53 protein-coding genes and 2 pseudogenes (2 of these 55 cut by a window edge) are annotated in these 56,064 nt (G+C 58.9%); 25 read left to right on the top strand and 30 right to left on the bottom strand.

Features of this window, described 5'->3' with window-relative positions:
* Positions 1-541, top strand: partial view of a ribose-5-phosphate isomerase RpiA gene (gene rpiA / locus EQV96_RS16085; protein ID WP_048361307.1) — the 3' portion only. It extends 131 nt beyond the left edge of the window; only the last 541 of its 672 coding nucleotides appear in the window; its start codon lies beyond the left edge, outside the window; it ends in the stop codon at positions 539-541.
* Positions 542-644: 103 nt separating this feature from the next.
* Here the strand turns inward: rpiA and EQV96_RS16080 are convergent, their stop codons facing one another.
* Together EQV96_RS16080 and EQV96_RS16075 are read right to left on the bottom strand one after the other, a co-directional pair.
* Complete coding sequence (locus EQV96_RS16080) at positions 645-1,559, bottom strand: SdiA-regulated domain-containing protein (RefSeq protein ID WP_095023162.1); 915 nt, start codon at positions 1,557-1,559, stop codon at positions 645-647.
* A gap of 98 nt (positions 1,560-1,657) precedes the next feature.
* The gene (locus tag EQV96_RS16075; RefSeq protein WP_094999655.1) at positions 1,658-2,590 is read right to left on the bottom strand and encodes an SdiA-regulated domain-containing protein; all 933 of its coding nucleotides are present in this window, start codon (positions 2,588-2,590) and stop codon (positions 1,658-1,660) included.
* 488 nt (positions 2,591-3,078) lie between these two features.
* On the opposite strand from EQV96_RS16075, the gene EQV96_RS16070 reads away from it, so the two are divergent.
* The 8 genes from EQV96_RS16070 to EQV96_RS16035 all read left to right on the top strand — a co-directional run bounded on the left by EQV96_RS16070 (position 3,079) and on the right by EQV96_RS16035 (position 11,209).
* On the top strand, positions 3,079-3,888 hold the full coding sequence (locus tag EQV96_RS16070) for a hypothetical protein (protein WP_094999656.1): 810 nt from the start codon (positions 3,079-3,081) through the stop codon (positions 3,886-3,888).
* A 173-nt stretch (positions 3,889-4,061) separates the two neighbouring features.
* The gene (locus EQV96_RS16065) at positions 4,062-5,303 is read left to right on the top strand and encodes an SfnB family sulfur acquisition oxidoreductase (RefSeq protein ID WP_095023164.1); all 1,242 of its coding nucleotides are present in this window, start codon (positions 4,062-4,064) and stop codon (positions 5,301-5,303) included.
* Between the two features lie 14 nt (positions 5,304-5,317).
* Positions 5,318-6,514 (top strand): SfnB family sulfur acquisition oxidoreductase, encoded by a 1,197-nt coding sequence (locus EQV96_RS16060; RefSeq protein ID WP_094999658.1) that lies wholly within the window; start codon positions 5,318-5,320, stop codon positions 6,512-6,514.
* Entirely contained in the window at positions 6,514-7,875 is a 1,362-nt protein-coding gene (locus EQV96_RS16055) for an LLM class flavin-dependent oxidoreductase (protein ID WP_240882187.1), read from the top strand. The genes EQV96_RS16060 and EQV96_RS16055 overlap by 1 nt, the downstream gene beginning before the upstream one ends.
* A gap of 113 nt (positions 7,876-7,988) precedes the next feature.
* Entirely contained in the window at positions 7,989-8,780 is a 792-nt protein-coding gene (locus tag EQV96_RS16050; RefSeq protein WP_094999660.1) for a MetQ/NlpA family ABC transporter substrate-binding protein, read from the top strand.
* 2 nt (positions 8,781-8,782) lie between these two features.
* On the top strand, positions 8,783-9,904 hold the full coding sequence (locus EQV96_RS16045) for an ATP-binding cassette domain-containing protein (protein ID WP_240882186.1): 1,122 nt from the start codon (positions 8,783-8,785) through the stop codon (positions 9,902-9,904).
* Entirely contained in the window at positions 9,894-10,538 is a 645-nt protein-coding gene (locus EQV96_RS16040) for a methionine ABC transporter permease (protein WP_094999662.1), read from the top strand. Before EQV96_RS16045 ends, EQV96_RS16040 begins: the two co-directional genes overlap by 11 nt.
* 41 nt (positions 10,539-10,579) lie before the next feature.
* Positions 10,580-11,209, top strand: coding sequence for a class I SAM-dependent methyltransferase (locus EQV96_RS16035; protein WP_095017892.1), 630 nt, complete (start codon positions 10,580-10,582; stop codon positions 11,207-11,209).
* A gap of 102 nt (positions 11,210-11,311) precedes the next feature.
* Here the strand turns inward: EQV96_RS16035 and EQV96_RS16030 are convergent, their stop codons facing one another.
* From EQV96_RS16030 to EQV96_RS16015, 4 genes are all read right to left on the bottom strand, one after another.
* Positions 11,312-12,541 (bottom strand): spore maturation protein, encoded by a 1,230-nt coding sequence (locus tag EQV96_RS16030; RefSeq protein ID WP_094999664.1) that lies wholly within the window; start codon positions 12,539-12,541, stop codon positions 11,312-11,314.
* Between the two features lie 104 nt (positions 12,542-12,645).
* Positions 12,646-13,965, bottom strand: a complete 1,320-nt coding sequence (gene gltP, locus EQV96_RS16025; protein ID WP_094999665.1) for a glutamate/aspartate:proton symporter GltP — start codon at positions 13,963-13,965, stop codon at positions 12,646-12,648.
* Positions 13,966-14,575: 610 nt separating this feature from the next.
* Positions 14,576-14,740 (bottom strand): DUF1328 domain-containing protein, encoded by a 165-nt coding sequence (locus tag EQV96_RS16020; RefSeq protein ID WP_019828122.1) that lies wholly within the window; start codon positions 14,738-14,740, stop codon positions 14,576-14,578.
* A gap of 82 nt (positions 14,741-14,822) precedes the next feature.
* Positions 14,823-15,107, bottom strand: a complete 285-nt coding sequence (locus EQV96_RS16015) for a hypothetical protein (protein ID WP_094999666.1) — start codon at positions 15,105-15,107, stop codon at positions 14,823-14,825.
* A gap of 537 nt (positions 15,108-15,644) precedes the next feature.
* Between EQV96_RS16015 and algB the strand changes: the two genes are divergently transcribed.
* Together algB and EQV96_RS16005 are read left to right on the top strand one after the other, a co-directional pair.
* Positions 15,645-16,991, top strand: a complete 1,347-nt coding sequence (gene algB / locus EQV96_RS16010) for a sigma-54-dependent response regulator transcription factor AlgB (protein ID WP_094999667.1) — start codon at positions 15,645-15,647, stop codon at positions 16,989-16,991.
* A 7-nt stretch (positions 16,992-16,998) separates the two neighbouring features.
* Positions 16,999-18,789, top strand: coding sequence for an ATP-binding protein (locus EQV96_RS16005; RefSeq protein ID WP_094999668.1), 1,791 nt, complete (start codon positions 16,999-17,001; stop codon positions 18,787-18,789).
* 4 nt (positions 18,790-18,793) lie between these two features.
* Here the strand turns inward: EQV96_RS16005 and EQV96_RS16000 are convergent, their stop codons facing one another.
* From EQV96_RS16000 to EQV96_RS15970, 7 genes and pseudogenes are all read right to left on the bottom strand, one after another.
* Complete coding sequence (locus EQV96_RS16000) at positions 18,794-19,573, bottom strand: N-acetylmuramoyl-L-alanine amidase (RefSeq protein ID WP_094999669.1); 780 nt, start codon at positions 19,571-19,573, stop codon at positions 18,794-18,796.
* A gap of 132 nt (positions 19,574-19,705) precedes the next feature.
* Positions 19,706-20,107: a hypothetical protein gene (locus EQV96_RS15995; RefSeq protein ID WP_094999670.1), complete on the bottom strand. Its 402-nt coding sequence runs from the start codon at positions 20,105-20,107 to the stop codon at positions 19,706-19,708.
* A gap of 271 nt (positions 20,108-20,378) precedes the next feature.
* Positions 20,379-22,385 carry a diguanylate cyclase gene (locus EQV96_RS15990; protein ID WP_240882185.1) on the bottom strand — a complete coding sequence of 669 codons (2,007 nt, stop codon included), beginning with the start codon at positions 22,383-22,385 and terminating at the stop codon, positions 20,379-20,381.
* On the bottom strand, positions 22,382-23,260 hold the full coding sequence (locus tag EQV96_RS15985; protein WP_094999672.1) for an endonuclease/exonuclease/phosphatase family protein: 879 nt from the start codon (positions 23,258-23,260) through the stop codon (positions 22,382-22,384). The genes EQV96_RS15990 and EQV96_RS15985 overlap by 4 nt, the downstream gene beginning before the upstream one ends.
* Before the next feature lie 15 nt (positions 23,261-23,275).
* Positions 23,276-23,914, bottom strand: coding sequence for a thiol:disulfide interchange protein DsbA/DsbL (locus EQV96_RS15980; protein ID WP_016782754.1), 639 nt, complete (start codon positions 23,912-23,914; stop codon positions 23,276-23,278).
* 200 nt (positions 23,915-24,114) lie between these two features.
* Entirely contained in the window at positions 24,115-24,735 is a 621-nt protein-coding gene (locus EQV96_RS15975; RefSeq protein WP_094999673.1) for a c-type cytochrome, read from the bottom strand.
* A gap of 46 nt (positions 24,736-24,781) precedes the next feature.
* A pseudogene (locus EQV96_RS15970) lies at positions 24,782-25,029 on the bottom strand (c-type cytochrome).
* A gap of 190 nt (positions 25,030-25,219) precedes the next feature.
* Between EQV96_RS15970 and yihA the strand changes: the two are divergent.
* Positions 25,220-25,870 carry a ribosome biogenesis GTP-binding protein YihA/YsxC gene (gene yihA, locus EQV96_RS15965; RefSeq protein WP_094999674.1) on the top strand — a complete coding sequence of 217 codons (651 nt, stop codon included), beginning with the start codon at positions 25,220-25,222 and terminating at the stop codon, positions 25,868-25,870.
* A 331-nt stretch (positions 25,871-26,201) separates the two neighbouring features.
* Here the strand turns inward: yihA and polA are convergent, their stop codons facing one another.
* A complete protein-coding gene (gene polA, locus EQV96_RS15960; RefSeq protein WP_240882184.1) occupies positions 26,202-28,970 on the bottom strand; it encodes a DNA polymerase I in 2,769 nt (922 codons plus the stop codon).
* A gap of 74 nt (positions 28,971-29,044) precedes the next feature.
* Between polA and EQV96_RS15955 the strand changes: the two genes are divergently transcribed.
* Complete coding sequence (locus EQV96_RS15955) at positions 29,045-29,335, top strand: DUF2782 domain-containing protein (protein ID WP_019828138.1); 291 nt, start codon at positions 29,045-29,047, stop codon at positions 29,333-29,335.
* A 56-nt stretch (positions 29,336-29,391) separates the two neighbouring features.
* Positions 29,392-30,342 (top strand): homoserine kinase, encoded by a 951-nt coding sequence (locus tag EQV96_RS15950; RefSeq protein ID WP_133144111.1) that lies wholly within the window; start codon positions 29,392-29,394, stop codon positions 30,340-30,342.
* Between the two features lie 159 nt (positions 30,343-30,501).
* Here EQV96_RS15950 and EQV96_RS15945 read toward each other — a convergent pair whose 3' ends face one another.
* Complete coding sequence (locus EQV96_RS15945; RefSeq protein WP_240882183.1) at positions 30,502-31,422, bottom strand: zinc ABC transporter substrate-binding protein; 921 nt, start codon at positions 31,420-31,422, stop codon at positions 30,502-30,504.
* A 66-nt stretch (positions 31,423-31,488) separates the two neighbouring features.
* Here EQV96_RS15945 and EQV96_RS15940 point away from each other — a divergent pair, with 66 nt between their 5' ends.
* The 4 genes from EQV96_RS15940 to EQV96_RS15925 are packed head-to-tail and all read left to right on the top strand — an operon-like array spanning position 31,489 to position 34,297.
* Positions 31,489-31,971, top strand: a complete 483-nt coding sequence (locus EQV96_RS15940; RefSeq protein WP_094999679.1) for a Fur family transcriptional regulator — start codon at positions 31,489-31,491, stop codon at positions 31,969-31,971.
* Positions 31,971-32,759 carry a zinc ABC transporter ATP-binding protein ZnuC gene (gene znuC / locus EQV96_RS15935; protein WP_094999680.1) on the top strand — a complete coding sequence of 263 codons (789 nt, stop codon included), beginning with the start codon at positions 31,971-31,973 and terminating at the stop codon, positions 32,757-32,759. The genes EQV96_RS15940 and znuC overlap by 1 nt, the downstream gene beginning before the upstream one ends.
* Positions 32,752-33,540, top strand: a complete 789-nt coding sequence (gene znuB / locus EQV96_RS15930; RefSeq protein WP_094999681.1) for a zinc ABC transporter permease subunit ZnuB — start codon at positions 32,752-32,754, stop codon at positions 33,538-33,540. Before znuC ends, znuB begins: the two co-directional genes overlap by 8 nt.
* A gap of 37 nt (positions 33,541-33,577) precedes the next feature.
* Positions 33,578-34,297, top strand: coding sequence for a PA5502 family lipoprotein (locus EQV96_RS15925; protein WP_095020625.1), 720 nt, complete (start codon positions 33,578-33,580; stop codon positions 34,295-34,297).
* 60 nt (positions 34,298-34,357) lie between these two features.
* Here the strand turns inward: EQV96_RS15925 and katE are convergent, their stop codons facing one another.
* On the bottom strand, positions 34,358-36,550 hold the full coding sequence (katE, locus tag EQV96_RS15920; RefSeq protein WP_254925214.1) for a catalase HPII: 2,193 nt from the start codon (positions 36,548-36,550) through the stop codon (positions 34,358-34,360).
* Positions 36,551-36,749: 199 nt separating this feature from the next.
* Between katE and EQV96_RS15915 the strand changes: the two genes are divergently transcribed.
* The 3 genes from EQV96_RS15915 to EQV96_RS15905 all read left to right on the top strand — a co-directional run bounded on the left by EQV96_RS15915 (position 36,750) and on the right by EQV96_RS15905 (position 39,283).
* Positions 36,750-37,757 carry a methionine ABC transporter ATP-binding protein gene (locus EQV96_RS15915; protein WP_094999684.1) on the top strand — a complete coding sequence of 336 codons (1,008 nt, stop codon included), beginning with the start codon at positions 36,750-36,752 and terminating at the stop codon, positions 37,755-37,757.
* Entirely contained in the window at positions 37,757-38,431 is a 675-nt protein-coding gene (locus EQV96_RS15910; RefSeq protein WP_094999685.1) for a methionine ABC transporter permease, read from the top strand. Before EQV96_RS15915 ends, EQV96_RS15910 begins: the two co-directional genes overlap by 1 nt.
* An 81-nt stretch (positions 38,432-38,512) precedes the next feature.
* Positions 38,513-39,283 carry a MetQ/NlpA family ABC transporter substrate-binding protein gene (locus tag EQV96_RS15905; RefSeq protein WP_094999686.1) on the top strand — a complete coding sequence of 257 codons (771 nt, stop codon included), beginning with the start codon at positions 38,513-38,515 and terminating at the stop codon, positions 39,281-39,283.
* A 138-nt stretch (positions 39,284-39,421) separates the two neighbouring features.
* On the opposite strand, the gene EQV96_RS15900 is transcribed toward EQV96_RS15905, so the two are convergent.
* The 9 genes and pseudogenes from EQV96_RS15900 to coxB form a co-directional block, all read right to left on the bottom strand.
* A complete protein-coding gene (locus EQV96_RS15900; protein ID WP_240882182.1) occupies positions 39,422-40,057 on the bottom strand; it encodes an SCO family protein in 636 nt (211 codons plus the stop codon).
* Positions 40,054-40,953 (bottom strand): heme o synthase, encoded by a 900-nt coding sequence (gene cyoE, locus EQV96_RS15895; protein ID WP_094999688.1) that lies wholly within the window; start codon positions 40,951-40,953, stop codon positions 40,054-40,056. The genes EQV96_RS15900 and cyoE overlap by 4 nt, the downstream gene beginning before the upstream one ends.
* Before the next feature lie 53 nt (positions 40,954-41,006).
* A pseudogene (locus EQV96_RS15890) lies at positions 41,007-41,990 on the bottom strand (COX15/CtaA family protein); the annotation flags it as partial.
* A gap of 11 nt (positions 41,991-42,001) precedes the next feature.
* The gene (locus tag EQV96_RS15885; RefSeq protein WP_094999690.1) at positions 42,002-42,595 is read right to left on the bottom strand and encodes a hypothetical protein; all 594 of its coding nucleotides are present in this window, start codon (positions 42,593-42,595) and stop codon (positions 42,002-42,004) included.
* Entirely contained in the window at positions 42,570-43,307 is a 738-nt protein-coding gene (locus tag EQV96_RS15880) for an SURF1 family protein (protein WP_094999691.1), read from the bottom strand. The genes EQV96_RS15885 and EQV96_RS15880 overlap by 26 nt, the downstream gene beginning before the upstream one ends.
* A complete protein-coding gene (locus EQV96_RS15875; RefSeq protein WP_094999692.1) occupies positions 43,304-44,191 on the bottom strand; it encodes a cytochrome c oxidase subunit 3 in 888 nt (295 codons plus the stop codon). The genes EQV96_RS15880 and EQV96_RS15875 overlap by 4 nt, the downstream gene beginning before the upstream one ends.
* Before the next feature lie 12 nt (positions 44,192-44,203).
* Positions 44,204-44,776 carry a cytochrome c oxidase assembly protein gene (locus EQV96_RS15870; RefSeq protein ID WP_094999693.1) on the bottom strand — a complete coding sequence of 191 codons (573 nt, stop codon included), beginning with the start codon at positions 44,774-44,776 and terminating at the stop codon, positions 44,204-44,206.
* A 57-nt stretch (positions 44,777-44,833) separates the two neighbouring features.
* Positions 44,834-46,423 (bottom strand): cytochrome c oxidase subunit I, encoded by a 1,590-nt coding sequence (gene ctaD / locus EQV96_RS15865; RefSeq protein WP_094999694.1) that lies wholly within the window; start codon positions 46,421-46,423, stop codon positions 44,834-44,836.
* Between the two features lie 82 nt (positions 46,424-46,505).
* Entirely contained in the window at positions 46,506-47,630 is a 1,125-nt protein-coding gene (coxB, locus tag EQV96_RS15860) for a cytochrome c oxidase subunit II (protein ID WP_095026813.1), read from the bottom strand.
* A gap of 346 nt (positions 47,631-47,976) precedes the next feature.
* Between coxB and EQV96_RS15855 the strand changes: the two genes are divergently transcribed.
* A complete protein-coding gene (locus tag EQV96_RS15855) occupies positions 47,977-48,612 on the top strand; it encodes a hypothetical protein (RefSeq protein ID WP_094999696.1) in 636 nt (211 codons plus the stop codon).
* Between the two features lie 116 nt (positions 48,613-48,728).
* Here the strand turns inward: EQV96_RS15855 and EQV96_RS15850 are convergent, their stop codons facing one another.
* From EQV96_RS15850 to EQV96_RS15840, 3 genes are read right to left on the bottom strand one after another with little or no spacing between them, the layout of a single operon-like run.
* Positions 48,729-49,442 (bottom strand): carbonic anhydrase, encoded by a 714-nt coding sequence (locus EQV96_RS15850; RefSeq protein WP_094999697.1) that lies wholly within the window; start codon positions 49,440-49,442, stop codon positions 48,729-48,731.
* A 42-nt stretch (positions 49,443-49,484) separates the two neighbouring features.
* On the bottom strand, positions 49,485-49,979 hold the full coding sequence (locus EQV96_RS15845; RefSeq protein ID WP_094999698.1) for a DUF523 domain-containing protein: 495 nt from the start codon (positions 49,977-49,979) through the stop codon (positions 49,485-49,487).
* Positions 49,976-50,611: a 2OG-Fe(II) oxygenase gene (locus tag EQV96_RS15840; protein WP_094999699.1), complete on the bottom strand. Its 636-nt coding sequence runs from the start codon at positions 50,609-50,611 to the stop codon at positions 49,976-49,978. The genes EQV96_RS15845 and EQV96_RS15840 overlap by 4 nt, the downstream gene beginning before the upstream one ends.
* A gap of 153 nt (positions 50,612-50,764) precedes the next feature.
* On the opposite strand from EQV96_RS15840, the gene EQV96_RS15835 reads away from it, so the two are divergent.
* Positions 50,765-51,517, top strand: a complete 753-nt coding sequence (locus tag EQV96_RS15835; RefSeq protein WP_095017878.1) for a hypothetical protein — start codon at positions 50,765-50,767, stop codon at positions 51,515-51,517.
* Positions 51,518-51,536: 19 nt separating this feature from the next.
* On the opposite strand, the gene EQV96_RS15830 is transcribed toward EQV96_RS15835, so the two are convergent.
* Positions 51,537-52,478 carry an alpha/beta hydrolase gene (locus tag EQV96_RS15830; RefSeq protein ID WP_133144103.1) on the bottom strand — a complete coding sequence of 314 codons (942 nt, stop codon included), beginning with the start codon at positions 52,476-52,478 and terminating at the stop codon, positions 51,537-51,539.
* A gap of 108 nt (positions 52,479-52,586) precedes the next feature.
* Between EQV96_RS15830 and EQV96_RS15825 the strand changes: the two genes are divergently transcribed.
* Entirely contained in the window at positions 52,587-53,171 is a 585-nt protein-coding gene (locus EQV96_RS15825; RefSeq protein WP_240882181.1) for a DUF6436 domain-containing protein, read from the top strand.
* Positions 53,172-53,211: 40 nt separating this feature from the next.
* The gene (locus EQV96_RS15820) at positions 53,212-55,593 is read left to right on the top strand and encodes a penicillin acylase family protein (protein WP_240882180.1); all 2,382 of its coding nucleotides are present in this window, start codon (positions 53,212-53,214) and stop codon (positions 55,591-55,593) included.
* A gap of 133 nt (positions 55,594-55,726) precedes the next feature.
* Here EQV96_RS15820 and ubiA read toward each other — a convergent pair whose 3' ends face one another.
* Positions 55,727-56,064, bottom strand: partial view of a 4-hydroxybenzoate octaprenyltransferase gene (gene ubiA / locus EQV96_RS15815; protein WP_095017874.1) — the 3' portion only. 553 nt of this gene lie beyond the right edge of the window; only the last 338 of its 891 coding nucleotides appear in the window; the start codon falls outside the window, past its right edge — the gene reads right to left on this strand; the stop codon is at positions 55,727-55,729.

Below are 56,064 nucleotides of genomic sequence, written 5' to 3'. Positions count from 1 at the left end.
CCAGCACAAGGGCGCATTCGACGGCGCGGTTGCGAGCTCCGAAGCCACCGCCGCGCGTCTCAAGGGCCACGGCATTCCGGTGTACGAACTGAACACGGTCAGTGATCTTGAGTTCTACGTTGATGGCGCCGATGAAAGTGACGAAAACCTCAACCTGATCAAGGGCGGTGGCGCAGCTCTGACCCGCGAAAAAATCGTCGCTGCCGTGGCCAAGACCTTTATCTGCATCGCCGATGCCAGCAAGCTGGTTCCGGTGCTGGGCGCGTTCCCGCTGCCAGTTGAAGTTATTCCGATGGCCCGCAGCCACGTGGCCCGCGAGCTGGTAAAACTGGGCGGCGATCCGGTGTACCGCGAAGGTGTGGTTACGGACAACGGCAATATCATCATTGACGTGTTCAACATGCAGATCACCAACCCGGTTGAGCTGGAGCGTCAGATCAACGCCATCGTCGGTGTTGTGACCAACGGTCTGTTCGCCGCCCGCCCGGCCGACCTGCTGTTGCTGGGCACGCCTGAGGGCGTGAAAACCCTGAGCAAGTAACTGCGCCAGCAGGAAAATTTCAACTGTGGGAGCGAGCCTGCTCGCGAACGAACTTCGCGAGCAGGCTCGCTCCCACAAGAGAAAATGATCGGCCATTTCTCATCTACAAAGCCGGTTTCTTGAACACGTAAAACAGATTCGGCTCGCTCACCACATAGATAGTCCCTTCATCGTCCATCGCGACGCCTTCTGCCTGTGGCACTGAGCGGGTCAGACCGTGCTTGCCCTTCTTCAGCGACAGTGTGCTGATCGGTTGCCCGTCCAGACCCAGTTCAAGCAGCAATTTCGACTCATCTGACAGTGCCAGCAAATGCCCGGTGCGTTCGTCAAACTGCAAGCTCGACAAGTCCCTTACAAACAACCGTGCATCCCGTCGCGGATTGCTCACAACATGGGTGGCATAAGGTTGCTGGGGGTTGGCTTGAGGGAAGCCGCGCACTTCATAAATCAGCATGGGGTCGCGCTCCTTGGCTACAAACAGGCGCTTGCCCACCGAGTCATAGGCCAAACCTTCAAAGCCCTTGTTGCCCGACTGATTGATCCCCAGCGTCAATTGCTCAGCATCCCGGGCATCCAGAACCCGGGTGTTGTCATCGACCTTGACCTTGATCAGGCGCTGTTGACGTTCATCGGTAATGACGTAGGTATTCTCGCCAATAAATTCGACTGCCTCGGCATCGCCGAACCCGACCAGTGCAATGCGGCGCAAGACCCGGCCATCTAGGGACAGCTCGATCAGCTCGGCTTTCTTGTTGGTCACGGTAAACAGACTCTTACGCAATGGATCGAAGGTCAGTGCCGAGACATCATCCTCAAGCCCTTCGATGACCTTGCCCTGCATTACGGCGCGGTAGTCTCCCAGGTTGATTGCATCAGGATTGGCGGGGTGCCACATCTGGCTGATCTGGAACCAGGTCCGTTCAAACAGGCGAAAATGTTGCGCGGCAAAGCCGGCGGCCAGCAAGGCTACCAGCGTTATACAGAGAGTAAAAACGGTAGTGCGGTTGACACGGCGCATGGGTCGAACTCTAAACAGATCAGGCCAATGAAATACCACGGCTGTCTGAATTGAACCTTAAACCTCAACGGGCAACATGTCTTGCGCGAGCGCGGGATTTATTTGGCCACCTTCTCGAAGCGATAAAACAGGTTCGGTTCGCTCACCATATACAGCGTGCCGTGTTCATCAATCGCGACACCTTCGGCCCGGGGAATGGTGTTCTTCAGGCCATTGAAGCCACCGAGCAAGGTGATGAAGCTGACCTGCTCACCCAGCTCATCGAGCTCCAGCAGCATATGCGAATCGGCCGACAGTACGAGTGTATGGCCTGTACGCGGATCGATGCTCAGGGCCGACAGGTTACGTAGATCCAGCTCATCGCTTGGCACTTTCTGCTTGCTGCCGGTTAGCACCTGGCTACCGTCGCTCTTCCATACAAACAACTGCGGCGGACGCTCTTCACCCAGCAGCAGTTGTTGGCGGCGAGGGTCCCAGGCAATGGCTTCGAAGGCCTTGTTCTGGTTTTTCGAAGGCCCCAGGTCGTACTTGGGGAAGTCGGCAATATTCAGGGACTTGGTGTCCGCGTCGATGTTGATGATGCTCAGCATATGCTCACGCTCATCGACAATGGCCAGCAGGCCGTTCTCCATGACTGTCAGGCCCTCCGGGTTGCTCCAGCCCACCAGCGGGATTTTGCGCAGTACGTCGCCATCCAGAGTCAGTTCCACGAGAAAAGGGTTTTTACCCATCACCGAGAACAGTGTTTTGGTCAGCGGGTTATAGGCCAGGTCCGATGCCTCGTCCTTTTCCATTCCCGGCAACACCTTGGCATCAATCACCGCCCTGTAGTCAGGTAGCCATATGCTTTCGTTCTGCTCGGACGGGCTCTCAAACCGCTCCAGTACCCACAACGCACCGCGGTCATCCCAATGCATGATCCACGCGAGCCCGTAGACCAATACCCCCACCAGTAATACCCAGGAATACCAGCGCATGCTGAAACGTGAGGACCGGGGAACAGGCGGTATCAACTGTGGGTTTGTTGCCATTTGAGTGGGCTTCCGAAATGTTGGGCCAGATCTAAATATCACAAAGCGGGCTAACCAGCTGCCTCGTGCATGGCGATTATGCAGACGGAGTGTGAAATAAATGGCAAAAACGCAAAAAAATCATGCTGGCTGTGGTCCCGAGTGATTGGGCGCGTGCAAAGGCCTGGTGAGAGAGGACCATTAAACAGTCTGTAAACTTAGACTGATGACTCATCGCTCATCGCCAGAACTACTTGTCATGCAACTTTAAAGTACTCTTTCAGTAGGAACATTCTGAATAATTCAGGGACATTTATATTACTTCTGTTCGCCCTTGACACTCATACCCACAGACTCTTATCTAATAAAAATAATCGAGCCCAGCCACTTGTCAAAAAGCAAATATTTATCGCGTTAACCATGTGCGGCCAGTACTCGGTGCTGAAAGCGAGGGCCGGTCTGCGCAGACGTGTACCGTTCCCTTACATACTGGAAAGGAATCTTTAAATATGCCCTTTACCTCATGTTTCAACAAACTCCCTCCGCCCGTACTTTCAAACCCCGCAAGGCATACTGTGTGCGCGCGCGCGGCCGAGCACTTGCTTATTACAATAAACCCTTACAAGAACATGGAAGAAGGTGACCTTGTCGAGTTGTTCTGGGATGGGTGCTATGTCGCCTCGCGGCAGATTTTCAAAGCCGGTATTGGCCAGCCTGTCATGTTAAGAGTGCCAGAGAGTTTTATTCAAAATGGTACGGCGCGCCTTTACTACCGGGTGATGCATATCGGCAGCAGCCCGGTTCTTTCTGCGCAACTTAAAATATTGGTCAAACTTGACTGCCCTGGCGGCGAAGCCATTGGTGACGAAAACCAGGGCCTGGCCCCGCTTGTAATTCCGCAGCCCATCCAGCGCTACGGGGTTAACCCAAGCCAGATGAAACGCGGTGTCCCGGTGAGTATCGAACCCTATCGCAACATGGCCAACAATGACGCCATCACCCTGCTCTGGGGGGATGTACGCCTGGATTTGCCCAAACTGCGCAAAGTGGATATCGACAAACCCGTCAGCGTGTTCGTGCCCCCCCACATCATCCAGGAGGCTGGCGAAGACGCCAAGCTGGAAGTCACCTACTGCGTGATCGACCGCGTGGGCAACAATTCGCGCTGGGCACCGGCGCGAGTGCTCAAGGTAGGTGCCCCCAGGCTCTATCTCAACCCTGCCCCGAGGGAGGTACTGCACGCCGCAGAGCCCCGTTCCAACTGGCGTAACCAGGAGCAGGGAGCCAGGGAATCGTCTATCCATATTCCTAAAAGTTAGTTCTTAAAATTTTTATACTCGATTAGGGTATATGAACCGGACCACCGGACTCTCAGCTTTTATCCGCGCCGCACGAGCGGCGCTCCCATGAAACGTGAGGTAGGTATGGTCCGTAACACAATCACCCTTGTGCATAACGCCAGGGCATTGAGTGCAGCCAAGGAGCGCAACTAATGTCCAGCTTGGCCAATGCACACCTGCAAAGCGACCAGGATGTCGCGCCTCTGTTGCTGGCAGCGCAGGTTCTGCGCACCGACAACGAAGCCCTTGAAGCCGCACACACACTGGCAGCCAGTGCACGCGAACACGCGGGCAAACGCGACCAGCAACGCAAGCTGCCGTGGTCGCTCATAGAAGCCTTCACCCGCAGCGGCCTGGGCAGTATTTCCATTGCCCGCGAATTTGGCGGCCCCCAGGTGTCATTTGTGACCCTGGCTGAAGTGTTCGCGATCATCTCGGCTGCCGATCCGGCGCTGGGGCAAATCCCGCAAAATCAGGTTGGCATTCTCAGCCTGATCGCTGCCACGGCCACCCAGGCGCAAAAAGAACAACTGTTCTCCAGCGTGCTGCAAGGCTGGCGCATCGGCAATGCGGGCCCGGAACGCGGCAGCAAAAACACCTTGGACATTAAGGCCCGGATCATCGCCGATGGCGACGACTTCGCCATTAACGGTCAGAAGTTTTACTCCACCGGCGCCCTGTTCGCCCACTGGATTGCGGTAAAAGCCGTCAACGATGAAGGCAGGCAGGTCATGGCCTTCGTTCGTCGCGGTACACCAGGCTTGCGCGTCGTGGATGACTGGTCCGGTTTTGGTCAGCGCACCACCGCCAGCGGCACCGTATTGCTTAACAACGTGCGGGTGGAAGCCGAACAGGTGGTCGACAGTTCGCGTCTCAACGATGCTCCGAACATTCAAGGCGCCGTGTCGCAATTGATCCAGGCCGCCATTGACCTGGGCATTGCCCGCGGCGCCATTGCCGACACCCTGAGTTTTGTCCGCGAGCGCTCACGCCCGTGGATCGACGCCAAGGTCGAACGCAACAGCGATGATCCTTATGTGATTGCCGATATCGGCAAACTGCACATTGAACTGCACGCAGCCGAAGCCTTGTTGCGCAAAGCCGGACGCGTCCTGGACGAAGTCAGCGCGGCAGCGATCGACGCCCCTGGCGCTGCCCGCGCATCGATTGCGGTGGCCGAAGCCAAGGTGCTGAGCACCGAGCTGTCGCTGCTGGCCAGCGAAAAATTGTTCGAACTGGCCGGCAGCCGCGCCAGCCTTGCCGAGTTCAACCTCGACCGCCACTGGCGCAACGCCCGGGTGCACACCCTGCACGACCCGGTGCGCTGGAAATACCACGCCATCGGCGCGTATCGCCTCAACGGCACCCTGCCTGCCCGGCATTCCTGGATCTGACCCTGGAGACACCCATGTCACTGATATCCAAACAGGTCCCGGTTATCCACAGCGATGCCGAGGCCCTGAGCGTAGCCCGTGAACTGGCGGCGTTTTTCAAACGCGACAGTGCCCTGCGTGACCGCGAGCGGCGCTTGCCGTTTGATGAGCTTGAGCTGTTTTCCCATACCGGCCTGTGGGGCATCACCGTGCCCAAGGCCTACGGCGGCGCAGGCGTGTCCAGCGTCACCCTGGCGCAAGTGATCGCGCTGATCGCTGCGGCCGATGCCTCTCTGGGGCAAATCCCGCAAAACCACTTTTATGCACTCGAAGTTTTACGGGTCAATGGCACACACGAGCAAAAGCAGCGGCTCTATGCCGAGGTGCTGGCCGGAGAGCGCTTCGGCAATGCCCTGGCTGAAATCGGCACCAAGACTGCACACGATCGCACCACCCATCTGGCCCAGGCCGAACACGGCTACCGCATCACCGGGCGCAAGTTCTACGCCACTGGCGCACTGTATGCACAGCGGATTCCTACCTCGGTTGTGGACGATAACGGCATCCAGCATCTTGCATTCGTGCGCCGCGACAGCGATGGCCTAAGCGTGATCGACGACTGGAGCGGTTTTGGCCAGCGCACTACGGGCAGCGGTTCGGTGGTTTTCGACAACGTACTGGTCGCAGCACAAGACGTGATCCCGTTTCAAAGCGCCTTCGAGCGTCCGACCCCGGTTGGCCCGCTGGCGCAGATCCTTCACGCGGCCATCGATACCGGTATCGCCCGCGCCGCCTTTGAAGACGCCCTGCATTTTGTGCGCAGCAAAACCCGGCCCTGGATTGATGCCACTACGGATATCGCCAGCGAAGACCCGCTGACCCTCAAAAGCTTCGGCCATTTGAGCGTACGTCTGCATGCCGCCGAAGCCCTGCTGGAACGTGCCGGAGCGTTTCTGGATATTGCTCAGAGCAACACCAGCGCCAGCACCGTCGCCGCAGCCTCGATTGCCATCGCAGAAGCCCGGGCCCTGAGCACCGAAATTTCCCTGGCCGCCGGCAGCACCCTGTTTGAGCTCGCCGGCAGCCAGGCCACGCTGGCCGAGCACGGCCTTGACCGTCACTGGCGCAACGCCCGCGTGCACACCCTGCATGACCCGGTGCGCTGGAAGTACCACGCGGTAGGCAATTACTACCTAAATGATGCCAACCCGCCATTGCGGGGGACCATCTGATGAGCAAAAAGAAGATTCTGATCAATGCCTTCAACATGAACTGCATTGGTCATATCAACCACGGTCTGTGGACCCACCCACGGGACAACTCGACCACCTTCAACACCCTTGAATACTGGACTGAGTTGGCGCAGCTGCTGGAACGCGGGCTGTTCGACGGGCTGTTTATCGCCGATATCGTGGGCGTGTATGACGTTTATCAACAATCGGTTGATATGCCGCTCAAAGAGGCGATCCAGCTACCGGTCAATGATCCACTGCTGCTGGTTTCGGCGATGGCTGCCGTCACCAAGAACCTCGGTTTTGGCCTGACCGCCAACCTGACCTACGAAACGCCGTATTTATTCGCGCGTCGCATATCGACCCTGGACCACCTGACCCGCGGTCGCGTTGGCTGGAATATTGTTACCGGCTACCTCGACAGTGCAGCCAAAGCCATGGGCCTGACCGAACAGGTCGAGCATGACCGGCGCTACGATCAGGCCGATGAGTACCTGCAAGTGCTCTACAAGCTATGGGAAGGCAGCTGGGAAAACGACGCCGTGCTCAATGACCCGGCCCGGCGCATCTATGCCCGGCCCGACAAGGTGCACAAGATCAAACACGAAGGTGAGTTCTATCAGGTGGAGGGTTATCACCTTTGCGCACCGTCGCCGCAACGCACCCCGGTGCTGTTTCAGGCGGGCAGCTCGGATCGCGGCCTGGTGTTTGCCGGTCGCCATGCCGAGTGCGTGTTTATCAGCGGGCAGACCAAGGCAGCGACCAGAGCCCAGGTCGACAAGGTGCGCGCCAGCGCTGTGGCTGCGGGCCGCAACCCGGACGACATCAAGCTGTTTATGGGGATCAACGTGATCGTGGCGCCGACCGAGGCCCAGGCATTGGCCAAGCGTGACGAGTACCTGAGCTATGCCAGTGCCGAAGCCGGCGTGGCGCACTTTTCCAGCTCCACGGGTATCGACTTTGCCGATTACGAACTGGACGAGCCGATCCAGTACGTGAAGAGCAACGCGATCCAGTCCGCCACCAAAGTGCTGCAAAACAACGACTGGACCCGGCGCAAGCTGCTCGAACAGCACGCCCTGGGCGGGCGTTACATCACGCTGGTGGGTTCGCCTGCGCAAGTGGCCGACGAGCTGGAATCCTGGATTGCAGAAACCGGCCTGGACGGGTTCAACCTGACCCGCATCGTCACCCCTGAAAGCTACGTCGATTTTATCGACCTGGTGGTCCCCGAACTGCAGCGCCGGGGCTCTTATAAAACCGCTTATGACACTGGCAGCCTGCGTCAGAAGCTGTTTGTGGAAGGCGATGCGCACTTGCCGCAACGCCATACAGGTGCGGCCTTCAGGCACAGCGCATAACTGTTTTTTTGTGGGAGCGAGCCTGCTCGCGAAGCTTGCAGGACTGCCAAACTTTCGCGAGCAGGCTCGCTCCCACAGGGTTCGAATTCCGACTCTTTGACTGGGCAATTATCATGAACAAAAAACACGCACTGGTTCTGGCCCTCGGGCTGTTTAGCGGTTTGCTCCACGCGGCCGACAAGCCGCTCAAGGTCGGTACCACCGCCGCGTTCGCCATTCCCCTGGAAACCGCAGTGGCCGAGGCCGACAAGCAAGGGCTCAAGGTCGAGCTGGTGGAGTTCACCGACTGGATCGCACCCAACGTCAGCCTGGCCAGCGGCGATATCGATGTGAATTACTTCCAGCACATCCCGTTCCTGGAAAACGCCAAGGCCGCCGCCGGGTTCGATTTGGCACCCTACGCCAAAGGCATCATCAACAACGTGGGCCTGTACTCGAAAAAATACAAAAGCCTCGACGCCCTGCCTGAAGGCGCAACTGTTGCCATTGCCAATGACCCGATCAATAGCGGGCGTGGCCTGCAACTGCTGGCCAAGGCCGGGCTGATTACACTCAAGCCGGGCGTTGGTTACAAGGCGACGGAAGAGGACATCATCGCCAACCCGAAAAAGATAAAGATCCTGCAGGTTGAGGCCGTGCAACTGGTACGAGCCTACGACGATGCCGACCTGGTGCAGGGTTATCCAGCCTACATTCGCCTGTCGAAAACCTTCGATGCCGAGTCGGCCTTGCTGTTCGACGGCATCGACCACCCCGAGTATGTGATTCAGTTCGTGATCCAGCCCAAGAACAAAGACGACCCGCGTCTGGCCAAATTTATTGATATCTATCAGCACTCGCCAGTGGTCAAAGCTGCGCTGGATAAGACCTACGGCACTCTGTACCAGCCCGGCTGGGGAGGCTGACCATGAATGTGGCCATTGCTCGCGAGCGGCTCGATCAGCCGCAGCCCGGCGCCAACCACACCGAGCTGCACCCTGAGTTGAGCCACGCCCATGTGCGTTTTATCGGTATCGGCAAAACCTATGACGGCCGCCAGGGCCCTGTGGATGCCCTCACGGGTATTGATCTGGCAATCCAGCGCGGGGAGCTCTTCGGCATCATCGGGCGCAGCGGTGCTGGCAAGTCGTCGTTGATTCGCACCATCAACCGCCTCGAACAGCCTACCCGCGGCCGCGTGCTGATCGATCAGGTCGATATCGCCAGCTTTGACGAAGACAAGCTGGTGGCGCTGCGGCGCAAGATCGGCATGATCTTCCAGCACTTCAACCTGATGTCGGCCAAAACCGTATGGCAGAACGTCGAGTTGCCACTCAAGGTGGCGGGCGTGCCCAAGCTGCAACGGGAGCAGAAGGTGCGTGAGCTGCTGGAGCTGGTTGGCCTGCAAGGCAAGCACACGGCTTACCCGGCGCAACTGTCGGGCGGGCAAAAACAGCGTGTGGGCATTGCCCGTGCGCTGGTGCACGATCCGGCGATTTTGCTGTGCGACGAAGCCACCTCGGCCCTGGACCCCGAAACCACTCAGTCGATCCTCGGTCTGCTGCGCGAAATCAACCAGCGCCTGGGCCTGACCATCATCCTCATTACCCATGAAATGGCCGTGATTCGTGATATCTGTCACCGCGTAGTGGTACTGGAGCAAGGTCGCGTGGTCGAGCAAGGCCCTGTGTGGCAGGTCTTCGGCGATCCTCAGCATGACGTCAGCAAGACCCTGTTGGCGCCCTTGCAGGCGACCCTGCCTGAAGCGCTGCGTAACCGTATTTCGGCGCAGGCACAGTCCGCACAAGCCAGCGTGATCTTGCGCCTGCGTTTTACCGGCCGGCTGGCCCAAGAGCCCGACCTGGGAGCGCTGTTCAGCGCGCTGGGAGGGCAAGTGCGGCTGCTCCACGGCGGCGTCGAACACATCCAGGGGCATGCCCTGGGGCAACTGCTGCTCAGCGTAACCAGCACTTCGCTGGGCGCCGAAGAGCTGCGCAAACGGGCCGGGCAATGGGCACAACAGGTCGAGGTAGTGGGCTATGGGATTTGATCGTTTGTGGCAGGGGGTGATCGACACCTTCCTGATGGTCGGTGTGTCGTCGCTGATCGCGCTGGTTCTGGGCATACCGCTGGCGGTGATCCTGGTCACCAGCGGCAAAGGCGGGATTTATCAAGCCCCCACACTGAACAAGGCTCTGGGTGCGTTCGTCAATCTGTTCCGTTCAATCCCGTTTCTGATTTTGATGGTGGCATTGATCCCGTTCACCCGCCTGATTGTGGGCACTACCTACGGCGTATGGGCGGCGGTCGTACCGCTGACCATCGCCGCCACACCGTTTTTTGCACGCATAGCTGAAGTCAGCCTGCGTGAGGTGGATCACGGTTTGATTGAAGCCGCCCAAGCCATGGGCTGTAAGCGCCATCACATTATCTGGCACGTACTGCTGCCCGAAGCCTTACCCGGCATCGTCGGCGGTTTTACCATCACCCTGGTGACGATGATCAATTCGTCGGCCATGGCCGGTGCGATTGGTGCCGGCGGGCTGGGTGACATCGCGTACCGCTATGGTTACCAGCGCTTCGACTCGCAGGTGATGCTGACCGTGATCGTATTGCTGGTGATTCTGGTGGCCGTGATTCAGCTGGGTGGTGACCGCCTGGCCCTGGCACTGAACAAACGCTGAGGTATAGTCGGCGGCCAGCCCTGCCGCCGACCGAGCCTGCGATGACCCTCGATGCAAAAACTCTCGAACAGATTGCCGCCACGACCCTGAGCCACTATCAACAGAGCGCCGAGGGCTTCCGTGAAGGCACCCGCGACCATGACGTGAGCCAGAACATCGACGCCCTGTTGCGTCATATTCAAGGTTCGGCGCCCTTCACTGTCCTGGATTTCGGCTGCGGGCCGGGTCGCGACCTGCAGGCTTTCACCCGCCTCGGGCATGTGGCAATCGGGCTGGACGGCACCGAACGCTTCACCCAAATGGCCCGCGAAGACAGCGGCTGTGAAGTGTGGCACCAGGACTTCCTCAAGCTCGACTTGCCCGCTGAACGCTTCGACGGCATCTTCGCCAATGCTTCGTTGTTCCATGTGCCGACCCAGGAACTGGGTCAGGTGCTGGGCAAGCTGCATGCAGCCCTGAAATCCGGCGGCGTACTGCTCAGTTCCAACCCGCGCGGCGACAACCGCGAAGGCTGGAACGGTGAGCGTTACGGGGCTTATCACGATCTGCAGAACTGGCGGACGATGCTGACGGCTGCAGGGTTTGCCGAGCTGGAGCACTACTACCGCCCGGCGGGCTTGCCCCGTGACCAGCAACCGTGGCTGGTGAGTGTGTGGCGTAAAACCCTGTAAACCTGTGGGAGCGGGCTTGCTCGCGATGCAGGCAACACGGTTTACCTGCGTGGCCGCGGTGATGCCATCGCGAGCAAGCCCGCTCCCACAAGGTGGCCTGGGTTAGCCGAAGAACCAGTAGCACACCGCAATCGCCGCCACCACGCCGGCAAACTCGGCCAGCAGGGCGCAACCCACCGCATGCCGGGCACGCTGGATGCCCACGGCGCCGAAGTACACCGCCAGCACATAGAACGTGGTTTCCGTGCTGCCCTGCACCGTGGCCGCCACCAGCGCCGGGAAGCTGTCCACACCCTGGGTCTGCATGGTCTCGATCAGCAAGGCCCGCGCCGCACTGCCCGAAAAGGGTTTGACCATGGCCGTTGGCAGCGCATCGACAAAGCGCGTATCCCAACCCAGCCACTCAACCACATGGCGAATACCGTCCAGGCCAAAATCCAGTGCCCCGGAAGCACGCAGCACACCCACCGCGCACAGCATCGCCACCAGATACGGCAACAGGTTTTTCGCGACGTCGAAGCCTTCCTTGGCCCCTTCCACAAACGCTTCGTAGACCTTGACCTTGCGCAGCGCCCCGATCACCAGAAACAGCATGATCAGGCCGAACAGCGTGAGGTTGCCCAGGATCGACGACAAGCTGGCCAGCGCCGTGGCTGACAGGGTCGCCAGCAATGCCATGAAACCGCCCAGGATCAGCGCGCCAGGCACCAGGTACGCCAGCACCACCGGGTCCCACAGACGCAGGCGCTGGACAATGGCCACCGACAGCAAGCCGACCAGGGTCGAGGCGCTGGTGGCCAGCAGGATCGGCAGGAATACCAGTGTCGGGTCCGGCGCCCCTTGCTGGGCACGGTACATGAAGATAGTGACCGGCAGCAGGGTCAGGGACGAGGCGTTGAGCACCAGAAACAGGATCTGTGCATTACTCGCACTGGTCGGGCTCGGGTTGAGCTCTTGCAGGGCACGCATGGCCTTGAGGCCGATGGGCGTGGCCGCGTTATCCAGCCCCAGGCCGTTGGCGGCGAAGTTCAGGGTGATAAAGCCCAGCGCCGGATGCCCAGGCGGGACTTCCGGCATCAGGCGCTTGAACAGAGGCCCCAGGGCCCTGCCCAGCCAATCGACGATGCCGGCTTTTTCGGCAATGCGCAGGAAGCCGAGCCATAACGTCAGGGTGCCGAAGAGCAAGATCATCACTTCGACGGACAACTTGGCCATGGCGAAGATGCTTTCCACGATCGCCGAGAAGATCCCCGCGTTGCCCCCCACCAGCCATTGGGCGAGCGCCGACACCGTAGCGACGACGAAAAAGCTGAGCCATAGGCCGTTGAGCATCAAGAAAACTCCTGGAAGATGATGCGAATGATAGCGGCCTACCCCCAGAAACAACAAACCCCGGCCAGGGCCGGGGTTTGTGGGAGTTGCGCTACCAGGCGAGGTTACTCACCTTTTGGCAGGGCTTCCTTGCTGCGCCAGTGCGGCAGCGAGTTCCAGTAGCGCTCGCCCTTGGCGTTGTCGTACATGCCTTCCCAACGGGAGATTACCAGTACCGCCAGGGCGTTACCGATCACGTTCAGGGCCGTACGGGCCATGTCCATCACACGGTCAACACCGGCGATAAAGGCCAGGCCTTCCAGCGGGATACCCACGCTGCCCAGGGTCGCCAGCAGTACCACGAAGGATACGCCTGGTACACCGGCGATGCCTTTGGAGGTCACCATCAGGGTCAGTACCAGCAGCAGTTGCTGGCTGATCGACAAGTCGATGCCATACAGCTGGGCGATAAAGATTGCCGCGATGCTCTGGTACAGGGTCGAGCCGTCAAGGTTGAACGAGTAGCCGGTCGGTACCACAAAGCTGCAGATCGCTTTCGGGCAGCCGTAGGCTTCCATCTTCTCGATCACGCGTGGCAGCACGGTTTCGGAGCTGGCGGTGGAGTAAGCCAGAACCAGTTCATCCTTGAAGATACGGATCAGCTTGAACACCGAGAAGCCGAACAGCTTGGCAATCAGGCCCAGCACCGCAACGGCGAAGAACAGGATGGCGCCGTAAACCAGCAGCACCAGCTTGGCCAGAGGCACCAGCGAGGCGAAACCGAAGTTGGCGACGGTCACGGCGATCAGGGCGAACACACCGATTGGCGCGTAGTTCATGATCATGTGAGTGACTTTGAACATCGACTCGGACACGCCCTGGAAGGTTTTCACCAGCGGGTCGCGCAGTTCGGCGTTCAGGCTCGACAAACCGAGACCGAAGAGCACCGAGAAGAAGATGATCGGCAACATCTCACCGCGAGCCATGGCCGCGAAGATGTTCGATGGAATCAGGTTGAGGATGGTCTCGATAAACGCATGTTCATGCGTGACTTCAGCTGCCGTGGCTGCGTACTTGGAAATATCGACCGTGCCCAGGGTGCTCATGTCGATCCCGGCACCGGGTTGGAACACGTTGGCCAGCACCAGGCCGACCAGGATCGCGATGGTGGTGACCACCTCGAAGTAAATGATGGTTTTAAAACCGATACGACCGAGTTTCTTCGCATCTCCCACGCCTGCAATCCCGACAACCAGTGAAGAAATCACGATTGGGATTACGATCATCTTGATCAGACGGATAAAGATATCGCCGGCAGGTTGCAGAACGTTACTGATCCACCAGGCCTTTTCAGCACTGAAATGGTTAAGCAGCGCGCCGATTGCAATCCCGAGGACCAGACCAATCAGGATCTGCCAGGCGAGGCTAAGTTTTGCCTTCTTCATGTCATTACCCTTACTTCAAGTGGACTCGGGCAGAGGCTCTGAATAGAGCGCTTGAAAGCGCAAAAAGCAGAAACCGCCACCCCCGTAGAAGGTCGCCCAAACCGAGCCCGAAAGGCTCTTTGGCAGGCGAAAAAAGGCGCAACTATTCCCATGCATGAGGTGGCCGTCTAATGCCGTAAACGCCTACCCTATGCCGAATCGGCATGGGTTTTGTCCGACAAGACCTCAAATCGCCCCTCCTGAGAATCCACAGAATAGACGACATAAGTGCCGTAGACCGGCTGTTTCAAGGTCTTTTTGGCTAAGGAGGGGGTGGCATTGAGCCGCTTATATCCAAGAAATATCCGACAACACAAATCAGATATAAGTCCGGGCTATTTTTCTACAAGTCGATATACGGTCGACGTTTCGAAGTGCTGTTCAGGCCACATTTGTTTTCAAAAAAATGAACCCTGATAAGGCATTACAGCCGCCGAAAGATTTTCTCCGGGCACAAAAAAACCAAGGTAGAACCTTGGCTGCCTGCATCCATGTAACCGGTTTCATGCCCCTCGGCCGCCGCCCGTTACCAGGACAGCGACCGTAGCCTTAAAGGAGGGGGCGGTCATCTCTAGCCTCGACCGCGGCGACCAAAGATAAAGGACACCACAAACATCACCAGGAACACGACAAAGAGAATCTTGGCGATGCCGGTAGCGGTGCCCGCAATACCACCGAAGCCCAGGACAGCAGCGATGATGGCGATAATCAGGAAGGTAATGGCCCAACTCAACATGGTGATTCTCCTTATTACTGTGCGAAACAGGGTGATGAGGGTGTGTCTCGACGCCCGATCAGGGCCTCAAGGTTGTGAACACTTAAAACACCCAACGTTCAGGTGCTGGTTGCGAGCGGGCGATTTGGGTTTCGTCCGAGGCTGCGAGTTCGTAACGGCCAGTGGTATCAGACACTGGGCCAAATGCCTTGAAGTGCTGCTGGGGAGCGATGTAGTGCTGTGCAGCGGCAACCGGCTGCGGTGCTTGCTCCAACCGGCCCAACTGCTGACCACCGATCAGGGTCACCGACAACGCAAGGCTGGCGAACAGACCTTGTTGCAGATGCAATGACGAAACACGCAAGTTGGAGAATTCGTGAATATTCATGTTCAAACTCCTGCCACCCGGTGGTCAATGTGAGGTTGAGCCGCTCTGTGCGACGCTCTGTACAAGGGTAATTGCAGGGGCCGTGCCAGCTTTTGGCACAATAAAAAACCGTTATAAATCAATATGTTATCTATTTGTTCGGATGGATTTGACGCGCAACCTGCACGATGCCCGGCCTGCGGGTCGGGCGTTCTGCACGATCAGGGGATACCACACGTCGCGTAGCAGCTGACTCGCGGAGCGAGGCTGCGTGCGGCGGCACAGCCGTCGCAAATCAGACACCACGGTGTGCCAGTAAAATTCGGTTTTCAGGGTTTACGACGGCTTCGCCGTCGGACGCAGCCTTGCTCCGCGAGTCAGCTGCTGCGAGAGGGATTAATTTCGACCTGCGACTCAACGCAAAAAGCCGCAAAATCAGCCAGTTACCTTATGCAGGCCAGAGCCTTCGGTGCTAGCCTCGGAATCAATCAGAAAAATCATGCAACTTGCCCGATTATTCCGACACTAACCAAGACCACATATAAAGGAACGTAGGAAATGGATTCAGCCAAAGAGCAACAGGGCCGCATTCTGCTGGTCGACGATGAGTCCGCCATCCTGCGTACATTCCGCTATTGCCTCGAAGACGAGGGCTACACTGTCGCCACCGCCAACAGCGCAGCGCAGGCCGACGCACTGCTGCAACGACAGGTGTTTGATCTGTGTTTTCTCGATCTGCGCCTGGGCGAAGACAACGGTCTGGATGTGCTGGCTCAAATGCGTATCCAGGCGCCGTGGATGCGTGTTGTGATAGTCACTGCCCACTCGGCCGTCGATACAGCCGTTGATGCGATCCAGGCAGGTGCCGCCGATTATCTGGTCAAGCCGTGCAGCCCCGACCAGCTAAGGCTGGCCACGGCCAAGCAACTGGAAGTGCGCCAGTTGGCGGCCCGGCTTGAAGCCCTGGAGGGTGAAGTACGCAAGCCCAAAGAAGGCCTCGACTCCCATAGCCCGGCCATGATGGCGGTGCTCGAAACCGCCCGCCAGGTGGCCGGTACGGATGCCAATATTCTTATTCTGGGCGAGTCGGGTACCGGTAAGGGGGAACTGGCACGCGCAATCCACGGCTGGAGCAAACGGGCGAAAAAGTCCTGTGTCACGATCAATTGTCCGTCACTGACGGCCGAGCTGATGGAAAGCGAACTGTTTGGCCATACCCGTGGAGCCTTTACCGGTGCCAGCGAAAGCACCCTGGGCCGGGTGAATCAGGCCGATGGCGGTACCTTGTTCCTCGATGAAATCGGCGATTTCCCGCTGGCCCTACAGCCAAAACTGCTGCGCTTTATTCAGGACAAAGAATACGAGCGCGTCGGCGACCCCGTTACCCGCCGCGCCGATGTACGGATTCTGGCCGCCACCAACCTCCACCTTGAGGACATGGTGCGCGATGGCCGCTTCCGTGAAGACCTGCTCTACCGTCTCAACGTGATCACCCTGCATTTGCCGCCGCTGCGCGAGCGCAGTGAGGATATCCTGACCCTGGCCGACCGTTTCCTGGCCCGTTTCGTCAAGGAATATGCTCGCCCTGCCCGCGGCTTCAGTGAGGAAGCCCGCCGGGCCCTGGCCAATTACCGTTGGCCGGGCAATATCCGCGAGTTGCGCAATGTGGTTGAGCGCGCGAGTATTATTTGCCCGCAGGAAGTGGTTGAAGTCAGCCATCTGGGCATGGCCGAACAAACGGTACCCAACGCCCCGCGCATTGGTGCTGCTCTGAGCCTCGACCAACTGGAGAAAGCCCATATCGGCGCCGTCCTGGCCACCAGTGAAACCCTGGATCAGGCAGCAAAAACCCTGGGTATCGATGCCTCGACGCTGTACCGCAAACGTAAGCAGTACAACCTGTGAGCCCGCGATGAAACTTGCGATCAAGCTGCGCACCCGCCTGTTCCTGAGCATTTCCGCGTTAATCACGGTGGCGCTGCTTGGCCTGTTGCTTGGCGTCGTCAGCGTGATGCAAATGGCGAAAACCCAGGAAGCGCTGATTCGTAACAACTTCATTACCCTCGATCTGGGCCTGAAACTGCGTCAGTCGCTGGGCGATCAGTTGGTGATGATGCTGCATAACCAGCCAGATCCCGAAGCGCTGAAGTCATCAGCCCGGGAGTATTTGAAGCTGCTCGACGAGGGCATCGAGCATGAGCGTAAAAACAATCTGCATAGCGGTTTTGCCCAGGCCCGGGAGGATTACAGCAGTTTTTTGCTGGCCTTCAACAAGGCCAGCGACGCGCAACTGAACCTGAGCAATGACAAGGATCTGACCAGCCGCTTCAATCAACTGCGCAACGGTCTGATTACCGAACACCGTCGTGCGCTCGACACCATATATGCCGCCCAGGCCGCAGCCCGGGATCGCGCCTTGGTCGTCGCCGCCTTGCTCGGCCTGGTCGGCATTGCCGTGCTGATCATCGGCTTTATCACCGCCCACGGTATTGCCAGGCGTTTTGGTGCCCCGATCGAGGCGCTGGCCAAGGCCGCGGATAACATTGGCAAAGGTAATTTCGAAGTGGTGTTGCCGCTCTCCTCGGCCACAGAGATGAACCTGCTGACGCGGCGCTTTGGGATTATGGCCGAGGCATTGCGCCAGCATCAGGCAACCAACATCGATGAGCTGCTGGCGGGCCAGCAGCGGCTGCAAGCGGTACTCGACAGTATCGATGACGGGTTGTTGATGATCGATCAGCAAGGCCGGCTGGAGCACTTGAACCCCGTCGCACAGCGCCAGCTGGGTTGGGATGAAGGGCGATTGGGGCAGTCGCTGGGTGAGGCCTTGCAACGTCCGGAACTCGACCAGCAACTGCAAACAGTACTGCGCGGAGGCAGTCTTGAGCGCTTGCCGGAAGACTTGAGCGTCGACATTGAAGGCGAAACCCGACTCCTGACCTACAGCTTGACCCCGGTGAGCCAGCCCAAGGGGCCTATCCTCGGCGCCGTCATGGTGCTGCACGACGTCACCGAGCAGCGTGCCTTTGAGCGGGTACGCAGCGAGTTCGTGTTGCGGGCCTCCCATGAGTTGCGCACCCCCGTCACCGGCATGCATATGGCGTTCGGGTTGTTTCTGGAGCGATCGCGCTTTGATCCCCAGTCACGGGAAACCGACCTGCTCAACACCGTCAACGAAGAAATGCAGCGCCTGATGCAGTTGATCAATGACCTGCTGAACTTCTCCCGCTATCAAAACGGCATGCAGAAGCTGACGCTGGCCCCCTGCAGTGTCGAACACATGCTCGAGGACGCCCGTGTCCGTTTCGCCGACCGTGCGCGGGTAAAAAATGTCGAGCTGCTGGTGCAGCTGCAACAACCGCTACCTGAGTTGCGGGCCGATCAGGCCCAGTTGGAGCGGGTGCTGGACAACCTGCTGGACAACGCCTTGCGCCACACCGCCAGTGGCGGGCAGATCTGCCTGCAGGCCAGGCGCCATGGGGAACGGGTGATTATCAGCATCGAAGACAATGGCGAAGGCATTGCCTATAGCCAACAAGGGCGGATTTTTGAGCCCTTTGTGCAAGTGGGGCGCAAAAAGGGTGGCGCCGGCCTTGGGCTGGCACTGTGCAAAGAGATTGTGCAACTGCATGGCGGGCGCATTGGGGTGTATTCGCGTCCAGGGCAAGGCACACAATTTTACATGGCCCTGCCATTGCTCTAGCTCATCAGTGCTTTTGCGTGTTCAGCACTTTCAAAATGGCCGCACTTTCAGCATCCGGAGTGCCATCGTATCGCGAAGGCCTGAAATGCATCTGGAAGGCGGCCAGAACGTGACGAGTGGCGACATCCAGCTCTCCAGTTTGCGGGGTTTCGTAGCCCAGAAGCGCCAGTTGCTGCTGGAACCAGGTGATGCTTGGCAAGTTGCTGGCGTACAGCGCTTGCTCCCGGGCTACGGCCCGGGCGTTTGGCCAGATGCCAAAGCCAGCGTCGGCCAGGCGCTTCCAGGGAAACAGCGGGCCCGGATCCAGCTTGCGCAAGGGCGCGATATCGCTGTGGCCAATGATGTTGCGCGGGTCGATCTGATAGCGGGTTGAAATATCTTTGAGCAGTGCGATAACCGACTGGACCTGACCCTCTGTATAGGGGTACCAGACTCGACCTTCGGGCGTATCGCGAAAACCCTTGTTGACGATTTCAATGCCGATGGAGCTGGAGTTCAGCCAGGTGCGGCCCTTCCATTGGCTTTCACCGGCGTGCCAGGCGCGCTGGTTTTCATCCACCAGTTTGTAAATGGTCGGCGGAGTATCCCCGACCAGGTAATGGCTGCTGACCGGACCGCGGGTTAACAGCTCCAGGGAGCGCTCCAGCGAGGTTGAGGTGTAGTGAAGCACCACAAACTGCACGCGGCTGTCGTGGTTGATCGAAGGATGACTGGTGTCCATGCGCAGACCGTTGCTGCAACCGGCCAGCAGGGCAAGGGACAAGATCAGGGCGGAGAATTTCATGGGCGAGAACAACACGACTGAGCAATTAATAGGCAAGCATACCTTACCGCCCGTGTCGTGCAGCTGTACCGGATGAAGACAAGGGCTGCGACCTTGTAAACACCAACAGGGTCGCAGCCTTCGTAAGGTGATTTATTTGCCGCACACCAGGTAAAAACTCATCGATGAATCCCCGGATGGCCCGTTGGCACCCAGCATCAAGCCTATAACATTCACTTCGGATCGGGTCGGTTTGCTCGACAATTTGGCGATGCCATAAAGGGTATGTTCATAGCTTGAATTGTCGTAAGTCGATGCCACACAAAATTTTGGCTCCTTTTGAAAGGCATCGGGCATCAGATTAACTTTATAACTGGCTGCATAATCGGGTTGGCTGGAGTATTCAATACTTTCAATCCAGTGCGGCGATTGTGCGGCCAGTGTTCCATCCTTGTTAATAGAGGCCGAATAGATCGGGGTTTTAGTGGCTGCACTTACCGAAACAGAGCCCGTGATCAAAAAGAACACAGGTAACAAGTAAATCAATATTTTCATACACTACCTTTTACGGCCGTACACCGTACTGGCTTTATACCGGCTGGCTAGAGCCTGCAGTGCCCGGCGGCATTGTCGATGGGGGTTTGATAATGAGATGTCTACAGTGCCGTCGTTACTTGTCGGGTAACCAAACCGGTCTGTTATTTTATATAAGTCGCCCACTCACAACCCGTCAAGAAAGCCGCGAGGGAATCCGTTAATTAATTTTAAATACCGACAGGGACTACTTGCTGTCTAGAAAGTAACTACATAAAGCGACAAATAAATATCAAGTTTCAATAGTCGCTGCTTGAGGCTCCACGCAGTTACGTCCACGCCGTTTGGCCCGATACAGTGCTTCATCAGCCCGTTTAAGCACATGGTCACTGCGATCACCCGGCCTGAACGCGGATACACCGATAGACGTGGTGATGGTCACGGGTTCGCCCTTGAAGTGGAACGGACAGGCCTGGATTGCTGCCCGCAGCTTCTCGATCAGATGCAAACCTGCGCTCAACGGCGTATCGGGCATCAGTAGCACAAACTCTTCGCCACCAAAGCGGGCAATAAAGTCGATCGGCCGCAGATGCTTGCGCAATTGGGTGGCAATGATCTTGAGCACCTTGTCGCCCGCCAGGTGGCCATAACCATCATTGATACGCTTGAAATGATCGAGGTCGAGCATGGCAATCAGTAGAGGATTACCGTTTTTTTGCCACTGATCGACTTCATATTGCAGGCGTTCGCCCCATGCCGCCCGGTTAGGCAGATCGGTCAGGGGGTCTATCAGTGCTTTTTGGCGCTGTTCTTCAAGATGCTCGCGATAGCCCTGGGCCTGCTGTTCCATGCTCGCGATACGCTCGGCCAGCCCCTGGAGGTGGGCCGAGACCTCCTGTTCACGGGCGATGCGCTGCTGCTGGTGCTGGTCCATCGTGCCCAGCAGCCCTTCGAGACGATTTTCCAGCAGGTGCTTGAGGCTGTTAAGGTCAACGGCGTCCTGCACGCTGTTTTGCAAACCGTCCACATGTTCGCGCAGCTGGCTGTGCAAGTCGTCGGCGGCGGATCGACCCTCGGCATGACCCTCGCTGGCCGCCTGGAGGTTGTTCTGAAATGACTCCAGGCGTTCATTGAGCTGTTTGAGGTAAGCCTCGAATTCATGCTGGCCGCTGTCAGTAATGGCCAGCATCAAAACCGCAAGATCGTCGAGGATCGGCAGTAATTCGTACCAGTTGAGCCCTTTTTCCAGACGCCGGCACATGGCCTCGGCCTGTGGCCTGTGGTGTTCAGGCAGCGACAGGCCGCTCAACAACCCGAGCAGTGTGGACTCAATGTGCTCGGCCACGCTGCTGTAGGTTGGCTCGGGGGCATCAGGCAAGGCATAGACAGCATCGACTTCGGCCAGCTCAGTCTGTTCGTCGAGCGGCGACTGCTCAACGAAATCCCGGGCTTGATCATTTTCGGCCTCAACCATCGCGACCACTGACTCAAGTGCACCGCTGGATGCATGCTCTTGAGCCTCTTGAGCCTCTTGAGCCTCTTGAGGTACCGAAGGGGACGGCTCGGCAAGCGCCTGGTCGTCATCGTCAGCCGTAGCAACGGGCGGCAAGGGCTGTGGTTCGGCTTCAACAATTACCGGTTCAGGCTGAGGCGTGGGTACTGCCGGCGGCTCGGCAACATGCGCTGGGACCACACTGTTCGGCGCAGCCGGTCGCGGCGCCTGAGTCTCAACCGGAATCGGAACCACAGTCGCTTCGCCAAGTGCCTTTTCAGCGTCTTGTGCACCAAATAATCGCTGTAACAAGCCCGGCTTGGGCGGCTGGGCGTCATTGAGTTGCGGCGCCAGTGCCTGCCCTTGCAAGTGACTCAGCTCACCAAGCAGCAGCGGTATTTCTCGGGCGTGCGTCACCCGGTTTTCGAGCTGTTTGGCATAGGCCTTGAGCGGCTTGCTGACCTCACGGGGCAGTGGCAGGGCCTGCAGTTGGGTGACCAGCGTATTGAGCGCTGCGCTGACTTGCTCAACCCGGGTTTCACGTCGCTGCTCGGAGTCGAGCACGGCTTTTTCAAGGCGCGGCAGCAAGGCGGCAAGGGCGGCGTCCATCTCATTGGTGCGCACCGCTTCGCGCATTTCTTTCATGCATTGGTCGACCGTGCGGTCCGTGCCCTCAGCGGCCAGGGTGCTACGCACCAGGCCACGGCGCAGCAAGTCGAGGCGGGCATTCCAGCGGCGCTCAAGCTTGTCTTGCAGCTCCACGCTTTTAAGGTATTTCTCTTTCCAGCGCGCGGCCTCGTCCCTCATGCCTTCGCCCCGTTGTCAGGCGGGCGCAGCGCGATCTGGGAGTCGACGCCGACAGAGCCTGGCAGACGGATATCGACGGCTACCGGCAGATGGTCCGAGATAGGCTGATCCAGTACCTGAACGCGCTCAAGGGTCAGGCTTGGGCTGAGCAAAATATGATCCAGGCAACGTTGCGGGCGCCAACTGGGGAAGGTGGCCTCCATTTGCGGCGCCAGCAGTCCGAGGTCCCGCAGTGGCGAGGTGTGCAGCAGGTCGTTGGCATGGGTGTTCATGTCGCCCATCAACACCTGGTGCTGATAGTCGCCAATCAACTCGCGAATATAGGCCAGCTGCCGGGTACGGGTTTTGGTTCCCAGCGCCAGGTGCATGACCACGACCACCAAAGCGTCGGGGCCTTCACCAAAGCGCACCAGAATCGCACCACGCCCCGCAGGGCCGGGCAAGGGATGATCTTCAATCGCGGCAGGGCGCAACCGGCTGAGCACACCATTACTGTGCTGGGCCAGACGCCCTAGATTGCGATTGAGTTGTTGATACCAGTAGGGAAATTCGCCCTGCTGGGCAAGATACTTGACCTGATTGATGTAGCCAGAACGATGGCTACCACCGTCGGCCTCTTGCAGGGCGACCAGGTCGAAATCGCCGAGCAGGTCACCAATACGCTCCAGGTTACCGGCCCGCCCCTTATGGGGGAGCACATGCTGCCAACTGCGGGTCAGGTAATGCCGGTAACCCTGGGTGCTGTTACCCACCTGGATATTGAAACTGAGCAGTCGTAAACGTCGATCATCCGGCATCCCGCAGGACGCCAGATGATCTTCGTTGATCTGCGGCTCATGCAGACCAACACTTCGCTCGCCTTTCCAGCGGAGCATGGGCGAGGGCGCCGCTTAGTTTTTTGCGCCCGCTGCGCGCTCTTTGGCGATCAGCTGGTCAGCCACGCTCAAAGCGCCTTCAGGGCCACCGGCAGTGCCCAGGTCGAAGCGGTACTTGCCGTTGACGACCATGGTCGGTACGCCGGAGATTTGATAGGCCTGTGCCTTCTTCTTGGCGTCTTCAACTTTGCCTTTGACGGCGAACGAGTTGTAAGTGCTCAGGAACTTGTCTTTATCGATGCCTTCACCGGCCAGGAAATCAGCCATTTCTTCTGGGGTTGCCAGCTTCTTGCCGTCGTGGATGGCCTGGAACACGGCTTTGTGAACCTTGTTTTCAACGCCCATGGCTTCAAGGGTGATGAACAATTGGCCATGAACATTCCAGATCCCGCCAAACATGGCAGGGATACGCACGAAGCTCACGTCGGCGGGCAGTTTTTCTGCCCAGGGATTGATGGTTGGCTCGAATGCAAAGCAATGCGGGCAGCCATACCAGAACAGCTCGACCACTTCGATCTTGCCAGGCACGGCAACCGGAACGGCGCTGCTCAGCTCTACATATTGTTTGCCCGCTTCAAGCGGCTCGGCAGCTTGAGCGGTCATGCCAAACAGGCTGGCACTGACGAGAGCGGCGCTGAGAATCAGATTACGCATGCTTTACTCCTGGACAGATAAGGTCATATCAACGTGACCTGTATTCAGACAGGTCCATGCTGGCTTGAGTTCGATAGTGTAACTGTAGACGCGATGCAAAAGGGCAGCCGAAGCTGCCCTTTGAGGTTCACATTCAAGGATTAAACGATCGTTAACGTGACCTCTGGTATCAAGACCTGGCCCCGCCGACCGTACAGACCTTAGTGCAGGCCTTGAATATAGCTGGCCAGCGCCTTGATGTCCTTGTTGCTCATTTTGGCCGCGATGCCGCGCATGATCATCGAGTCACCATCGTTGGTGCGGTCGCCTTCACGGAAGTCTGTCAGCTGTTTCTCGATATAGCTGGCGTGCTGGCCGCCCAGGTGCGGGAAGCCGGCAGCGGCAAGGCCCTGGCCGTCTGGCGAGTGGCAGCCGATGCACGCTGGCATGCCTTTCTCAAGGTTGCCACCACGGAACAGGGCCTCACCCTGGGCTACCAGGGCCGGGTCAGCAGCGCCAACCGAACCTTTCTGGCTTGAGTAGTAGGCCGCGATGTCGGCAAGGTCCTGATCGTTCAGGTTCGCCAGCAGGCCGGTCATTTCCAGCACCTGACGCTTGCCGTCCTTGATTTCATGCAACTGCTTGAGCAGGTAGCGATCACCTTGCCCGGCCAGCTTGGGGAAGTTTGGGGCCATGCTATTGCCGTCCGGACCGTGACAAGCGCCACATACAGCGGTTTTTGCCTGACCTGCAGCAGCATCACCTACCACAGCGGTGCTAGCAGCCTGGGCAATACCGCTGACGCCCAAGGTCAACAGCAGACTCACGAGTAATTTGTTCATCAGCTAATCCAACTACGGCTAAGGGTTAAAGAGTTATGGGCCGGGCTCACTCGCTTATCCACTGTAGGACAGTTCGGTAATCCTCGACACTGCAGTCCATGCACAAACCACGCGGCGGCATCGCCTTGAAACCCTGGGTCACATGTCGTACCAGCGCCTACATACCTTGCTCTTACCTTGGCCTATTAGCTGACCAGCATGGCAGACAATACAAACGCGGTTGTACACGGCTTCCGGATCCTGTGTAGCCTGAATGCTGTAACGTGGCATCAAGACACCGTCACCAGCAGTCATAAAACGACCTTTTCAGGGTTGGGAGCCTGCTGCGTTCTAATGCGCAACCTGGGTTTTTTGCTCCCGTGTTCTTCATCCTACGCTGGGACAAAGCGCACACAAAATCTGCGGCATTATATACTGGCGTCACTGAAACGGAAACGACACGCTCGCCGCGTCCATTCCTGACGCCGCTCACATCGGAAATCCCATGCAACTCAAGAACCCCATTCTCGGTCTGTGCCAACAGGCCACCTTCATGCTCAGCGCTGCCAAAGTCGATCAATGCCCCGATGACGAAGGCTACGAAGTCGCGTTTGCCGGGCGCTCCAACGCCGGCAAGTCCAGTGCACTCAACACTTTGACCCACGCCAGCCTGGCGCGCACGTCGAAAACTCCGGGCCGCACTCAGTTGCTGAACTTCTTCCAACTGGACGAAGAACGTCGCCTGGTCGACTTGCCAGGTTACGGTTATGCCAAGGTGCCGATCCCGCTGAAATTGCACTGGCAGCGCCACCTTGAAGCATATTTCGGCAGCCGTGAAAGCCTCAAGGGTGTGATCTTGATGATGGATATCCGTCATCCAATGACCGATTTCGACCTTTTGATGCTTGATTGGACCGTGTCCAGCGGCATGCCTATGCACATTTTGCTGACCAAAGCCGACAAACTGACGTACGGCGCTGCAAAAAATACGCTGCTTAAAATCCAGTCGGACATTCGCAAGCAATGGGGCGATGCCGTCACCATCCAGTTGTTCTCCACGCCAAAGCGCATGGGCCTGGAAGAGGCGTACACCGTGCTGGCACGCTGGATGGAATTGCCGAACAAAGGCGAAGAACTGGTTGAAGCTGACGAGTAACAAATCGCAGGCAAAAAAAACCCCGGACTTCGCATGGGGGGAAGGAGGTCCGGGGTTCAAGTACTGAACCGCTAGGGCGGGGTTCAGGTATCTGCCAACACTTAACACAACATTAGGAGCTTTGAAGGGCTTCACCACCCATTCAATAAATCTGAGTGGTGTTGGCAGATTTAGTTCCGGGAGCTTAAAAACTCTTTGGAATAAGCCCGGTCTCTGCAGCAGCAATAAATTTTTAGTGTGGGAGCGGGCTTGCTCGCGATGGCATCAACGCGGTCATTGCGACAGACCGCGTCGCCTGCATCGCGAGCAAGCCCGCTCCCACATTCCCTCATTAATGCGCTTCATCCCAGTTGTTGCCCACGCCTACTTCAACCACTAGCGGCACATCCAGCTTCGCCGCTTCGCTCATGTGTATCCGCACTTCATCACGCACCTGGTCCACCAGGTCTTCGCGCACTTCTAGCACCAGTTCATCGTGTACCTGCAGGATGACGCGGGCATCGAGGCCTGAGGCGCTGAGCCAGTTATCCACAGACACCATGGCTTTTTTGATGATATCGGCTGCCGTGCCCTGCATCGGTGCGTTGATTGCCGTGCGTTCGGCGCCTTTGCGCAGCGCCGGGTTTTTCGCGTTGATTTCCGGCAGGTACAAGCGACGACCGAAAATGGTCTCGACATAGCCTTGCTCGGCAGCCTGGGTGCGCGTGCGCTCCATGTAGTCCAGCACGCCCGGGTAACGTGCGAAATAACGGTCGATATAGGCTTGCGACTGTTTGCGGTCGACGCCGATCTGTTTGGCCAGGCCAAAGGCGCTCATGCCGTAGATCAGGCCGAAGTTGATGGCCTTGGCACTGCGGCGCTGGTCGGTGGTGACGTCCGCCAGATCAACCCCGAACACCTCGGCAGCGGTGGCGCTGTGCACGTCCAGATTGTTGCGGAAGGCATGCAGCAAACCTTCGTCCTTGGCCAGGTGGGCCATGATCCGCAGCTCGATTTGCGAGTAGTCGGCCGCCAGCAGTTTGTAGCCTTTAGGGGCCACAAAGGCCTGACGGATCCGACGACCTTCGGCGGTACGGATCGGAATGTTCTGCAAGTTTGGATCACTTGAAGACAAACGACCGGTCGCCGTGACGGCCTGGTGGTAGGAGGTGTGGATACGGCCCGTACGCGGGTTGATCTGCTCAGGCAGGCGATCGGTGTAGGTGCTTTTCAGCTTGCTCATGGAGCGGTACTGCATCAGCACCTTGGGCAGCGGGAAGTCCTGCTCGGCCAGTTCCGCCAGCACGGCTTCGGCAGTCGAAGGCTGGCCTTTGGCCGTTTTGCTGATGATTGGCAGACCGAGTTTTTCATACAGGATCACACCCAGTTGCTTGGGTGAGCTCAGGTTGAACTCCTCACCGGCAATGGCAAAAGCCTCACGCTCCAGCGCAACCAGCTTGTCACCCAGCTCAACACTCTGGATACCCAGCAGGTTGGCATCCACCAGCGCGCCCTGGCGTTCAATACGCGCCAGTACCGGCACCAGCGGCATCTCGATGTCCGTCAATACGCTGTTGAGGCTAGGGATCGCTGCGAGTTTTTCGTGCAGTACATGGTGCAGGCGCAAGGTCACGTCGGCATCTTCGGCCGCATACGGGCCGGCCTGCTCCAGGGAAATCTGGTCGAAGGTCAGTTGCTTGACGCCCTTGCCGGCAATGTCCTGGAAGCTGGTGGTGGTGTGGCCCAGGTATTTGAGGGCCAGGCTGTCCATATCGTGGCGGCTGCCCGTGGAGTCGAGCACATAGGACTCAAGCATGGTGTCGAAGGCAACGCCCTGAACCATGATCCCGCAGGATTGATCGCCACCGATGGCGCAGTTGGCCAGAATATTCATGTCGTACTTGGCGTGTTGTCCGACCTTGGCTTTGCTCGGGTCTTCCAGCAGCGGCTTGAGGGCACGCAATACCGTGTCGCGATCCAGTTGCTCGGGTACGCCCATGTAGGAATGGGTCAATGGAATGTAAGCCGCTTCGCCAGGCTTGACCGCGAACGACAGGCCCACCAGCTGCGCTTGCTGCGCGTCCAGGCCGGTGGTTTCGGTATCAAAGGCAATCAATTTGGCGTAGTTGAGTTTTTTTAGCCACACATCAAAGCGAGCCTGATCGAGGATGGTCTCGTACTGTTGCTCCGCTTCGGCGGGCGCTTCAGGAGCCTCATGCACAATCACCTGCCCGGCACGCTTGGCCTCGCGCTCAACTTCGGCAATCCAGCTTTTGAACTCAAGTTCGGTGTACAGCTCAATCAACTTTTCGCAGTCAGGCGCCTTGAGGTGCAAGTCTTCCAGGCCGATATCCAGCGGCACATCGATCTTGATCGTCGCCAATTGATAGGACAAAAACGCCATTTCGCGATGTTCTTCGAGTTTGGCAGGCAAGTTTTTGGCGCCGCGAATGGGCAGGGTCGGCACGATATCGAGCTTTTCGTACAGATCGACCAAACCACCGCCTACACCCACCAGCAAGCCGGACGCTGTCTTGGGACCAATACCAGGTACGCCTGGAATGTTGTCAGACGAATCGCCCATCAGCGCGAGGTAGTCGATGATCTGCTCGGGCGATACGCCAAATTTCTCTTTAACGCCCTCAATGTCCATCACGCTGCCGGTCATGGTGTTAACCAGCGTGATGTGGCCATCAACCAGCTGGGCCATGTCCTTGTCACCGGTGGAGATGACCACTGGTCGGTCTGCCGCGGCGCTGCTGCGGGCCAGCGTGCCGATGACATCATCGGCCTCCACGCCTTCAACGCACAGCAAGGGGAAACCCAGCGCAATCACACTGGCGTGCAATGGCTCGATTTGCACCCGCATGTCATCGGGCATGCTCGGGCGGTTGGCCTTGTACTCGGCGTACATGTCATCGCGAAATGTCCCGCCCTTGGCATCGAAAACCACCGCGAACGGGCTGTCCGGATACTGCTTGCGCAGGCTTTTGAGCATGTTCAATACGCCCTTCACGGCGCCTGTCGGCAGCCCTTTGGACGTAGTCAGCGGCGGCAGCGCGTGGAAGGCGCGGTACAGATATGAAGAACCGTCCACCAGGACGAGGGGAGCTTGGCTCATGAGCAGGATCAACCTTTTCGGCGAGTCCGGCGCTAGAATGTCCGGACCAATGACGACAAAGGGACAAGGTTATCATGCGCACACTCAATCGCCTGTTGCTGACCGGTTTGTTTGCATTCACTCCGCTGGTAACCTTCGCAGCAGATGAAGCAGTCACCGCCGATCCAGATGTAACCATTCGCACGGAAGGCGATAAAACCATTCAGGAGTACCGTCAAAACGGTTTCCTGTACGCCATCAAGGTCACCCCAAAAGGGGGCAAACCGTACTTCCTGGTACGGGCTGATGGTACTGATGCCAATTACATCCGTTCCGACCAGCCGGATATGCTGATTCCTTCGTGGAAAATCTTCGAATGGAAGTAGCGTCTTAACTTTAATTGGCGCCGCCTTGCGCGGCGCCCGTACTGGCAATTTAAATCATGTCTGTATTCACCCCACTGACTCGCAGCGAGTTGGAAACCTTCCTTGCGCCTTATGAACTCGGCCGTTTGCTCGATTTCCAGGGGATTGCTGCGGGCAGCGAAAATACCAACTACTTCATCAGCCTGGAGCGCGGTGAATTTGTCCTGACCCTGGTTGAGCGTGGGCCGGTCAAAGAGATGCCGTTCTTTATCGAGTTGCTGGATGTGCTGCATGACGCCGACCTGCCGGTGCCATTCGCCTTGCGCACCGTTGACGGCCAGGCCCTGCGCGAACTCAAGGGCAAGCCGGCGCTGCTGCAGCCGCGCCTGGCGGGCAAGCATATTCGTGAGGCCAACGCCCAGCATTGCGCCCAGGTTGGGGAACTGCTCGGCCACTTGCATACCGCGACCCGCAACAACGTACTGGAACGCAAGACAGACCGCGGCCTGGACTGGATGCTGGCTGAAGGTCCTGCCTTGATGGCTGGTTTGTCGCCTGATTCAGCAGATTTGCTGCAAAAGGCGCTGCAGGAAATTAATGAGCGCAAGGCGCAGATTCTGGCGCTGCCCCGGGCGAACCTGCATGGCGACCTGTTTCGTGATAACGCGATGTTTGAAGGCACTCATCTGACCGGGCTGATCGATTTTTACAACGCCTGCTCGGGCCCGATGCTGTACGACGTGGCCATTGCCCTGAATGACTGGTGTGCAGACGAAGACGGTCAGATCGATGCTCCCCGCGCCCGTGCGCTGCTGGGCGCCTATGCCGCCCTGCGTCCGTTCACTGCCGCCGAGGCCGAGTTGTGGCCAACCCTGTTGCGCGTTGCTTGCGTGCGGTTCTGGCTGTCGCGCCTGATCGCAGCCCAGACCTTTGCCGGTCAGGACGTGCTGATTCATGATCCGGGCGAGTTTGAAAAACGCCTGGCTTTGCGTCAGACGGTGACCGTACAGCTGCCGTTCGCGTTGTAACAAACACTGAAATCAATTGTGGGAGCGGGCTTGCTCGCGATTGTAGCGACGCGGTGTATCTGAACAACCGCGTCGATCCAATCGCGAGCAAGCCCGCTCCCACAGAGGTTCTGGCAAGCCGCAACTTTTGTGAATGTCACACAATCTGTGGGAGTCGGCTTACAAGCTTTCCAGACACCCCGCCAGGTCATTGCCGAGTTTTTCCAGCAACTGCTCATACCCCTGCGCCGTCGCCGGGGTGTAGCCACCCAGGGCATCCAGCTCCGCCAACTTGACCGGTAACCCGGCTGTCAGGGTGTCCGCCAGGCGCGGACGCAGCGGAGGGTCGCTGAAGACACAGGTCTTGCCCACTTCCTGCAAACGCTTGCGCATGGCGGCTACGTGCTGGGCGCCCGGCTGAACTTCCGAAGCCACACTGAAGGTGCCCGTGTGCTTGATGCCGTAAGCGCTTTCAAAATAGTCGTAGCCTTCGTGGAAGACGAAGAACGGTTTGTCGGCAATCCCGGCCAGTCGCGTTTTGAGGCGCGCATTCAACGCATCCAGGCGTTCATTGAAGGCCTTGAGATTGCTTTGATACCTTGTCGCATTGGCAGGGTCTTTTTCACTCAGGTCCGCCGCCATTTTCGCGGCGATCACCCGCGCATTGTCCGGAGCCAGCCACAAGTGTGCATCCAGGGTGCCGGGACGATGATCGTGATCATGTTCGGCGGCATCTTCTTCGTGCGAATGGCTATCTTCGGCGAAATGACGCAATTTCAAGCCCGGCAGGGTTTGTACCGTAACCGATGGCAGGGTGCGGCCCTTGATCACTCGTGGCAGAAACCCTTCCATGTCCGGACCGATCCAGTAGAGAAGGTCTGCTGACTGCACGCGCCGTACGTCGGATGGGCGCAGCGCATAGTTATGCGGTGAGGCATTGGGCGGTAAAAGCACCTCCGGATGCCCCACGCCGTCCTGCACGGCAGCGGCAATCAGTTGCAGGGGCTTGATGCTGGTCAGCACGTTGACCTCGGCCCGGGCCGGGCTGATCAGAAGCAAACTGGCGCTTAGAGCAAGAAAAAGGGAAAAAAGACGGGGCACGATAAGCACTCATGATGGCTGAAACAGGTAACATAATAACGTCTCTCTCAATAATCGTCGCCGCCCATGCCTATAACACCGCTTGCCAGCCGTCCCCACGACCATTCTCATTGTGTCCATAGCGCCCTGACCGAGGCCGATGCCTTGTGTGCGCAAAAGGGCCTGCGCCTGACCGCCTTGCGTCGACGGGTGCTTGAGCTGGTGTGGCAAAGCCACAAGCCGCTGGGTGCCTACGACATTCTTGCAGTACTGAGCGAGCAGGATGGCCGTCGCGCTGCGCCGCCTACCGTTTATCGGGCTTTGGACTTCCTGCTCGACAATGGCCTGGTGCACCGCATTTCCTCACTCAACGCTTTTGTTGGCTGCAGCCACCCCGAGCACCCGCACCAGGGCCAGTTCCTGATTTGCCGCAACTGCCACGCCGCCATCGAGCTTGAGCAAAAGTCCATCAGCGACGCAATTATCAATAGCGCCCGGGATGTCGGCTTTACTGTCGAAGGCCAGACTGTCGAAGTGGTCGGTTTGTGTTCGGGTTGCCGGGAGGCCTGATGAGCGCTGCACTGATACGCCTGCAACATGTCACTGTGACCTATGCCGGGCAAAACGTACTCGACAATATCGAGCTGAGCGTTGAACCGGGCCAGATCGTGACCCTGATCGGTCCCAACGGCGCCGGCAAGACCACGCTGGTCAAAGCCGTGCTCGGCCTGCTCAAGCCCACCAGCGGCAGCGTATGGCGCAAGCCCAAGCTGCGCGTGGGCTATATGCCGCAAAAGCTTCACGTTGACCCGACATTGCCATTGTCCGTGTTGCGCTTTTTGCGCCTGGTGCCCGGTGTAGACCGTGCCCAGGCCCTTGAGGCGCTAAAGGAAGTCGGTGCTGAAAAGGTCATCGATAGCCCGGTGCAAAGCGTGTCCGGTGGTGAAATGCAGCGCGTGCTGCTGGCCCGCGCCCTGCTGCGCAAGCCCGAATTGCTGGTGCTCGACGAGCCGGTGCAAGGCGTGGACGTGGCCGGTCAGTCGGAGCTGTATGCCCTCATCACCCGCCTGCGCGACCGCCACGGCTGCGGCGTGCTGATGGTCTCCCACGATTTGCATCTGGTGATGAGCACCACCGATCAGGTGGTATGCCTCAACCGCCACGTCTGTTGTTCGGGCCATCCCGAGCAGGTGAGTGGTGACCCGGCTTTCGTTGAGCTATTTGGCAAAAACGCACAAAGCCTGGCGATTTATCACCACCATCACGACCATGCTCATGACTTGCATGGCTCAGTGGTTAGCGAAAATAACCCGGCGGCATCCGCCCACGTTCATGGAGAAGGCTGCAAGCATGGCTGATTTTCTGCTTTACGCCCTGCTGGCAGGTCTGGCTTTGGCAATAGTTGCAGGCCCTTTGGGGTCATTCGTGGTGTGGCGGCGCATGGCCTACTTCGGCGACACGTTATCGCACGCAGCCCTGTTGGGCGTAGCCCTGGGGTTCCTGCTGGATATCAGCCCGACCATTGCCGTGACCGTGGGCTGCCTGTTGCTGGCGGTGCTGTTGGTCACGCTGCAGCAGCGACAGTCGCTGGCATCCGACACACTGCTCGGAATTCTCGCCCCCAGCACCTTGTCCCTCGGGCTGGTCGTACTAAGCTTCATGCATGAAGTGCGGATCGACCTGATGGCGTATTTGTTTGGTGACCTGCTGGCCATCAGCCCAACCGACCTGATGTGGATCCTGGGTGGCAGCGCGACGGTTTTGGCCTTGCTGGTTGCACTGTGGCGACCATTGCTGGCGATCACCGTGCATGAAGAGCTGGCCATGGTTGAAGGCCTGCCCGTGGCGGCGTTACGATTGGCCCTGATGCTGTTGATTGCGGTGGTGATTGCCGTGGCGATGAAAATCGTCGGCGTGTTGCTGATTACCTCCTTGCTGATTATTCCGGCGGCCGCGGCCCAGCGTCATGCTCGCTCGCCGGAGCAAATGGCACTGGGCGCCAGCGCACTGGGCATACTGGCCGTAGTGGGTGGCCTTGCGCTGTCATGGTTTAAGGACACGCCAGCAGGCCCGTCGATTGTGGTGTGTGCCGCAGCACTGTTTTTGTTGAGTTTTGTTCTACCCCGTCGAGGGGTGTAGACTTGCTTGTTTTTTGCGCACTTAGAGAGCCGCAGGAATGAAGCTGTTCAACTCCCGTTACTTGCTCCTGGCCGCATTTTCTCTGCTGCTGGGCGCCTGCCAAAGCACGCCGTCGGCCGACACTACTGCCGCCGCCGCACGCGCTACGGCCATCGCACAGCTGGAGCAAAACCTGGCCAGCAGTGAACTCGCGACCGCTGAAGACCAATTGAGCGCCTTGCAGACGCAAACCCCGGATGATCCGCAGTTGGTGCAGTACCAGCGCCAACTGGCCGAGGCCTACCTGCAACGCAGCCAGATCGTCCTGCAAAAGGGTGATGTCAACGCGGCAGCTACCGCCCTGAGCCGTGCCCGCGCCCTGATGCCCAAGGCCCCTGCACTGACCGGTGGGGTCAATAGCGCCATTGCCCAGGCCCGCAAGGCCGAGCTGGACAAGGCTGAAGCCGCCCTCAAGGCTGCCGAGGCCCGACCACCGGCCAAGGTGATCGACCCGGCAGCCGAGAGCACCACTGTTGCACTGAATATCAACGATATTGCCAAACTTCGCCATCAACTGGATTTGATCGCGCAAGATATCGTCAATTATCAGTGCGCCGTCAGCCTGCAGGTTCCGCGTACGGCGGATTATCCATGGCTGGCCACACTGATCAGCAAGCGGGTTAAAAAGATCGACCCCGGGTTTGACCTCAAGCTGAACCGTCAAGTCATTCGCCACGTACCCGCACAAATGGTGCTGATCCCCAGCAAACCGGAATAAAACATCCGGGCATGAAAAACCCGTAGCAGCCAAAGGCTGCTACGGGTTTTTTGTTTTCGGCTAGGCCGGTATTGCCTTGGCCCTGGCCTCCCGTGACCACACGCGGTGTTGCCCGATGGCTGCAAAAAAGGCTTTTAGATCCTGGGCATCCTTGATCGCCAGCAACCCTTCATCTGCCTGTAGGTGCAGCACGTCCAGCAGTTGTCTGGCATCACCCTGCAAGGCGATGGCCTTGAGGTGCTTGTACGCTTCCAGCAGGTAGTGCAAGGCCACTCCGTCGCCGCTCAGTGCCTTGATCGACGCCGCGCCACCCGGTACGTACACCGCGTCGAACGCCACCGAAGGCAAGCCTTCCATCGACGCATCCACAGCCAGCAATGTGCCGTCAGCGGTTTTCACCGGGGCTGACGTCGGCCCCAGCAATTTGGCGTGGGCACCCTCTGCTGCAAGCGCCTGTTTCAGCGCATCGATCGCTTTGCCATCCACCCCGTTGGCCGCCAGGATCGCCACTTTGCGGGTTTTGATATTCCCCGCCAGCAGATTGGCCTGGCTCAGGGCCGGCGACTGGGTAAAGCGAGTCTTGCGCTCAGCTACCGTACCGGCCTTGGGTGCGGGCAAGCCCAGATTTTCGGCGACGCGCCTGGCCAGGCCCAAATCAATATTGGCCAGAATCTCATTCACCTGCCGCGCACGGATAGACTCGCGCTCAACTTTACCCAGCTCAAAGCTGTAGGCAGCAATGATGTGCTCTTGCTCATGGTTGCTCATGCTGTTGAAGAACAGCCGCGCCTGGGAGAAATGGTCACCGAATGATTCGCTGCGCTGACGGATTTTGTTGGCGTCGATGCGTTCCGGGTAACTCTCAAAACCGCCGTCACTGGCCGCCGGTGGGGTTTCTTTTGGCCAGCCGCCATCGATCGAGTTGGGTTCGTAGGCTGCACGCCCCTTGTGGAGGGTGCTGCGGTGCTGGGCATCACGCTGGTTGTTGTGGAATGGCGCCACCGGACGGTTGATCGGGATCTCATGAAAATTCGGCCCGCCAAGGCGACTGATCTGCGTATCCGTATAGGAAAACAGGCGCCCTTGCAGCAACGGGTCATTGGAAAAGTCTATCCCTGGAACAATGTGGCCAGGGCAGAAGGCGACTTGTTCGGTTTCTGCGAAAAAATTGTCCGGGTTGCGGTTGAGGACCATTTTTCCCAATGGCGTAATCGGTATCAGTTCTTCCGGGATCAGCTTGGTCGGGTCAAGGATATCGAAATCAAACTTATGCTCATCTTCCTCCGGGATGATCTGGACACCGAACTCCCACTCCGGGTAATCGCCCGTCTCAATGGCGTCCCACAGGTCACGGCGATGGAAGTCCGTGTCTTTGCCTGCGAGCTTCTGCGCTTCGTCCCACACCAACGAGCAAGTGCCTACACTTGGGCGCCAGTGAAATTTGACGAAGTTAGACTGGCCTTGCGCGTTGATGAAACGAAAGGTGTGCACGCCAAAGCCCTGCATGCTTCTCAGGCTTTTCGGAATGGCCCGGTCGGACATGGCCCAAATGACCATGTGAGCGGATTCCGGAACCAGTGAGACAAAGTCCCAGAAGGTGTCATGGGCCGAGCCGCCAGTAGGGATTTCATTGTGTGGCTCAGGTTTTACAGCATGTACAAAGTCTGGAAACTTCACCGCATCCTGTATGAAAAATACCGGCATATTGTTCCCGACCAGATCGAAGTTACCTTCGTCGGTGAAAAACTTGACCGCGAAACCGCGAACATCACGCACCGTATCCCCGGAGCCCCGCGGGCCTTGCACGGTGGAGAAACGCACGAATACGGGGGTTTGCTTGCCGGGGTCCTGCAAGAATCCTGCTTTGGTCAGTGCGCTGTGGGACTTGTACGCCTGAAAATAGCCATGAGCACCAGTGCCTCGCGCATGCACGATGCGCTCGGGAATACGTTCATGGTCAAAATGCGTGATCTTCTCGCGCATGATGAAGTCTTCGAGCAGCGACGGCCCGCGCGAACCGGCCTTGAGGGTGTTCTGATTGTCAGCAATCTTCACCCCTTGGTTGGTTCGTAAGGCCTGATCGGTGGCGTCGTCGCGAAAGGTTTCAAGGCTTTCCAGTTTGACGTTGGTGTTACCACGATCCAGGGTGTCGGTGCCGGCCATCTGGCTCTTGTTGGAAGACGGTTTTTTGCTGCTCATCAGACTAAACTCCTTGTATGCGAAAGCCCTGTGATAAGGGCTTTGTAGACAAATACCGCCCAAGCGGATGCGAGTTGCCTAAGTACTGACGTCTGGCCGTTACCGTCGTTCCTTTTTTCTGACCTTTAGTCGTCTTATTGCCAAATCAAAGGTTTGTGCGCAAATAAATGCTAAGTGCATCTATACGGACAGGCTAAAATGCGCGCCCGGCTTACCGCTGAACTTCTATTTACGCGCCCACAAGGTTCGCTACGTGATTGAGTTTCATAACGTTCATAAAACTTACCGGGTTGCCGGTAAGGACATCCCCGCGCTGCACTCCACCACTTTGCGTGTTGAGAGCGGCCAGGTGTTCGGCCTGATAGGCCACTCCGGTGCGGGTAAAAGTACATTGCTGCGCCTGATCAACCGCCTCGAAACGCCGAGCGGCGGCAAAATCATCGTCGATAACGAAGACGTAACCGCGATGGACGCCAACGGCCTGCGCCGTTTCCGTCAGCAGGTAGGCATGATTTTCCAGCACTTCAACCTGCTGGCTTCCAAGACCGTGGCCGATAACGTCGCGATGCCTCTGACACTGGCCGGTGAATTGTCCCGCAGTGCCATTGATAAGCGCGTTGCAGAGTTGCTCGAGCGCGTGGGCCTGTCTGATCACGCCAAAAAATACCCGGCCCAACTTTCAGGCGGCCAGAAACAGCGTGTGGGCATTGCCCGTGCGTTGGCCACCAAGCCAAAAGTGTTGCTGTGCGACGAAGCCACCAGCGCCCTCGACCCGCAAACCACCGCCTCGGTGCTGCAATTGCTGGCCGAGATCAACCGTGAGCTGAAGTTGACCATCGTGCTGATCACCCACGAGATGGATGTTATCCGTCGCGTGTGTGACGAAGTGGCAGTGATGGACGCGGGGGTGATCGTTGAGCAAGGCCCGGTGGCCGATGTATTCCTGCACCCCAAGCACCCGACCACCAAGCGTTTTGTGCAGGAAGACGAGCAGATCGACGAGAGTGAGCAGCGCGACGATTTCGCTCATGTACCTGGTCGCATCGTACGCCTGACCTTCCAGGGCGAAGCTACCTACGCACCACTGCTGGGCACCATCGCCCGCGAAACAGGTGTGGACTACAGCATCCTGGCCGGTCGTATTGACCGCATCAAAGACACCCCTTATGGGCAATTGACCCTCGCCATCACCGGTGGCGATATGAAAGCGGCGTTCGCCCGCTTCGTTGCCGCTGACGTTCATATGGAGGTGCTGCGCTAATGGACGCTTTTTTGAGTTTTTTCTCCAATATCGACTGGCTGGAAATCTGGCTGGCTACCGGCGACACCCTGATGATGCTCGGCGGTTCGCTGCTGTTTACCATCGTGTTGGGCCTGCCGCTGGGCGTGCTGCTGTTTTTGTGCAGCCCGCGCCAACTGTTTGAGCAAAAGGCGGTGTATGCCTTTCTGTCGCTGGCGGTGAATATTCTGCGTTCGCTGCCGTTCATCATCCTGCTGATTGTGATGATCCCCTTCACGGTACTGATTACCGGCACCTCGCTGGGCGTTGCCGGCGCCATCCCACCACTGGTGGTCGGCGCCACGCCGTTCTTCGCCCGTCTGGTGGAGACTGCCTTGCGTGAAGTGGACCGCGGCATCATCGAGGCGACCCAGGCCATGGGCGCCAGCACGCGGCAGATCATCACCAGCGCCCTGTTGCCTGAGGCGCGCCCTGGTATCTTTGCGGCGATCACCGTGACCGCCATTACCCTGGTGAGCTACACCGCGATGGCCGGTGTGGTGGGCGCAGGTGGTCTGGGCGATCTGGCGATCCGCTTCGGTTATCAGCGCTTCCAGACCGACGTGATGATCGTCACGGTGGTGCTGCTGCTGATTCTGGTGCAGATTCTGCAAACCGTTGGCGACAGGCTGGTGGTGCATTTTTCGCGCAAGTAAGTACCCCCCGGATTAATAAACGTAACCGCCAGCCTGTGGCTGGCAGATACCTGATTTCAGGTATTCCCAAGGAGTTGCTGCATGAAGAAGTTATTTGCTGCTGTGGCCGCTGTTGCGGCGTTCTCGGCCCACGCGGGCGATCTGTCGGTTGCGGCCACCCCAGTGCCTCACGCCGAAATCCTGGAGTTCGTGAAACCAGCACTGGCCAAAGAGGGTGTAAACCTCAAGGTCAAGGTGTTCACCGACTACATCCAGCCAAACGTGCAGGTGGCCGAAAAGCGCCTGGACGCCAACTTCTTCCAGCACCAACCGTACCTGGATGAGTTCAACAAGGCCAAGGGCACCCACCTGATCAACGTTGCAGCCGTTCACCTGGAGCCGCTGGGCGCTTACTCGAGCAAGTACAAAAAACTGGATGAAATCAAAGACGGTTCTACCGTGGTGATCCCGAATGACGCCACCAACGGCGGCCGTGCGCTGTTGTTGCTGGATAAGGCCGGGCTGATTACGCTCAAGGACAAGACCAACATCCTGTCGACACCCAAAGACATTACCGCCAACCCCAAGAAGCTGAAGTTCCGCGAGTTGGAAGCAGCCACCATTCCACGGGTGCTGACCCAGGTTGATCTGGCGCTGATCAACACCAACTACGCGCTGGAAGCCAAGCTGAACCCGGAAACAGACGCACTGGTCATCGAAGGCAGCGACTCGCCTTACGTGAATATTCTGGTAGCTCGCCCGGATGACAAGGACTCGGCTGACATGCAAAAGCTGGTTGCAGCCCTGCACAGCCCGGAAGTGAAAGCGTTCATTCTTGAGAAGTACAAAGGCGCCATCGTTCCGGCGTTCTGACACCCACTGTCGGAGCAATCCCGCCCCTCTGTGGGAGCGGGCTTGCTCGCGATGGCATCATTGCGGTTTGTCTGAAAGACCGTGTCGCCTGCATCGCAGGCAAGCCAGCGCCCACCCAGTAACCTGCAGCCCCCCTCCTTACTTGCGTTCAACCAATCCCGGCAACTGGGCAACCATCTTCTGGTTGTTGAACGGTGCGCGGATAAACCCTCGCTGAGTGCCGTCCGGCCCGATCAGCGCAAGATTGCCACTGTGATCCACCGTGTAGTTCGCCTTGCTGGTATCGGCGGGAATAAACGGGATGCTCACCGCGTTGGCGAGTGTCTGCAGCTCTTCAATGGAGCCCGGCGTCAGCCCCACAAACTGCGGGTCAAAGTAGCCCAGGTATTGCTTGAGCTGCTGCGGCGTGTCGCGATGGGGATCAACGCTGACCAGCACGATCTGCAGCTTGTCCTGTACCTCTTTGGGCAGCTCGCTTTTGATCTGGCGCAGCTGGGCGAGGGTGGTCGGGCAGATGTCCGGGCAGAAGGTGTAGCCCAAAAACAGCATGCTCCACTTGCCTTTCAGTTCATTCATCACCACCGGCTGACCATCCTGGTTGGTCATCGTCACGTCCGGCAGTTGGCGGCTTTGCGGCAGCAAAATGATCCCGGCATCGATCAGCGACGTGTTATCGCCCTGGTTTTTACCCGACATCATTTTGTTAAACGTCAGGCCCATGACCAAGGCCACCAGCGCAACGAGAATAAAGACGGTCTTTTGAATTTTAGTCATAGGTTCAACATCAGATAGTGGTCGACAAGCAGCGCGATAAACAGCAGGAACAGGTAGTAGATAGAGTACTTGAACGTGTTGATCGCCGCGTGCGGCTGGGTGCCACGGTACAGCACCCACGCCCAATGCAGAAAGCGTGCGCCCAACCCTAGCGCACAGCCCAGATAGAGCAAGCCGCTCATATGGATCACAAACGGCAGCAGACTCACTGCCAGCAGGGCACAGGTGTACAGCAGGATATGCACCTTGGTGTAGTGTTCGCCGTGAGTGACCGGCAGCATCGGAATATCGGCCTTGGCGTATTCTTCCTTGCGATGAATGGCCAGGGCCCAGAAATGCGGCGGGGTCCAGGCGAAGATGATCAACACCAGCAGCAACGGCTCGGCGGTGACCTGCCCGGTAACCGCCACCCAGCCCAGCAGCGGTGGGGCAGCCCCGGCGAGCCCCCCGATAACGATATTTTGCGGTGTGGCCCGTTTCAAAAAACCGGTGTAGATCACCGCATAGCCGAGCAACGACGCCAGCGTCAGCCAGGCTGTCAGCGGATTGGTAAACACCAGCAGCAATCCCATGCCCGCCAGCGCCAGCAACAGAGCGAAGGTCAGCGCAGCAACCGGCGACACTCGCCCCTGTGCCAGCGGGCGCTTGTGGGTGCGGGCCATGACGGCGTCAATGCGCCGGTCCACTACATGATTGACCGCGGCCGCAGCACCGGCACACAGGCTGATGCCCAGATTGCCGAAGATCAGCACCGGCCAGGGCACGCCGGCGCGGGTCGCCAGGAACATGCCCACCAGCGACGTAATCAGCATCAAGACCAGCACCTTGGGCTTGGTCAGCTCCAGATAATCGCGCCACAACGCCCGCTGTGCCTGCTCGCCCATCAAGGTCGCCACGGTTGTTCTCCTTTGAGGCTGTAGGTCCAGCGGGAAAATCGTGGCGCCCGGGCCCGTACCAGCACTGCGCGTGCGTGGTAATTGACCAGCACCAGGGTCAGCAGCAAAGCCGCACCCCCGGCGTTGTGGGCCACCGCCACTGCCAGCGGCAAGCCAAACAGCACATTGCTCAGGCCCAGGCCGATCTGTGCCGCCAGCGCCACCAGCAGTAACCCCGCAAGACGGCTCATGCCGACCTTGCGCAATTGCCAGGCCAGACCCAGCAGCACGCCGGTCAGCAGCATGGCGCCCAAACGATGGGTGAGGTGAATCGCTGTACGGGCTTCGCTGTCCAGTTGCCCACCCAGATAGTTGGGGCCAATGTGCTGAGTCAGATGAAAACCATTGGCGAAATCGGCTTCAGGCCACCATTGGCCATGGCAGGTCGGCACATCAACACACGCCACGGCGGCATAGTTGGAGCTGACCCATCCCCCCAATGCGATCTGCAGGATTGCCAGCATCAGCCCGGCGCTGGCCCAACGTTGCAAACGCCGCGGTACCGCCAGCGCGGGCAATACGCCAGAGAGGCGCAACGTCAGCAAAAACAGCAAACTCAAGGTGGCAAAGCCGCCGAGCAGATGCCCGGTGACAACCTGCGGCCATAGTTTGAGCGTCACCGTCCACATGCCAAAGGCCGCCTGGGCGATCACCACCAGCAGAATAAACAGCGGCAGCTTGAGCGGCTGATCGGGCAAGTGCCGCTGCCGCCAGGCACGGGCTGCCAGGAGTACGATCATCAGGCCCAGGGTGCCAGCGAAGTAACGATGGGTCATCTCGCTCCAACCTTTATCGGCCTCCACCGGGGCATCGGGAAAATGCAGCTCGGCATGGGCCAGTTGCGCCTCGGTCTTGGGCACGCTGATAAAACCGTAGCAGCCCGGCCAGTCAGGGCAGCCCAGCCCTGCATGGGTCAGGCGGGTGTAGGCGCCGAGCAGCACCACCACCAGCGCCAGCAAGGTGGCAAGCAAGGCGAGACGAAATCCGGCTTTGGCCATGGCGTAGCCCTCTATCCGATATTGGACAGCTTCAGCAGCAGGCGCAGGTCGTTGAGCACGTCCTTGCCGATCACCCCGTAGGCGTAGCGCAGCACCAGATTGCCGTGGGGGTCGATGATCCACAGTTGCGCTGCACCGTTGCCCTCGGCTCCCTGCGTATAAGTTGGCAGGTCCAGGGCGTAGCGCTGCAGTTGCGGGTATTCGAGTTGCAGCTTGGCCGCGTAGGCCGCATCCACGGGGTGTGCCGCTGCCAGTGCGTGGGTTGCGCGGGAGGCATCGCGACCCAGGCCGATCTGCAGCTGGCGGGCCAGGTACACCAGTTGCTGGCAATCCGTAGCGCAACCCTGAGGCGCGGTCACCAGCAGCTGCCAGCGTTGTTCATCGGCCGTCACCCCAAGGGCAGCGCGGCTTTGCCCGTTGCCGATTAGCTCGCCGTGGTAGCTGCGGCTCTCGGGCAGCCAGAATTTGAGTTGGTACATGCACGTGGCCAGCACCATGGGGCCGATAGTGAGCAGCAGGATAAGGATCAGTTGCAAGCGCCCGCGCCGTCGTGTGGTCGGGGGCAGGGTGCGTGTGCTTTCAGGCGGATTGATGGCCGTTCCCATGGCGTTTCTCCTGAGCAGTGTGCCAGCCGAGATACAGATAAAGACCGAGTAACGCCAGTGCCATGGCGAACCATTGCACGGCATAGGCGGTGTGTTTTTCCGGGCCCATGCCCGTGGAGATCAGTGGCCAGTCGGCCAGATACGCTGCGGGCCCGGGGGCGATGCGCACCTCGTCGGCAAAGCCTTCACGGCCCAGTTCGGCCCACAGTTTGGCTGGCATCACAGCCGTCACCAGCCGTGGCCAGGGTGCGCCCAGCGGGTCGGGGTGCAGCTGGAAGGGCGCTCCCGGTGATTCGTAGACCCAGGCCTGAATATCCAGTATCTGCTCCGGGGTGCTGAACTCGGGTGGCTTAAGGCGGCTCGGCCATGGCAACCAGCCGCGATTAAGCCACAGCCACTGGCCGCTGGCCTGATCCTGAAAGGGCTGCAGCAACTCCACACCGACCTTGCCATCGCGCATGCGGTTGTCCAGGAGCAGGCTGTGTTGACCGTCGAAATGGCCGCGCAGCTGCACGCGGCGAAAGGCCGGATCATCGAAGGTGAGCAATTGCCCGACGGTCACCGGTGCAGCCACCTGACGCTCGGCGTAGTGGTTGAGCAACTCACGCTTTTGCTCGCCCCGGTCAAGCTGCCAGAAGCCCAGAAACACCAGCAGCGGCAGCACCGCCAACACCACCAGCGTGGGGGCAAAACCAGGGCGAAAGCGCGTCATAGCACGTAAACAAACAAGAACAAGCCGAGCCACACAACATCAACAAAATGCCAGTACCAGGTTGCGGCCTGGAATCCGAACTGGTGCTCGGCATTGAAGTGACCGCGCACAATACGGATCAGCATGATCAGCAAAATCAGCGCGCCGATGGTCACGTGGGCACCGTGAAAACCGGTGAGCATAAAGAAGGTCGCACCGTAGATGCCTGAGCCCAGAGTCAACCCCAGCTCTTTGTAGGCGTGGACATATTCCTCGGCCTGGAACCCCAGGAAGCCTGCACCCAGCAACACCGTCAGCCCCAGCCAGAACTTCAGCGCGCCGCGATGGCCTTTGTTCAATGCATGGTGGGCGATGGTCAGGGTGACGCTGGAACTGACCAGCAATACGGTGTTGAGCAGCGGCAAGCCCCACGGGCTGATGGTCCCTTTGGGGGGCGGGTACAGGGCAGGGTCGGGGGTGTGCAGCAGTGGCCAGGTGAACTGAAAGTCGGGCCACAGCATATGTGCCACTGCCTTGCTGCCTTCGCCCCCCAACCACGGGCCGGCAAAGTGGCGTACATAAAACAGCGCACCAAAAAAGGCGAGAAAGAACATCACCTCGGAAAAAATAAACCAGGTCATGCCCCAGCGAAAGGAGCGGTCGAGCTGCGAGCTGTAAAGCCCGGCGCGACTCTCTTTGATCACTGCGCCAAACCAGCCGAACATCATGTAGGCAACGATCAGACCGCCGACGAAAAAGATCAGCGGCCCGTGGGATTCAGGCCGCGCCGCCTTCAGATCGTTGAACCATGTCCCCAGTCCGTACACCGTGACCAGCAAGCCAATGGTGGCAATGATCGGCCACTTGCTTTGCGCCGGGACGTAGTACTGATCGTGAGTTGCCATGGGGCGTTCTCCTTATCGGGAAGGCTGGTCAGCGGCCTTGCCGGCGATGGCGGCGACGGGCGGATGGCGAGCGGTGATATCGAACAGCGTGTAAGCCAGCGTCAGGTGTTTCACATCCTTGGGCATGGCCTGATCGACGATAAAGCGCATGGGCATTTCGATCCGTTCACCCGGTTGCAGCACCTGTTGGGTAAAGCAAAAGCACTCGGTCTTGTGGAAGTACCGGGCCGCTTCGGCGGGCGAAATGCTCGGCACTGCCTGCGCCGACATCGGTTGACCGGTAGGGTTGTAGGCAACAAAGACCATCTCGTTGACCGCGCCCGGATTGACCACCAGTTGATCGCCCTTGGGGTAGAACTCCCACACCATGTCGATGGCATTGGTAGACAGGAATTGCACCCGTACCTGACGGCTCGGGTCGACCACTTGCTCCCCTTCGTACTGCCCGGCGGTCTTGCCATTGATGCCGAAGGCCTTGCACATCACGTCGTAAATCGGCACCAGGGCAAAGCCAAAGGCAAACATCACCACCACCAGCAGCGACAGGCGCAGGACCAGGCGTTTGATGGGGGTTGAGTTGTTCACGCTTGATCTCCTTGGAGCAAAAGCCCCTCTCCCAAAGGGAGAGGGGACTTTGACCTTTCACTTGATTTCCGGCGGCGTGGTAAAGGTGTGGTACGGCGCGGGCGAAGGCACGCTCCATTCCAGACCTTCGGCGCCGTCCCACGGCTTGGCCGGTGCTGGCGGCCCACCGCGGATGCATTTGATGACAATAAACAGGAACAAAAACTGCGTCGCTCCAAACATGAACCCACCAATCGACGACACCATGTTGAAATCGGCAAATTGCAGGTTGTAGTCCGGAATCCGCCGCGGCATACCCGCCAGTCCGACAAAGTGCATCGGGAAGAACGTCAGGTTCATGCCCACAAAGGACAGCCAGAAGTGCAGCTTGCCCAGGGTTTCGTCGTACATGTGGCCGGTCCATTTCGGCAGCCAGTAGTAGGTCGAAGCGAAGATGCCAAAGATTGCCCCCGGCACCAGCACATAGTGGAAATGCGCCACCACAAAATAGGTGTCGTGGTACTGAAAGTCCGCCGGGGCAATGGCCAGCATCAACCCGGAAAACCCGCCGATGGTGAACAGAATCACAAAGGCCACGGCAAACAGCATCGGCGTTTCAAAGGTCAGTGAGCCTTGCCACATGGTGCTGGCCCAGTTGAACACCTTGACCCCGGTGGGCACCGCGATCAGCAGCGTGGCGTACATGAAGAACAGCTCGCCCACCAGCGGAATGCCCACCACAAACATATGGTGCGCCCATACGATAAACGACAGGAAGGCGATGCTGGCCGTGGCGTAGACCATCGAGGTGTAGCCAAACAGCGGCTTGCGCGAGAAGGTTGGAATGATCGCGCTGACGGCACCGAAGGCCGGCAGGATCATGATGTACACCTCGGGATGGCCGAAAAACCAGAACACATGCTGGAACAGCACAGGGTCACCGCCACCTGCGGCGCTGAAAAAGCTGGTGCCGAAGTGGATATCCATCAGCATCATCGTCACCACACCCGCGAGCACCGGCATTACCGCAATCAGCAGAAAGGCGGTGATTAACCAGGTCCAGACAAACAGGGGCATTTTCATCAGGGTCATGCCGGGGGCGCGCAGGTTGAGGATGGTGGCGATCACGTTTATCGCGCCCATGATCGAGCTGATGCCCATCAAATGGATTGCAAAAATGAAAAAGGTCACGCTTTCGGGTGCGTAGGTCGTGGACAGCGGCGCGTAGAACGTCCAGCCGAAGTTGGGCCCACCCCCGGCGGTGAATAGCGTCGAAATCAGCAGTAAAAATGCGGCGGGCAACAGCCAGAAGCTGAAGTTGTTCATCCGTGGCAAGGCCATGTCCGGTGCGCCGATCATCAGCGGGATCATCCAGTTGGCCAGGCCGACAAACGCCGGCATCACCGCGCCGAAGACCATGATCAGACCGTGCATGGTGGTCATCTGGTTGAAAAAGGCCGGGGCCACGATCTGCAGGCCGGGCTGGAACAGCTCGGCGCGAATCACCATGGCAAACGAGCCGCCAAGCAGAAACATGCAGAAGCTGAACCACAGGTACAAGGTGCCGATGTCCTTGTGGTTGGTGGTCAGCACCCAGCGCATCAGGCCTTTGGCCGGGCCATGGGCCTGACCGTCTGCATGGCCGTGGTCATCGATAACAGCACTCATGTCCTGACTCCTGCAAACAGCTGGACCAAGAAGCCAGTGGCAGATTGCCCCCGACCGTTACGTGCACACATCCCCGGGCGGCTCATTTGCCTTGTTCCTGCTTGAGCGCCAGCACGTCTTTTGGTGTCACCATGTCGCCCTTGTTGTTGCCCCAGGCGTTGCGCTCGTAAGTCACCACCGCAGCGATGTCGACTTCCGACAGTTGCTTGCCGAAAGCGGCCATGGCGGTACCCGGTTTGCCGAAGAACACGCGGTGCAGGTGGTCGGCGGCAGGGCCGGTGGCAACAGGTGAACCCTTGAGTGCCGGGAACATCGGCGGCAGGCCCTGGCCCTGAGCCTGGTGACAGGCCACGCAGGCGGTGTGATAGACCTTGTCGCCACGCGCCACCAACTCGTCGAGGGTCCACTCTTTACTGGTCAACTCCTTGAGTTGCGCGGCCTGGGCCTTGCGTTCGGTCAACCAGGCGTCGTAATCGGCCCTGGTTTTGACATCAACCACAATCGGCATAAAGCCGTGGTCCTTGCCACACAGTTCGGCGCACTGGCCGCGGTAAAGGCCAGGCTTCTCGACGCGGGTCCAGGCCTCGTTGATAAACCCCGGAATGGCGTCACGTTTGACTGCAAAAGCCGGCACCCACCAGGAATGGATGACATCGGCCGAGGTCACCAAAAACCGCACCTTGGCGCCTATGGGCAAAACCAGCGGTTCATCGACCTCGAGCAGGTAATGCTCGCCCTTGGGGGCCTGGTTGTGGATCTGGTCGGCGGGGGTGGCCAGGTTGCTGAAAAACTCGACGTCCTGGCCCAGGTATTTGTAATGCCATTTCCACTGATAGCCAGTGACCTGGATATCCACATCCGATTCACTGCTGTCATAGATATGGATCAGGGTGCGGGTCGCGGGTACAGCCATGGCGATCAGGATCACCAGGGGGATGACTGTCCACAGGATTTCGACTCTGGTGCTCTCATGAAACCTGGCCGGTTGCTGGCCGGTGGAGCGACGGTGAACGATCATCGACCAGAACATGGCCCCGAAGACGATGATGCCGATCACCACACAGATCCAGAAGATGGTCATGTGCAGGTCGAAGACCGCATGACTGACTTCGGTTGCACCTGGCGTCATATTCACGGTCCAGGCCGCTTGTGCCTGGCTGAACACTGACCACAACAGCAGGCCCATCCATAACTGTGGATGTCGCATCGCGGTGTTCCCCTTTATTTTTCTTGTTATTGCGCCGGTCTGCATCTGTACACGGGCAGCGCTACAAGGGGGCGGTGTTCCAACCAGCTGTTCCTTACCGCCGAGCCTCGTCTGCTCAAGCAGTCGGGCGTCATCGAATAACGGTTACAAAAACGAGTATAGACACAGGGCCCGGCCCCGCAATATAAGGGGCCAAAACAATGAAATAAGGGGCCATCGACAAATGGCACTCACTGCCCGGTCACAAAATGAATGACAATACTCCCCCTGAAAAACCCCTCTCCTTGACCTGAGAGGGCTACTTTTTTAAAAGTACCCCCCTGTCTAGCACCCCCCTGGAGTTCCCATGAACACCGCCGCCATCCGCGTGCAGATCTCGCGTGCCCAAGACCATGAGGCTGAAACGGGCCTGCTCGCCAAGCATCTGGCCGCTCAATTGCCACACCTTCACACCGCCATCCAATTGCCTGAAGTCGACCGTAATGTGGTGATGACGCGTTTCGTCAGCGCCTATATCGACCAGGTGCCCGACTTGCTCGATGCGGCCAATGAAGTCGCTCGCGAGGCCGGTATCGAGTCGCAGATCAAGCCGATCCTGAAAATCGCCGAGCAATTCTTTGCCCAGCCATTGCCGCTGCTCGTTGGCCACGAAGGGCTGGAGGGTTTGCTGGACGAAGCGTACCTGGCGCACCGCCTGGTCGAAGAGGTCAACGACCTCTATATCAAGCACTTCCAGCAGCCGTTGATTCCGCTGGACATGACCGTGGCCAACCTGATCGCCCACCAGTTGATTGGCGAAGACTTTGCCAACCAGCTGGATGCCGCCGTGCATCATGCGGTTGACCTGATGCTCAACGAAGAGAGCTTTGCCCTGGAGTCGGTCGAAGCCTATCGCGAGCGCCTGACCAGCCCTGAAACGGGCGCAGCCTGGAAGCGCTGGCCGTGCCTGTCCAAGCAATTGGGCGTTGGCCTGGCGTTGTAAGATTTTTGCAGGCTTTTTGTGGGAGCTGGCTTGCCTGCGATGCAGACGCTGCGGTTTAACTGACATACCGCGCTGATGCAATCGCGAGCAAGCCCGCTCCCACCGCTCATGCGCGTTTAAAACCGCGCTTTGGGCGTCGCGCTCGGGATCGGGCTGGTGCCGTCCAGTGGCAGGAATTCGCCCTTGTCGGCGTCGTAGGCCTTGATTGCGCTGGTTTCGATGTCGTAGACCCAGCCATGGATAAACAGATGCCCATTGGCCATACGCGACGCTACCGACGGGTGCGTGCGCAAGTGCTGCAGCTGGGCAATCACGTTTTCTTCGGTCAGCACGTGCATGCTTTCAGATTCATTGGCGCAGTTGCAGTTGTCCTGCACCATGGTCTTGGCCACTTCCACGTGGTGCAGCCAGGCCTTTACCGTCGGCATTTTTTTCAAGCTGGCGGGGTTGAGCACGGCGCGCATCGCGCCACAATCGGAATGCCCGCAAATGATGATGTGCTGCACGCCCAGTGCCAGTACCGCGTACTCGATCGCCGTGGAAACACCACCGTTCATCTGGCCGTAAGGCGGTACAACGTTGCCGACGTTACGGGTCACGAACAGATCGCCCGGTGCGCTCTGGGTGATCAGCTCCGGCACGATGCGCGAATCGGCACAGGCAATAAACATCGCACGGGGGTTTTGCGCCGTGGCCAGCTTTTTGAAAAAGGCTTCTTGTTCAGGGAAGATTTCGTGATGAAAGTGCAAAAAACCATCAACGATATGGTGCAGTGCTGAATCGGCACTTTCAGCTGCGGCCGAGGGCTGCGATTTAGGCTTGTCAGTCATCGTTGTATCCCTGGGCAATGTGATGACGGATATTACCTGAACTCATTTCTGCGTCAAAACACCCAGTGCTTTGGCCGCTTCTTCGAGCTCCAGCTCACTGAATACCTGCACCCCTGCACGGGTCAGCAAGGCTGCAGTCACGCCCTGCCCCTCGACTTTGACACCCCTAAAGCTGCCGTCATAGGTCAGTCGATTGCCGCAGGACGGGCTGTTGGCCTTGAGAATGGCAATGCGGATGCCGTGGCGCTCAACCAGCGCCAGTGCCTGACGCGCGCCGGACACAAACGCCTCGGTTACGTCTTCGCCTTCAGTGGTAATGACTGCAGCCTTACCCGCGAGCACCTCGACCCCTTGGCCGCCGGGGATCTCTGCTGCAGCGCGTGGCGTGGGCAAGCCGCCCGCCACTTCCGGGCACAAGGCAATCACCCGGCCTTCGGCCTGCCATTGCGCCAGTAGTGCATAGGGGCCGCTGGCGCCGCCGTCGTAGCGTACGCGATGCCCCAGCAGGCAGCGACTGACCAGTACTTTGGGGCTCATACAAACACCTCGGTGGCACGACGGCGAAACCAACCGGTCAACGACAGACGGTCACGGGTCGCAGGCATGACTTCATGGGGGATTTCGCCCGAGAGAAAGACCACCAGACACCCGCCGGTCGGCAACACGTCATAGTCGATATCGCCGTCCAGGTACATGCGCAAATGCCCACCATGCTCGGGCAGCCAGCCCTGGTTGAGATAGACCACAGCCGAAACCATGCGCCGGTCATCATCCCGAAAGCGGTCCAGATGCTTGAGGTAAAACGCACCGGGCGGGTAGAGCGCAAAGTGGCTTTCAAAGTCCTCCAGGCCCAAAAAAAGCCTGCGATTCATGGCGATTCGCAGGCTTTCCATTAACCCCAGGTAACTGTCGCAAGCCAGCGCCTCTCCCGGCTCCAGCCATTGGATATGGTCACCGCGTATTCCCTCGCGTACCTCCTGAGTCACACCGCGGCCGACCGCTGCCGGGGTCAGTTCGCCTTCAGCTGAACGTTTATGGCACTCAGCCGCCAGTTCGAGGGTCAGAGCCTCGGGCAGGAAAATATTTTGCTGTGACCATCCCTGCGTATACAGGTCGTCGACGATGCGTAGCAACAGCGGGTGATCAGAGGGTATTTGCATGGCGCGCATAGTATCGAGCCGCCTCAAAATCTGACAGCTCCGTCTAGCTGGCAATGTCGAAATAAATCACCTGCACGCTTTAATGCCCATATGAGCGAGACGAATTCTCGACAAGTCCTACGCCACACCCGGACAATAGCGCCCTGCAGACAGGAGCCCCTCATGCGCCGCTTGTTTTTACTGTTAATGATGTTTTGTACGTTACCCGCATGGGCAGACAACCTTGATGATCTGTTTACGGTCGCCGGCTGGCCGCAACAACGTGAGCACTTCAATGATGCGCTGGGCGCTGCTCAGGAGCGTTATCGCAACAATTTGCCGCCAGCGGTCTACCAGGCGTTGGTCAACAACAGTAGCCAGCGTTTTGCACCTGCGGCGATGGATAAGCGGGCCAAGGAACAGATGCGTAACAACTTGCCTGATCCGAAGCCGGCGCTGGTGTTTTTCCGCTCGCCATTGGGCGGCAAAATTGTCGCCGCCGAGCTGTTGGCCACGCGCCGCGATCAATTAGCCATGCATGCGCAGGGCCTGCCGCGCATGGACGCCGACGCTACCCGCCAGTTGCTGATCAATCATTTGTCTCGCGCACTGCCTGCCCGTGAAGCCGGGGCCGAAGTCAGCCTGGCGATTGCCGGTGTTGCCGCGGACAGCTTGAGTTCGATGATCCCGGGGCTACTGGGTGGCGGGCAAGCGCAGAGCATGTTGAACGGGCAGCGCCAGCGGTTGATGGATCAGATCGGCGGCGAGCTGGATAACACCTTGCTCTACGTGTATCGCGATCTGTCTGACCCGGAGCTGGAAGAGTTCGTTACCTTTGCGCAATCGCCTGAAGGCAAGACCTATTATCAAGCAGCCCTGGCAGCGGTTCGCGCCGGGCTGGCAGTGGGGCAAAGCACTGCCAACCTGAACCCATAGGACAGCGCCCTTCAGGGTCTCAGAAATACTTGTCCAGAAAAGCGAAATATCGCTCACGTATCTCGGGCGTTTCATTCGCCAGATGGTGCCGGGCTTCAGGCAACAGCAGTGTCTGCGGCTGATTGAACTTGGCCTTGAGCACCTCAAGGTTATGCTGCCAATCCACCGTTTTATCGTCCTGGCCCTGAATCACCAGCGGCTGCCGCGCACTCGGTGCCGCGCCTTCAATTCGCGGGATCCAGCGCGCCAGCGCACCCACCCAGGCTGTCGGCAAACGCACCGGTTGCAGAGGGTCGGCTTGCAGAAACGGCAAAAAAGCCGGGTCGTTGGAGTTTTCGCTAAAACGCCGGGCAATGCCTTTGACGAACGGGCGCAGCAGGTAGTAGCTGAGTTTCGACCAGCTCCAGCCCTTGGGTCGCACCAGGGGCGAAAGCAGTATTGCCTGGCCCTGTGCCGGGCTTTGCGCACCGCAGCGCAACAGGTGATCGAGCACAATTGCTCCCCCCGTGCTTTGCCCGCACAGATGCCAGGGCTGCGGCAACTGCAATGATTGCGCTTCGATAAACAGGCCTTGCAGCACCGCCTGGTACCGCGCGAAATCGTCGATACTGGCCCGCTCGCCACTGGACAGCCCGTGCCCCGGCAGATCACAGGCGATCACTACAAATCCGTGGTCCAGCCCCCATTCGATCACATGCCGGTAAAGCCCCATATGATCGTAAAACCCGTGAATCACAAACAAGGTCGCCACGGGTGACGAGGCTGGCCACCACACCTGACTGACGATCTCGTAACCCCCCGCAGTGAAGCGCCCCAACTGACGTTTGACTGGCGCCTGACGATGGGGAAAATCCAGACCGTAATAACGCTGATACGCCAGGGCTTCACTCGATAACGGCTGGCCCGCCGCCAGCGGCTGCAGGCTGGCGCGCAAGGAATCGGGAGAAAACAGGGCAGGCATAGAGGCTTCCAGACAGGGCGCAGGCGCGCAAAACAGGCTTTATAGACCTTCAATATTCATCTGTCAGGTCAAGCATGGCAAGCTACGCGGCCTTCAAGGAGCTTTCCAATGCCGGTGCCCCCGTTCAAAACCCTGTTGGCCTGCCTGCTGACGCTGATCTGCGCGGTGGGGTTGTGGACGGCCTACGACTGGTTCCAGGGCCGCTATATCCGTGCCTTCAGTGATCAGGCCGCTTTGTTCTCCGGGGATGTACTGGGTCTGCCCGCCGAACTGTCGGGTCCGGGTGCCATTCGCGTGGTGCACTTCTGGGACCCGGCGTGCCCCTGCAACGTCGGCAACCAGCAGCACCTCAGCGAGCTGCTGGCTCATTACGCGCCCCAAGGCGTCGAATTCTACTCACTGCAAAAGTCCGGCACTCACGGTCAATTACCCGCCACCCTGGGCGCGATCAAGGCGCTGGCCAGCCTGCCCGGCGCCGAGCATCTGAGTGCCAGCCCGGCCGTGGCCATCTGGGACCGCAGTGGCCAACTGGCCTACTTTGGCCCCTACAGCGAAGGGGCCACCTGCAACGCCAGCAACAGTTTCATAGAACCCATCCTGCAAGCCCTGAGCGAAGGTCGCCCGGTCAAGGCCACCCATACCATGGCGGTGGGCTGTTACTGCTCCTGGCAAGATAAAAGCACCGCCCACTGATATCGCCCCGGCGCGTACGACCAGAACAAGGAGTTGCTTCATGAATCGCAGCCTGACCGTTATCGCCGTTGCCATTGTCGTTCTTGCAGGCGGCGGGGCCTGGTACGTGCAGAGCAAACTGCCCGTACGCCAGGGGCAGGTGGCGCTTGCAGCGTTGCAGGGGCCGGTCACGGTGCGTTATGACGAGCGCGGTGTGCCGCATATTCGTGCAGGCAACCAGGCGGATATGTACCGGGCCCTGGGCTACGTTCAGGCACAAGACCGGCTGTTTCAGATGGAGATCATGCGCCGCCTCGCCCGGGGCGAACTGGCCGAGGTGCTGGGCCCCAAGCTGGTCGATACCGACAAGCTGTTTCGCAGCCTGCGCATCCGTGAGCGGGCTGCGAGTTACTTGACTGAGCTGGATCACCAGTCCCCGTCATTTCTGGCCTTGCAGGCGTACCTGGACGGGATCAATCAATACCAGGCCAACAACCCCAAACCCGTGGAGTTCGACCTGCTGGGCATCGCCCCCCGGCCCTTTACCGGCGAAGATACCATCAGTGTCGCCGGCTACATGGCTTACAGCTTTGCCGCCGGCTTTCGTACCGAACCGCTGCTGACCTATATACGTGACCAACTGGGCAGCGATTACCTGAAAATCTTCGACCTCGACTGGCAGCCCCAGGGCGTATTGTCTCCTGCACTGGCGGCCAGCGACTGGGTAACCCTGGGGGCGCTGGCCCAACTGAGCGATCAGGCCCTGAGCCAGGCGGGCTTGCCGCAGTTTGAAGGCAGCAACGCCTGGGTGGTGTCAGGCAAACGCACACAAAGTGGCAAGCCACTGCTGGCGGGTGACCCGCATATCCGTTTTGCGGCACCGTCTGTGTGGTACGAAGCGCAGCTGTCGGCACCGGATTTCGACCTGTATGGCTACCATCAGGCGCTGGTGCCGTTCGCTTTTCTGGGCAACAACCCCGATTTTGGCTGGAGCCTGACCATGTTCCAGAACGACGATCTGGACCTGATCGCCGAGAAGACCAACCCCGATAACCCCAATCAGGTCTGGTATCACGGTCAATGGGTCGACATGACCCGCAGCGAACAGCAGATTGCCGTCAAGGGCGAGGCGCCGGTGACCCTCACTCTGCGCCAGTCGCCCCACGGGCCGATTATCAATGACGTGTTGGGCGCTACCGCGGGCAACACGCCGATTGCCATGTGGTGGGGCTTCCTGGAGAGCAAGAACCCGATCCTCGAAGGCTTCTACCAGCTCAACCGTGCTGACAGCTTGAGCAAGGCGCGTACGGCTGCGACCTATATTCAGGCGCCCGGTCTGAATCTGGTGTGGGCAAACGCCAAGGGTGATATCGGCTGGTGGGCAGCGGCGCAACTGCCCAAGCGCCCGGCCGGAGTCAATCCGGCGTTTATCCTCGACGGCAGCACAGCACAGGCCGACAAAGACGGTTTTTACCCGTTCAGCGCCAACCCCCAGGAAGAAAATCCGGCGCGGGGTTATATCGTGTCAGCCAACTTCCAGCCATTGTCGCCTGTCGGCATCGAGATCCCCGGTTATTACAACCTGGCTGATCGCGGCCAGCAGCTTGATCGTCAGCTCCGCGATGACAGCGTCAAGTGGAACCTGAAAAACAGCCAGGCCCTGCAGCTGGGTACTGCCACGGGCTACGGTGAGCGTGTGCTCAAGCCTCTGTTGCCGGTGCTGCGCGAAGTGGTCACGGACCCGGGCGAACGCAAACTGGTGGAGCAACTGGCACAGTGGAAGGGCGATTATCCGCTGGACTCAACTGCGGCGACCTTGTTCAACCAGTTTTTGTACAGCCTCACAGAGGCCACCATGCGCGACAAACTGGGCGACAGTTTTTTTGATGCCATGCTGACTACGCGTGTGATCGATGCTGCCTTGCCGCGCCTTGCGGCCAGCCCGGATTCACTGTGGTGGGACAACCGCAGCACCGCGCGCAAAGAAACCCGCGCCGATACGGTCAAGGTGGCGTGGCAGGCCAGCATCGCCCATTTGAAGGCCACCCTGGGTGACGACCCCGGGCAATGGCGCTGGGGCGTGGCCCACACCCTGACCCATGAACACCCGCTGGGGCGGCAAAAGCCCCTGGACTGGCTGCTCAACGTCGGCCCCTTCGCCGCCCCCGGCGGCCACGAAGTGCCCAACAACCTCAGCGCCAAACTGGGCAATGCCCCGTGGCCAGTGAGCTACGGCCCGTCTACCCGGCGCCTGATCGACTTTGCCGAGCCGTCCCACGGGCTGACCATCAACCCGGTCGGGCAAAGTGGCGTGCCGTTCGACAAGCACTACCGCGACCAGGCCGAGTCCTACATCGAGGGTGATTACGACAAACCGCATATGGACGAAAACGAAATCCAGCTCAATACCCGCAGCACCTTGCGGCTGGTGCCAGCGGGGTAAGGCCGATGTGGGAGCGGGCTTGCTCGCGACTGGATCGTCGCGGTCTTGCAGCGCCACCGCGCTGTCCGCATCGCGAGCAAGCCCGCTCCCACAGGGGTTGGGTCAGCGTTGAAAAAACTCGCGGGGCAGGGGCTCAAGCCACCGCATAATTGAGCACGATCCCCACAAAAATCGCCAACCCTGCCCAGTGGTTGTGCAGGAAGGCCTTGAAGCAGCGCTGCGGATCACGGTCGCGGGTGTACCAGAATTCCCACACAAAACAGCCCGCCGCCGCCAGCAGGCCAAGGTGGAACCAGCCGCCCAGCTCAAAGTGCGACCCTGCCAGCAGCAGGCAACCCAGGGCCAGACCCTGCAGGCTGAGGATGATCACGCGGTCGGCATCGCCAAACAGGATGGCGGTGGATTTAACCCCGATCTTGAGATCATCTTCGCGGTCGGTCATGGCGTAGTAGGTGTCGTAGGCCACTGTCC

Origin of the sequence: Pseudomonas sp. TMW22080 (assembly GCF_022496745.1) — a bacterium.
Taxonomy (GTDB): Bacteria; Pseudomonadota; Gammaproteobacteria; order Pseudomonadales; family Pseudomonadaceae; genus Aquipseudomonas; species Aquipseudomonas bubulae.
Note: the sequence above shows the minus strand (reverse complement) of the source record. Positions and strands in the feature narration are given on the sequence as shown.

Excerpts from the sequence above, each read along its gene's own strand:
- EQV96_RS16080 (WP_095023162.1), bottom strand. The coding sequence starts at position 1,559 with ATGCGCCGTGTCAACCGCACTACCGTTTTTACTCTCTGTATAACGCTG.
- EQV96_RS16075 (WP_094999655.1), bottom strand. The coding sequence starts at position 2,590 with ATGGCAACAAACCCACAGTTGATACCGCCTGTTCCCCGGTCCTCACGT.
- EQV96_RS16070 (WP_094999656.1), top strand. The coding sequence starts at position 3,079 with ATGCCCTTTACCTCATGTTTCAACAAACTCCCTCCGCCCGTACTTTCA.
- EQV96_RS16065 (WP_095023164.1), top strand. The coding sequence starts at position 4,062 with ATGTCCAGCTTGGCCAATGCACACCTGCAAAGCGACCAGGATGTCGCG.
- EQV96_RS16060 (WP_094999658.1), top strand. The coding sequence starts at position 5,318 with ATGTCACTGATATCCAAACAGGTCCCGGTTATCCACAGCGATGCCGAG.
- EQV96_RS16055 (WP_240882187.1), top strand. The coding sequence starts at position 6,514 with ATGAGCAAAAAGAAGATTCTGATCAATGCCTTCAACATGAACTGCATT.
- EQV96_RS16050 (WP_094999660.1), top strand. The coding sequence starts at position 7,989 with ATGAACAAAAAACACGCACTGGTTCTGGCCCTCGGGCTGTTTAGCGGT.
- EQV96_RS16045 (WP_240882186.1), top strand. The coding sequence starts at position 8,783 with ATGAATGTGGCCATTGCTCGCGAGCGGCTCGATCAGCCGCAGCCCGGC.
- EQV96_RS16040 (WP_094999662.1), top strand. The coding sequence starts at position 9,894 with ATGGGATTTGATCGTTTGTGGCAGGGGGTGATCGACACCTTCCTGATG.
- EQV96_RS16035 (WP_095017892.1), top strand. The coding sequence starts at position 10,580 with ATGACCCTCGATGCAAAAACTCTCGAACAGATTGCCGCCACGACCCTG.
- EQV96_RS16030 (WP_094999664.1), bottom strand. The coding sequence starts at position 12,541 with ATGCTCAACGGCCTATGGCTCAGCTTTTTCGTCGTCGCTACGGTGTCG.
- gltP (WP_094999665.1), bottom strand. The coding sequence starts at position 13,965 with ATGAAGAAGGCAAAACTTAGCCTCGCCTGGCAGATCCTGATTGGTCTG.
- EQV96_RS16020 (WP_019828122.1), bottom strand. The coding sequence starts at position 14,740 with ATGTTGAGTTGGGCCATTACCTTCCTGATTATCGCCATCATCGCTGCT.
- EQV96_RS16015 (WP_094999666.1), bottom strand. The coding sequence starts at position 15,107 with ATGAATATTCACGAATTCTCCAACTTGCGTGTTTCGTCATTGCATCTG.
- algB (WP_094999667.1), top strand. The coding sequence starts at position 15,645 with ATGGATTCAGCCAAAGAGCAACAGGGCCGCATTCTGCTGGTCGACGAT.
- EQV96_RS16005 (WP_094999668.1), top strand. The coding sequence starts at position 16,999 with ATGAAACTTGCGATCAAGCTGCGCACCCGCCTGTTCCTGAGCATTTCC.
- EQV96_RS16000 (WP_094999669.1), bottom strand. The coding sequence starts at position 19,573 with ATGAAATTCTCCGCCCTGATCTTGTCCCTTGCCCTGCTGGCCGGTTGC.
- EQV96_RS15995 (WP_094999670.1), bottom strand. The coding sequence starts at position 20,107 with ATGAAAATATTGATTTACTTGTTACCTGTGTTCTTTTTGATCACGGGC.
- EQV96_RS15990 (WP_240882185.1), bottom strand. The coding sequence starts at position 22,385 with ATGAGGGACGAGGCCGCGCGCTGGAAAGAGAAATACCTTAAAAGCGTG.
- EQV96_RS15985 (WP_094999672.1), bottom strand. The coding sequence starts at position 23,260 with ATGCTCCGCTGGAAAGGCGAGCGAAGTGTTGGTCTGCATGAGCCGCAG.
- EQV96_RS15980 (WP_016782754.1), bottom strand. The coding sequence starts at position 23,914 with ATGCGTAATCTGATTCTCAGCGCCGCTCTCGTCAGTGCCAGCCTGTTT.
- EQV96_RS15975 (WP_094999673.1), bottom strand. The coding sequence starts at position 24,735 with ATGAACAAATTACTCGTGAGTCTGCTGTTGACCTTGGGCGTCAGCGGT.
- yihA (WP_094999674.1), top strand. The coding sequence starts at position 25,220 with ATGCAACTCAAGAACCCCATTCTCGGTCTGTGCCAACAGGCCACCTTC.
- polA (WP_240882184.1), bottom strand. The coding sequence starts at position 28,970 with ATGAGCCAAGCTCCCCTCGTCCTGGTGGACGGTTCTTCATATCTGTAC.
- EQV96_RS15955 (WP_019828138.1), top strand. The coding sequence starts at position 29,045 with ATGCGCACACTCAATCGCCTGTTGCTGACCGGTTTGTTTGCATTCACT.
- EQV96_RS15950 (WP_133144111.1), top strand. The coding sequence starts at position 29,392 with ATGTCTGTATTCACCCCACTGACTCGCAGCGAGTTGGAAACCTTCCTT.
- EQV96_RS15940 (WP_094999679.1), top strand. The coding sequence starts at position 31,489 with ATGCCTATAACACCGCTTGCCAGCCGTCCCCACGACCATTCTCATTGT.
- znuC (WP_094999680.1), top strand. The coding sequence starts at position 31,971 with ATGAGCGCTGCACTGATACGCCTGCAACATGTCACTGTGACCTATGCC.
- znuB (WP_094999681.1), top strand. The coding sequence starts at position 32,752 with ATGGCTGATTTTCTGCTTTACGCCCTGCTGGCAGGTCTGGCTTTGGCA.
- EQV96_RS15925 (WP_095020625.1), top strand. The coding sequence starts at position 33,578 with ATGAAGCTGTTCAACTCCCGTTACTTGCTCCTGGCCGCATTTTCTCTG.
- EQV96_RS15910 (WP_094999685.1), top strand. The coding sequence starts at position 37,757 with ATGGACGCTTTTTTGAGTTTTTTCTCCAATATCGACTGGCTGGAAATC.
- EQV96_RS15905 (WP_094999686.1), top strand. The coding sequence starts at position 38,513 with ATGAAGAAGTTATTTGCTGCTGTGGCCGCTGTTGCGGCGTTCTCGGCC.
- EQV96_RS15900 (WP_240882182.1), bottom strand. The coding sequence starts at position 40,057 with ATGACTAAAATTCAAAAGACCGTCTTTATTCTCGTTGCGCTGGTGGCC.
- EQV96_RS15885 (WP_094999690.1), bottom strand. The coding sequence starts at position 42,595 with ATGGGAACGGCCATCAATCCGCCTGAAAGCACACGCACCCTGCCCCCG.
- EQV96_RS15880 (WP_094999691.1), bottom strand. The coding sequence starts at position 43,307 with ATGACGCGCTTTCGCCCTGGTTTTGCCCCCACGCTGGTGGTGTTGGCG.
- EQV96_RS15875 (WP_094999692.1), bottom strand. The coding sequence starts at position 44,191 with ATGGCAACTCACGATCAGTACTACGTCCCGGCGCAAAGCAAGTGGCCG.
- ctaD (WP_094999694.1), bottom strand. The coding sequence starts at position 46,423 with ATGAGTGCTGTTATCGATGACCACGGCCATGCAGACGGTCAGGCCCAT.
- coxB (WP_095026813.1), bottom strand. The coding sequence starts at position 47,630 with ATGCGACATCCACAGTTATGGATGGGCCTGCTGTTGTGGTCAGTGTTC.
- EQV96_RS15855 (WP_094999696.1), top strand. The coding sequence starts at position 47,977 with ATGAACACCGCCGCCATCCGCGTGCAGATCTCGCGTGCCCAAGACCAT.
- EQV96_RS15850 (WP_094999697.1), bottom strand. The coding sequence starts at position 49,442 with ATGACTGACAAGCCTAAATCGCAGCCCTCGGCCGCAGCTGAAAGTGCC.
- EQV96_RS15845 (WP_094999698.1), bottom strand. The coding sequence starts at position 49,979 with ATGAGCCCCAAAGTACTGGTCAGTCGCTGCCTGCTGGGGCATCGCGTA.
- EQV96_RS15840 (WP_094999699.1), bottom strand. The coding sequence starts at position 50,611 with ATGCGCGCCATGCAAATACCCTCTGATCACCCGCTGTTGCTACGCATC.
- EQV96_RS15835 (WP_095017878.1), top strand. The coding sequence starts at position 50,765 with ATGCGCCGCTTGTTTTTACTGTTAATGATGTTTTGTACGTTACCCGCA.
- EQV96_RS15830 (WP_133144103.1), bottom strand. The coding sequence starts at position 52,478 with ATGCCTGCCCTGTTTTCTCCCGATTCCTTGCGCGCCAGCCTGCAGCCG.
- EQV96_RS15825 (WP_240882181.1), top strand. The coding sequence starts at position 52,587 with ATGCCGGTGCCCCCGTTCAAAACCCTGTTGGCCTGCCTGCTGACGCTG.
- EQV96_RS15820 (WP_240882180.1), top strand. The coding sequence starts at position 53,212 with ATGAATCGCAGCCTGACCGTTATCGCCGTTGCCATTGTCGTTCTTGCA.